Origin of the sequence: Thiomicrorhabdus sp. ZW0627 (assembly GCF_029767005.1) — a bacterium.
Classification (GTDB): domain Bacteria; phylum Pseudomonadota; class Gammaproteobacteria; order Thiomicrospirales; family Thiomicrospiraceae; genus Thiomicrorhabdus.
In genome coordinates this window covers 57672-115342 of record NZ_JARUQR010000006.1, presented here as the reverse complement: position 1 = coordinate 115342, position 57671 = coordinate 57672, and the positions used below count along the sequence as shown (strand labels likewise).

The following is a 57671-nucleotide window of genomic DNA, read 5'->3' as shown; positions in this document are numbered from 1 at the left end:
AACCATAGGTCAGGGTCTGGTGTTTATGCAATTCGTCAGGGGTCTGTGGCGTTCCATGCGTTTCAAGATAAGCCGGTGAGGCACAGAGTACGTGTTTGCAAGGGCCCAGGCGACGCGCAATCAAGTTGGAGTCGGGCAATTCTGCGATTCTTATGGCTAAATCGAATCCTTCTTCGACAAGATCGACCTGGCGGTCTTCCAGAACCATATCGATGTTGATGTCAGGATATTCGGTCTGAAATTCTTTGAGTACAGGGGCAATGTGGAGAATGCCGAATGACATAGGGGTGTTAAATCGTAAACGACCGCTGGGTGTTTGCTGCAACCGGGACACTTCAATTTCCGCAGCTTCGATCTCTTCCAGTCCACGCTGGCTTCTCTGATACAGAATGCGACCCGCCTCGGTCAAGCTGAGTTTCCGTGTGGAGCGATGCAGTAACCGTACGCCTAATTGTTCTTCCAGTCGGGTAACGTATTTGCTGACGACGGATTTGGATAGCTCTAGTTGTTCAGCGGCGGATGTGAAACTGCCGCAATCGACGACTTTGACGAAAACTGCGATATCTGAAAGATTGTCCATTTTTCTAGCCCAATTATTCAATATTTGTGAACAGTATTGTTCAAGAAGCCCAGATTATCAATCCTTTGTTATTTATTAATATGTTTTCAACGATTCCGAAGTCAATCGGACGCATGTGCACTTTTTGAATAAACAAACAGGAATTGAATCATGAAAACTTCATTCGTACATAAGATGGGGCGTTTGACACTTGTTATCGCTGCGCTGACGTATCAATCGTCACCAATGGCGGCAGACGAACAGGTTGGCAAAAGCCCTTGGGGGCCTAAAGATGAAATAGGCCGTTTGAATTTAATGACTCCCGAGTCCCAGCAATCTGTGATGTCGAGAATTGCAGGCGGTCAGGTTTACGACCTTTCGGTGGAGTATTTCATCGGTATGCCGAGTTGGCAGGCGGCCGGTGATCCACATTATCGAATCTGGATGACGCATACTCCTCACGGCACTGTCATTGATGATCCACTGGGTCTAGGCAAGTCGATGAACGAACATGTCAGCTATACCGGAGCGGCAATCTCTCTTTACACACATATGGGAACCCATATCGATGCACTTAACCACTTCGGTCTGAATGGCCGGATCTGGAACGGTTTTAAAGCCAAAGACCATCTCGGAGATCGAGGTTGGAGTGTGGCAGGTGCCGAAAAGATTCCACCTTTGATCGCACGGGGTGTTTTGATTGATGTGGCGGTATCTAAGGGGGTGGATATGTTACCGAGCGGTTATCGCGTTACCCGTAACGATCTGATGGAAGCGCTTCAAAGACAGAGGGTGTCACTTCAAAAGGGCGACATCGTACTAATCCGAACAGGCCGCATGAAAACCTATAAGGATGCGTCGGCGTATATGGAAAATCCGCCAGGTATGGGGTTGTCGGCCGCGCGTTTTCTGGTTGAAGAAAGCGGGGCCATGATTGTGGGGGCGGACAACCTCAGTTTTGAGGCTTTTCCTTCAGAAGTTGAAAACAATTATGTGCCTTTGCACAGTTATCTATTGGCTCAACATGGCACGCCGATCATAGAGTTGGCCTATCTGGAAGAGTTATCACGAGACAAGGTTTATGAGTTCGCTTTTATCGGCGGTTCCTTGAAACTTCGCGGGTCGGATGCGGCACCATTACGCCCAATCGCCATTCCTTTAAAACCCCTTAAAGGGGGCAAATTATGATCAGGGTTTCTGGTTTGGCACATATCGGTGTCAGAGTGTCCGACTTCGAAGATTCGATCAATTTTTATCTTCAACTGGGCTTCAAGAAGATACGAGATGATCAAGAGGAATGTGTTGTGGTGCTCAAGCATCCATGTGGGGTCGAAATTAACCTTTTGGATTCGGTCACCTTCGATAATTTCGGACGCAACGTCTTGATGGATGAAACATTGCGTTATGCCGGATTTACACACATGGCCCTGCAGGTCAAAGACATCTATCAGGCAGAAACGGCGACGCGTTCGATGGGAATTGAAATCACAGAAGGTCCGGTCACGTTTGGAGATGGAAGCATTGCGATCTTTTTCCGTGATCCGGATCGTAATGTCATTGAATTGTCTCAGCCTGGAGAAATGCATTGACTGGCAGCTTGTCAGGTGCAAAAGGAGTGTGGAATGAAAGCTTTGTTCTTGCTTATTGTTTCGGGGATTCTCGCGGGAGGCGTTTTTATCGCCGGTAAGCAGGCTGGCGGCGAGCATATTTCACCATGGCTGATTCTGTTTTGGCAGATGGCCGGTGGTGCGATGGTGGTGTGGTTGGTTTCATGGCCATCACGTCGCTTTCCTGTCTGGAATCCAAGCTATGTTAGATATTACCTGATCGGTGGTTTGCTTGGGGTAAGCCTTCCTTATGTGTTGGCTTTTACGGCTATGCAGCAGTTGCAGGTCGGTATGGTGGGGTTGCTTACAGCTTTATCACCGGTCGTGACTTACGCCATGGCCCGTCTATTGGGTTTGGAGCGGAATCATCCATTACGTCTTTTGGGGCTGGTTATAGGTTTTGGAGGCGTGGCGATGTTGGTCATGCATGGCGAATCAATGTCTTTTTCGGGAAACGGTTTATACATGCTGTTGGCGCTCGGAATACCCATCGCACTTGCCGCAAGCAATATCTATCGGAGCCGTTTCTGGCCGACCGGTAGCGAAGCGATGCCTTTGGTGATTGGGATGTTGACGGTGCAGAGCATTTGGCTGTTCTTTGTCAATCTTGCGATGGGTAACTTCCAGGATGTAATAACTATGGATATGGATATCGGCATGCTGTTGTTCGTGTTGGGTTTGATGGCGGGGGCGTCGTATCTTAGCTCGTTTAATCTCTTGAAAGTGGGCGGGCCTGTCTATCTCAGTCAAATGGGGTATGTGATTACGGCTGTTACGTTGCTGGCTGGTATCGGATTGTGGGATGAACGGTACGAAGTCCGTGATTGGTTCAGTATGGGATTGATTTTGTCAGGCGTGTTGCTGACGACATTGACGCAAGGTGTCTGGAGGCAAAGAGAGGCGGTTTCTCCAGCAGGTAAACGTTGAAGAAGCTGGTGTGGATAAATTTAAGAGGAAATAAAAGTGAATGTAATGGATGCATTGAATTGGCGTTACGCGGTGAGACAGTTTTCGCCCGAACGTCTTGATGAAGACAAGGTTATGGAGTTGCTTGGCGCAACGAGATTGAGTGCGACTTCGTATGGACTGCAACCCTATCGTATGATCCTGGTGGATGATATGAGTGTACGAAGATCACTGATTGAATACTCCTACGGACAGGAGAAAGTAGCCGACTGTTCGCACTTGATCGTGTTTGCCGTTCAGACTCGTGTCGGGGATGAAATGGTGGATCGATATATTCGCTCGGTCGCCCTGGCAAGGGAATTGTCGGTCGATGAACTGAAGGGCTTGGCCGAACATATGAAATCGGTTTTTTCCGGCATGACTTCTGAGCAGAAGCGGGAGTGGGCCCATCAGCAGGCTTACATTGCGCTCGGAACCATGCTTACTGTAGCGCCGACAATGGAGATCGATACTTGCCCAATGGGGGGGATCGAAGCAGATGGATACGATTCAATTCTAGGTTTGTCCGAAAAGGGATTGGAAACATCGGTGGTGTGCGCTTTGGGTGTGCGTCATCCGGAGGATGAAAATGCGTTATTAAAAAAGGTGCGTTATGACATGGCGGAAATGATGATGACTGTTTAATAGGAATCAAGTTGTTTCTGTAACCGGTTTTTATCGGTTCAAGTGGACGATTTGAAGATGGAAAAGGGGCGAATTGACGCCCTTTTTTTGTTTTCAGCATTTTAAAAAATTTGTTTTAGCCATTCTTGCCAGATTTTTTATGAGGATAAAAATCCTTCGATAACTTGTGGTTACTAGGACGGAGCCATAATTGGTAATGATTTATGTCATTGATTTTATAAAAAAATGAATTATTCGTAAAAACCATGTTAGAATAAGCACAATTACTCACCACGTTAGATTTATGACGGCATTTAATAGGATTATTAACTGCCGTTTTTTATGTTGTAAAAGCGTTATCAATAATGTGATTGGTATGAGATGGTGTGAAAAATCCCTGTGTTTTTTATGGATTTTAGATGTGCTGAATTGGACGATCTGAAGTTTATTAAGTTGATAACAATGGTGGATTAAATAGGTGTGTTTGGGATGAGGCCTTGCCTTTTCATTTAATAAATTAAGTCTTTTTAATTAGAGAGATTTTCAGTGTTGTATCTTCACTTTTCCTTACAACGAAATAGCTTATACGGCTGCTGCGTATTTGTGTGTTTCTTGTTTTTTTCATCGTTTTCTATGGCTCAAGCAAAAGTCATAGTGAATGAGACCGTGCCGGTTAAGGACGTTAATTCACTTTACCTTAAGCGTATTTATGCTATGCAGGTTAATAAGTGGCCGAATGGCCATCCAATTAAGGTGTTTATTTTGCCTTCCAGAAGTGAGTTGCATAAACAGTTTTCGGTTTCCAAGTTGGGAATTCAGAGTTATCAACTTGATCGCTTATGGAGTCGTTTGATTTTTACCGGAACGGGTAAGTCACCGGAAGTGGTTCAAACGCAAGGGGAAATGTTGATTAAGGTTAAGGATACAGAAGGGGCCATCGGTTATGTGGCAGAAGATTTTAAAGTTGACGGTGTACGGGTTTTGTCTGAGGGAGCAGGAAATGAATAAGTTAATTGTATTTATCTCAGGTTTGTTTTTACCGTTGTCTGTACTGGCTTTAGATGTGTCTGAAAATTCCGAAATCCATGGATTTGCAATGCAGTCATACGTATACAGCCCTGATAACCCGTATGCCGGAACAGCTTCAAGGGATGGATCGTTTGATTTCCGTGAAATTGGGCTTAACGGTTTTGTGGAACTTTCTCCGAGCTTGCGTGTTGCGGGACAGGTATTAAGCCGAAAAGTCGGTGAAGTTGACGATGGAGCACTGAGAGTCGATTTTTTGCTGTTGGACTACCAGTTTTATTCGTCACCGGAATCGATGTTTGGCGTTCGTTTAGGTAGAGTGAAAAATAATATTGGTTTTTATAATTCCAGTCGCGATGTTCCTTCTGCACGTCCAGGCACAAAGGTGCCGGAATCAGTGTATTTTGATTCTTTTCGTGATGCATTTTTGTCGGTCGACGGCATCAATCTCTATGGGGCGTTGGAGCTGGAAAGCGGATTCTTGTCTTGGGAGATATTCCGCGGAAATAAAAAGCTGGAAAACCCGAGCGTCGAGTATTACATGTTTGGCGGCGCTCCAGCTCAAGGAGGTATGAATGATATTGAGTTGTCCGGTTTAAGCCTCTCGTTTAGCCCGAATAAGATAAGCGGTTTAAGGTTGGCTGCAAGTGCGCTTCAAGCCTATGCGAAATTTGACGGTGCACAAAGTACTGATCAGGCACAAGCCACTCTGGAACAATCGGATGCGCTTCAGAATGCAGCAGTGCAAGCTGTAACACCGGTATCTTTGGGTGGGCTGGGTCTGAGTTACGGGAGCGCCTCATTTTTTAATTACTTGAGTCAGGCTTCGCAAGCTGAGATTGCTAATAATCCATCGAAATATGTTACCGGTCTGACGTTTAAAACACTTTATACTTTATGGTCTATTCAATATGGCTTTGATGATTGGTTGCTGACCGCTGAATATATGAGACTGTTTAACAGTCCGACCATTTCTATGGTTGGAACTAGTACCCAGCAAACCTTCGATACGGACGGGTTTTATCTGCAGGCAGAGTGGTTTGCCATGGATGATTTAAGCCTTTATGGTCGCTATGAAGAGATGTATCTCAATGCGGATGATCGAAATAGCGAGCAATTTAGCTTTGACTATAACCCAAGTCATGGATTTTCCAAGGGGTTGACCTTCGGTGCGAAGTGGCAATTGTCTTCGAATTGGATGTTGCTTGGCGAAATGAGCATTAATGACGGTACGGCCTGGTTACCTTCTTATCCAGGTATCGAACAGGAAGCCATCCGTAAGCATTGGAATACCTATTCGGTCGCCGTGAGCTTCCAGTTTTAATTAAAGGTTAGTGAATATCATGTTTGTTAGCCTTAAATGGAAGGCGCTGTTGTTTCTCAGTGTTACGTTGATTTCTATTACGCTCTTTTGGGTGGGACTCAACGTTTATGGTTTGATTAAGAGCTATAACGCAGAAGTCGAAACGCTTTCGCAAAAACATCAGGAAGCATTTGACCAGTTAATGAATGACAATTTTCTGAGACTGTCACAATTTGCTCAGCTAATATCAAGAGAAGAGGGGATTCGCGAATCTTCCCGTTTTCAAGGTGCCGGTCGCTTAAACCAATATTTACGCCAGCAATGGATTGAATTGAATATCAGTATTGGTTTGGATTATCTGGCTGTCTTTGATGCGGACGGAATTGAAAACGGCAGTGTTTATAACGAAAGAATGCTAAAAGATATCGGAAGACTGAACTCGGCTTTAGAGGATATTCGAGGCTCTTCTGCATTTCAGGGGCCAGAGTCATTTTTGTACTGCGAGGAAGGTTGCTTACAGTTTGTCGTGGAACCGATCATTTTTAATGATGGCTCTCAGGGCGCCATTGTGTTGGGTCAAAATATGTCGGATATGTTGGTTCGATATAAAAACCTGACCGGAAGTGATATTGCTGTGCTTTTGAAAAAAGAGATTGGGTCTCAAGATATTGAATCCGAGCGCTTTTTGCCTGAGTTAAACAGTGTTGCCTGGGCGGTTAGCAGTTACGCCGTTATGATGCCGGTTTTGAAGAATTGGAGTCATGATTATGACTTGGATTTGAACAATTTGCTGGGACTTCACAGTTATGCGGGTTCTCAGTATTTGTTCCAGTCTTTGGAAAAGATGCATTTACGTCCAATGGGGGATGATGTTGACTTTGTTGCGATTAGTGACAAGAGCAAGCAGTACGCTGCGCTTATGCAGTCAATTATTGGAGGTATGGTGACAGGCCTGTTGGCGTTGATCGTTTCAGAACTTTCATTGATCTTTTTGATGTTGGGTCCATTAAAGCGTTTGCTTGGTTTGACGAGTGCGTTAAATTTCTTGCCGCAACATGAATATAAAAAGGCGCGTATTGCGGTGTCTTCCGGCCGTAGTTATTTTACGGATGAGCTGAGCATGCTGGAAAGAAGCGTCTATTTTGTATCGCGTGAGCTTGAAGATCTTCATCGAGATGTTGAGAAGAAAAAACAGGAGTTGAATGAACAAATCAATATCTTGACGCGTTCAAGATCGTTTTTAGAGCGATTGATTAACAACTCACATTTATTCATTTTAACGCAGGATTTGAATCATCGAATCCTGTCCAGTAATACTCGTTTTGAAGATGTGTTCGGTGATGAGAAGAGAGGGTTTTTGGATGTTTTCTCCCACCGGCATTTTCAAGATGACTTTATTGATCTGGTGTCCGGCTTGGGTAGCACGACCGATGAGGCTGTAAAGCAAGAAACAGAGTTGTTAAGTATTAATGGTGATCCGATTGTAGTTGATTGGACGCATTCGTTAGTTGACGATGAGGTCGGTGGTAAGGTCATCCTTTCTATAGGGATGGATTTGACTAAGCGTAAAAAAGACGAGAAGGCTCTGGAATGGCTTGCCAATAACGATACTTTGACGAAGATTGGTAATCGTCGTGCGTTTCATCGAGATCTTGAATATGTGCTTGATGCAGGAATGGAAGGTGCCGTTGTTTTTATCGACGTTAACCGTTTTAAGCAGATTAATGACTTGTACGGGCATGCCGTTGGTGATCAGGTATTGATTCAGATTGCGGATACGCTTAAGGAAAATGTGCGTGCAAATGATTCGATCAGCCGGCTTGCGGGAGACGAATTCACGATTATTTTCCAAAAGATTGATCGGGCGAATTTGGAGATGATGTTAACCAAACTTGCTTCGGCTTTAAATGGTCGGGTAGTAACGGACGAAGGGCAGAAGATTGAATACAGCGTCAGCTTGGGTGCTTCTTTGATTCCTGAGCACGGTCATGATGAGCAAACTTTGGTTGTGAATGCTGACTTGGCCATGTATCAGGCCAAAAAGAAAGGGTTGAACCTCTGGCATATTTATACGCCGGATGACAATAATTTGTCCACGGTTCAAAAAGAGCATGATTTAACAGGGTTAATTAAAAAAGCGCTGACGGTTCCAGGGTTTTTCAATCTTGCCTATCAGCCGATTATGAATCTTGATGATTCTTCCGTAAGTCATTATGAAGTGTTGTTGCGTTTGACTGGATTTGACGGCAATCCTGTTTTTCCGGATGAGTTTATCCCGGCTGCCGAACGTATTGGTTTGATCAGGCAGATTGACAGTTGGGTGGTTCAGACTGCATTGAAGCGATTGTCGTATGAACAGTTGAAGGGACGAAAGATCTCTTTTTCGATTAATATCTCAACGGCAACCATTCAGTCGAAAGAGTTCCCTGAAATTCTTTGCTCAAGGATTGCGGAATTTGGTTTGAATCCTGAATCGGTGATTATTGAACTGACTGAGACGGCTTATATTGAAAACTTTGATTTGGCACTTAAGAATCTTAATTTGATTGCCAAGGCGGGAATTAAGATCGCTTTAGATGATTTCGGGGTTGGTTTCTTCTCTTTTAATTACCTTAAATTGGCACCGTTAAGTTACGTTAAGCTGGACGGATCTTATGTTAAGAATTTACGGGACAATAAACAGAATCAAATATTCTTGGAGTGTTTGTCTAGAATCGTTAACGGGTTTGGAATGCAAACCATTGCCGAATTTGTTGAGGATGAGTGGACGATCAATGAATTAAAGAGATTGGGTGTGGATTATGGGCAAGGTTATTACATTGGTAAACCGCTTCCCGAAGTCGTTTGATCATAAAATTAAGAAACTGAGAAGGCCTGCTTATAGCAGGCCTTTTTTGTTTTGTTTGTTCTTTTAGCGTGAAGGCAAATTTTTTTCACGTTTACTCTTCATGAATTAGGTTTTTGGTCGATACCTTGTTTAGAGGTATTCGCTATGAAAGAACGTAATTCTGTCAGTCCGTCGTTAAGATATTTTTTCAAACAGTTGGAAAGACGCTCTGGTACGCTTAAGCGGGAAGAGGAACGGAGGCAGCTTGCAGTCAAAGAAGTGCCGTTTGAAGAGGTGGAAATTTTCTTTAGACGAATTATGACGCAAAACATTTTCATTCATACGGTGGGCTTGAGTGGTCGTCCGGAATCGACGATTTTGTCAAAAGCTGTTTTTAGTATGGATAAGGTTGTGCGTATTTACTACAGTACAAGCTTTGATGAGCGAGACAGTGGATTTGTTCGAATCAAACCGCATAATGATTTGCAATTGATTATCGTGGAGCGGGTTCACGGCTATAATGCCAAGCCTGAGATTCTTTATCAGGCCTACGACGAATGTCACGTAATCCGTTTTATCATTCAATGGTTGGTACGACGTGTGGATTGGAGTAAAACCCATCTTCGCAATTTGGATCTTTACAAGCTGTATCAGGACCAGGAAAAGCAGGTGCTGGAGGCTAAGATCGCCGAACAGGAATCGATCAAGCTGGAAGAGCAGATGGCAAGCGCCATGAAGAAGTTGAAGGGCCGGGTTCGGACGTAATTACGGTAGCGGAGACGTCAGTTAGTGAGTTCGATTGACCGCTAAGTCCGCCAAAGAAAGCAATGCTTCTTTGATCGGACTGTTGTTTAAAACATCCAATGCTTGCTTGGCTTTTTCAGCTTCTGCTGCTGCAAGACGGGTGGTATATTCGATCGCGCCCGAGTGTTGAATGATTTCAGTCACCTCTTTAAGCAGTGCAATTCCTTCAGATTCGATTGCACGGCGGATAATATCTTTTTCGGCTTCATTGCCATTTTCCAAGACATAAATCAGGGGAAGTGTTGGTTTTCCTTCCGCCAAGTCATCGCCAATGTTTTTGCCCAGTTCGGTTTCGTCGGCCATGTAGTCGAGCGCGTCGTCTATGAGCTGGAATGCGGCGCCGATATGACGTCCGTAAAGCACAAACGCTTCTTCCAGTTCCGGTTTTTCTGCCAGTATTGGTCCCATTTGGGTGGCGGCTTCAAATAGCTTGGCCGTTTTACGGTGAATGACTTCCAAATACCGTTCTTGAGTCGTGTCGGCATCGTGACAGTTTAGTAGTTGTAGAACTTCTCCTGCGGCAATGACGTTGGTCGCTTCCGACATGACTTCCATAATTTTCATGATGCCAGGTTCTACCATCATTTCAAACGAGCGCGAATACAAAAAGTCTCCGACAAGAACGCTGGCAGCATTGCCCCATACTTCATTGGCGGTTTTGTTGCCGCGGCGCGTATCGGATTCATCTACGACATCGTCGTGAAGCAGGGTTGACGTGTGAATGAATTCAATGACCGCTGCCATGAGACGGTGGTCGGTGCCTTCGTAACCACAAGCTTTCGCGCTGAGTAAAACAAGTAGGGGGCGCAGGCGTTTGCCGCCGCTGTTGACGATGTAGTGGCCGATCTGGTTGATCAAAACGACGTCTGAAGCTAGGCGTTCCAGAATCAAGGCATCGGTTGCCTGAATGTCATCTTGAATGAGTTTTTGGATATCTGATAATGTCATAATGAGTCGGCCGCTTCGTTGGTTTTACCAATGAATAGAAAGCCGATATTCTAGTATGATTTACGCAGCGATGCCAATATAATTACAGGCTTTTAAAGCGTTCAGAATCAGAATTCTGGCCTGTACTTGCGACAAGTTCTTCTCGGTCGTACTGTGCAGGAGAGTAGCTGTTTCAGGGCTCGCTAATAGGACGGGGTATTTTTATCGAATATTTTGATAAATAACTTTGACCTGTGTTTTAAAAAGCTATATAATTCCGCCTTTGCCGAAGTTGTCGGCTATTGAAAAAGAATTTTTGAATCCGGGAGAAGTTCCATGTACGCGGTAATTAAAACCGGTGGTAAGCAATATCGAGTTCGTGAAGGTCAAGTACTACGCATTGAGTCTTTGAATGCAGAAGCGGGTGATGCGGTTGAATTTGACGAAGTATTGATGGTTGGTGAAGGCGCTGATATCAAAGTTGGTACGCCTGTTGTTGAAGGTGCGAAAGTAACAGCGACTGTTGAATCAAACGGTCGTGGTAAAAAAGTTACCATCATCAAGTTCCGCCGTCGTAAGAACCGATCTAAGACGAAGCAAGGCCACCGTCAAAACTATACTGAAGTTAAAATCGGTAAGATTTCAGCTTAATAATGTGAATCTAAAACAGGGGTTACTTCTGAGTAGGGGGTAACACTGTTAACAGAAGGATAATACCATGGCTCATAAGAAGGCTGCAGGTAGTACTAAAAACGGTCGCGACTCCAACGCCAAACGCTTAGGTGTAAAGCGTTTTGGTGGTGAAGTAGTTTCAGCGGGTAGCATTATCGTTCGTCAGCGTGGTACAAAGTTCCACGCAGGTGTGAATGTTGGTCGCGGTAAGGATGATACTTTATTTGCAAAAGCGGACGGTCAAGTTGCTTTTGTTTCTAAAGGTAAGCCAGTACGTACCTATGTAACAATTGTTGCAGAATAAGTTTTAATACTTTTTCTCATAATTGATTGTGAAACGCCCCGCTTTGTCGGGGCGTTTTTTGTTTCAGTCCGTTGAATTAATTGACGGTTTATTTTTGGCTAATGATAAAATTGCCGATAATTTATTTACGTATCCATTGAATCAGAAGGATGACCCATGCAGTTTGTAGATGAAGCTCCTATTCACGTTGAAGCAGGACGAGGCGGTAACGGCGTCGTGAGTTTTCGTCGCGAGAAATACATTCCGTTTGGTGGGCCGAATGGTGGTGATGGTGGTGACGGTGGCAGCGTTTACCTGTTGGCCGACCGTAACCTGAATACATTGGTCGATTTCCGTTACACGAAAAACTATCGGGCGCAGAACGGTCAGGGTGGAATGGGGCAGCAGAAGACCGGAGCCGCTGGTGAGGACTTAATTATCCCCGTGCCGGTTGGAACCACTGTTATGGATATGGATACCCGGGAGACCATCGGTGACTTAACTGAACACGGCCAGAAATTGCTTGTGGCTCAAGGCGGCCGTCACGGTTTGGGTAACATCCACTTCAAGAGCAGTCGCAACCGTACTCCGAGACAGTGTACGCCCGGAGAAGACGGAGAGGAACGCAATCTGCAGCTTGAATTGAAAGTGCTGGCGGATGTCGGTTTGTTGGGGATGCCGAATGCCGGTAAGTCCAGCCTGATTACTGCTGTTTCCGCAGCTCGTCCCAAGGTGGCCAATTATCCGTTTACGACGCTTTATCCGAATCTGGGGGTGGTGAGAGTTTCCGCTGAATCGAGTTTTGTGATTGCGGATATTCCGGGGCTGATCGAGGGGGCGGCGGAAGGTGCCGGTCTGGGTATTCAGTTCCTGAAACATTTGTCACGTACCGGTTTGTTGTTGCATGTCGTGGACATTGCTCCAATGGATGAATCTGATCCTGTGGAAAATATTAAGGTGATTCAACAGGAACTTGAAAAGTACAGTGATGAATTGGCTGGTAAAGAGCGTTGGTTGGTGTTGAACAAGGCCGATTTGTTGCTCGAGGACGAAGTCGCTGAGTTGCGTGATCGCATTGTTGCCGAAACAGATTGGCAAGGCCCGGTTTACGTCATATCGGCTGTTCAGAGACAAGGTACCACCGAATTGGTCAACGACATCGCTCATAAGTTGGAGCAGAACCGTTTGGAAGACCGCGAGGAAGAAGTTCCGATGCGTACTTCGGTCGAGGAAGATTTTGAATTTTAACAGGTCTGTTTAGAGTTGAAGTGAATGGAACGTTCTAAATTAAGTCAGAGTAAACGCTGGGTTATCAAAATTGGTAGTGCGTTGTTGACCAATGACGGTCAGGGATTGAATCTACCTGCGTTGCAGAAGTGGGTAAAGCAGATGGTTGCTTTGCGCGATCAGGGTATTGAAGTGGTGATTGTTTCTTCCGGTTCGGTTGCGGAAGGGATGCAGCGTTTAGGTTGGCAGACCCGTCCGTCAGCGCTGCATGAGCTGCAAGCCGCCGCCGCTGTCGGTCAGATGGGCTTGGTGCAGGCCTATGAATCTGAGTTCGCAAAGTATGACATTCATACCGCGCAGATTCTGATGACGCACGATGATCTTTCCAGCCGTAAGCGCTATTTGAATATCAAAAGCACCGTACAGACTCTACTTTCTTATGGAGTGATTCCGGTTATCAACGAAAACGATACGGTCGTGACCGATGAGATCTGCTTTGGAGATAACGATACTTTAGCGGCGCTGACAGCCAACCTGATTGGTGCCGATGTGCTTGTGATCATGACGGATCAGCAGGGGCTTTATGACGACAATCCACGCGAAAACCCGAATGCAAAACTGATCAGCCAAGCTCAGGTGAGCCGTAAGGATATCGAGGAGATGGCCAGTCCGACAGGTGGTGCGCTTGGTAAAGGCGGTATGTATACCAAAGTTATGGCCGCCAAGCGTGCAGCTCGTTCCGGTACGGCGACGTTGATTGCGTCCGGAAGAGAGCCGGATGTGTTGCCTCGCCTGTTGTCCGGCGAAGATCTGGGAACTTTGTTGGTTCCGGATCTGGAGCCCTTGACCGCCCGTCAGCAATGGTTGGCGGGGCATTTACAGGCAAAAGGAAAGGTCATTCTGGATGACGGCGCGGTGCAGGTGTTGAAAAATTCGGGTAAAAGCCTGTTGCCGATCGGCGTCAAGGCGGTAGATGGTGATTTCCAGCGAGGAGAGATGGTGGTTTGTGTCGATGAGAGAGGTGCGGAGATCGCTCGCGGTCTGGCAAATTATTCAGCGGTGGAAAGCCAGAAGATTATCGGCAAGCCAAGTCAGCAAATTGAATCGATTCTAGGATTTATCGCGGATGAGTCGATTATCCATCGAGATAATTTGGTACTGACAAAGTAAATGGTCGTTCCTCCAATCTCGCCACACAAGTGGTTGAGATTGGCTCCAATGTATTACCCCTCTTCTTTTTTCATTTCTCTTTGCGGGCTACCTTTTAACCAAATTTTCCGGTGATATAACGATCGGTCTGTTCTTTTTCCGGATTAAGAAAAATTGTATCTGTTTCATTGAATTCGACTAAATCGCCTAGATACATGAACCCGGTGTAATCCGAAATTCGAGATGCCTGTAGCATGTTATGTGTGACGATAGCAATGCTGTAGTGCTCTTTGAGTTGTAGAATCATCTCCTCAATCGCACCTGTCGAAATCGGATCAAGTGCCGAGGTGGGTTCATCCAAAAGCATCAGTTCGGGCTTGAGGGCAACAACCCTGGCAATGCACAGGCGTTGTTGTTGCCCGCCCGAAAGTCTTCGTGCATCTTGATGAAGTCGGTCTTTGACTTCATCCCAAAGTGCGGCTTCGCGAAGTGAGCTTTCGACAATCTCTTCGATGTTATATCGGCTTTTGATACCGGAAATTCTCAAGCCATAAGCGATATTTTCATAGATGCTCATTGGAAACGGCGTGGGCTTTTGAAAAATCATTCCGACCTTTTGACGAAGCTTGATGAAACCGTTCTCTTTCTGGATATCCAGTATATTGGACGCGGTGCCGTCCTCCGCTTTGAGTTTGATCTGTCCTTGATACTGGCAACCTTTATAGATGTCGTGGATGCGGTTCATTGAGCGCAACAATGTGGATTTACCGCAGCCACTCGGTCCGATCAATGCCGTAATGTGATTTTCTCGGATAGGTAAGGTTACATTTCTTAATGCCGGATTCTGGGATTTCGGATATGTGAAACTGAAATCTTGAATTTCCATAATGTTGTTAAAGTCTTTCATGTTGAGTGCCTATCTGTTTAATGATGTTTTTCACGAATGACAAAGCGGCCTAGCAGGTTCAGTAATAGCACAGCAAAGGTCAATACGAGCGCAGCGGCCCAAGCCAGTTGCACCATCTTTTCATCTGGCATGGTGGCCAGATTGTAGATGGATACGGTGATGGATGGGAAAGTCTCGCTCAAGTCGTGCGACCAGTAAACGCTTGATCCGCTGGTGTAGAGCAGTGGGGCGGTCTCGCCTACCACGCGAGCAAAAGCCAGAATCAAACCGGTGACAATGCCGACTTTCGCCGCGCGTAAAATGATATGGGTGATGACATGGTACTTAGGTGCGCCGATCGCAATACCGGCTTCGCGTAATTCTGTAGGAACCAAGCTCAGCATATCGTCGGTAGCACGCACGACAATCGGCAGCATCATGATAAATAGGGCGAAGATGCCTGCCCAGCCCGAGGTATGTCCGGTCGGTATGACAATAATGGCGTATACAAATGTACCGATTACAATCGATGGCGCTGAAATCATGATGTCGGAAAGGTCTCTGATGAATTCGGCGTATTTGGTGCCGTTGCCATATTCTTGCAGATAAATCCCCGCCATAATACCGATCGGTATGCCAAAAACAGTGGCGATTCCAGCAAGCATGAATTGGCCGACCAACAGGTTTCGTATCCCGTTGTTAATCAGGTCATTCGTAAAGATATATGGCGACAGCGCTTCGGTGCCTTTAATGATCAAGGTGGTCAAAATCCAACCGAGAAAAACTAAGCCGACCAGTGCCGCTAGCGAACATAAACCCAGAACGATTTTATTGATAAGAAGGCGCATTAGATTTTCTCTCTTCTTAAGAAGTAATGTTTTGCAGTGAAGATGATGATGAAGCTGACAACAAACAGAATGAGCGATAAATAAAACAGCGAGGATAAACTTATGCCGCTGGATTCAGAGAAATTGTTGGCCAGTACCACAGGGATCGAATTGGTTGGGGCTGTGATCGAGTCGGCATAGGCAAAAACGCCGCCAATTACAAAAGCTACCGCCATGGTTTCCCCTAAGGCTCTACCCAGTGAGATGATGATAGAACCGATAATTCCAGCTTTGGCATAAGGGAAGATGATGTCTTTTATTACTTCAAACTTAGTCGCTCCAACCGCGTAGGCCGCCTCTTTTAATACGTCAGGCGTGGTGTTGATGGCGTCACGGCTTAAAGCCGCCATAAATGGGATGATCATCACGCCCAGCACCAGGCCGGCAATCAACAAAGAAACGGAATGTCCGCCAAGCAGCGAGGCGATAAAAGGCCCAAAGTAGAAAAGCCCCCACATGCCGTAAATGATACTTGGAATTGCGGCCAGTAACTCAATGGCAATGCCAACCGGTTTGGCTACCGCCGGACCGGCAATTTCTGATAGAAATATCGCGATCCCCATCGCTAGGGGAATGGCGAACAGTAGGGCGATAATGGTCGAGAACACGGTTCCCACGATCGCTATGGCACCGCCATAAACTTCTGTGGTGGCTGCGATGTCTTCGTCGCCTCCCATGTTGATGTCATCTTCCCCTCCGACATTAATGTCTTCATCGCCAATGTTGATATCTTCGTCACCGACATTGATACCATTGTCCAGCTCCATGTCTTCTGTTGAGGCTGTTGACGACGGCGAATCAGAGGTCTCGTTTTGTTCGGTAGAGTTGGGGTTTGTTGTTGTGGATTCAGTCGGGACGTCCACAGCCCATCGAGAATCGATCATGAAATAGGCGCCAAACTCTTCAATAGCAGGTTTCGCTGCAATATAGAGGGTAACCATTGTGCCGATAAGAACGAGAAAAACCAGACTGGCACTGATTTGGGATAGCCTCGCAAAGATTTTTTCCATTGTTAGAATACTTATTTGTTGTTATGAAAAAGCCCTTAGATTAAAACGCTTATAAAAAAGTAACAGTCTGTCTTTTATAAGAGTTTTAAGCCCGGCACCTAATTTCTAATAGATGCCAGGTGATAATCCTTATTTATAGGATGCCTTTAGCAGTCCAATAAGCACGGATTTTGTCTTTTACACTTGAAGGAAGCGGCACGTAACCTAGGTCAGATGCGGCTTTATCGCCATTTTTGTACGCATAATCAAAGAACTCAGCAGTTTGCTTGTTCATTTTTGAACCCTCAGGCAATAGGATGAAAGTCGCTGCGACCATTGGGTATGCATTGTCTGGATAAGCGATGATTGAGTAAAAGTCTTTCTTAGGATCCAAGTCAGCATGACCTGCCGCACTGACAAAGTTAGCTGGGGTTGGATCGAAATATTTGCCACCATGACCTTGAACGCTAGCCATTTTTAGACCGTTTTTCTTGGCATCGGCATAATCGACATACCCAATTGAGAACTTGTTGGTTTCGATGGCAGTAGCAACACCGAAGTTACCTTTACCGGCAATATGGTTTTCCATTGGCCAGTTGACGGCTTTTTTCGCACCGAAATTTTTATTCCATGTCTTGTTCATTTTCGACAGGTAATAAGTGAAGTTGAATGTTGTACCAGACTTGTCAGAACGGTGAACGAAAAGGATTTTCTCATGTGGTAAGTTCGCATTTGGATTGTCTGCTTTCAAAGAAGCGTCATCCCAGTACTTGATGTCACCTAGCACGATACCTGAAATTGATTTTTCAGATAGCTTCAGGTTATCGACACCAGGTAGGTTGTAAGAGAAAGTGATGGCTCCAACGACAGTTGGAAACATGTCTAACCCCGCTTTTTTCAGTTCGGATGGCTTTAGTGGTTTATCGCTACCGCCAAAGTTAACGTGGCGAGCGGAAATTTCTTTAATACCGGTTCCAGAACCTGTCGGCGAGTAGTTCACCTTATTACCGGTAGCGTTGTAGTAACTTGAGATCCAGGCTTTATAAACCGGATAAGGGAATGATGCGCCAGTACCTTCAATAGTTGAAGCAAACGCAGTTGTGGTCATGCTCGCTGATAAAGCGATCACAGACAATAGTTTCTTCATGTCAAACTCCTAAGAACATTTTAAAAAATACATATTGAAAGTCGTCAGTCGACTCCAATTCCGTACTGTGAATCTTGTGTTGCAGTGTTAAAAACTAACACCTTATATAAGGCATTTTTAATGTTGCATTTGAGTTACAAAAGTATTGAGTAATGCTGACTAAATGTTTACAACTTATTGTTATTAAATAAGATTATGCATTCATAAGTATGTGTTTGGTGTATTGGGCGGAGCTCATAAAAATGTCTTCTTCTTCAGATTATTTACTTAGAAAGCAGGAATAGAGACAAAAAATCAGTAGGTGCTTGAATTTGTATTTAAAGTCCTTATATAAGTTGACACCTAACATTAGATAGCTACAATTGTTAGCACTCTAAATAAGAGAGTGCTAATTTTGTAAAGAGTGCCAGATATCGCAGTGGAAAATAAAAGCGTATCGGCAAATGAATTTGTACTTTTTGATATTTTTAAACTTTCAGGAGAAATCAATGAACATTAAGCCATTACATGATCGCGTTGTGATTCGTCGAGTAGAAGAGCAGCAAGAGTCTGCAGGTGGGATTTTGCTGCCAGGTTCAGCCCAAGAAAAGCAAAACAAGGGTGAAGTGGTAGCAGCAGGCCCAGGTAAGGCTTCTGATTCTGGTGCTGTGGTTCCGATGACTGTCAAAGTCGGTGACAAGGTATTGTTCGGTCAATATTCCGGTCAGGAAGTCAAAGATGACAACGGTGAGACACTAATTGTCATGCGCGAAGACGATATCATTGCAATCATTGATTAATGCATCTGTTCCGATGAAGTGAATCGGACGGATTTTTGGTATTTATTGAAGACAGTAATAAACAGAATTAAAAAGGAATAAAAATGGCAAAAGAAGTCAAATTCGGTATTGATGCCCGTGAAAAAATGGTTGAAGGGATTAACATTCTTGCGAACGCGGTAAAAGTTACTCTTGGGCCAAAAGGTCGTAACGTCGTTTTGGAAAAATCTTTTGGTGCTCCGACTGTGACAAAAGATGGTGTTTCCGTTGCTCGTGAGATCGAACTTGAAGACAAGTTCATGAACATGGGTGCTCAGATGGTTAAGGAAGTTTCTTCTCAAACCAACGATGTGGCTGGTGACGGTACTACAACTGCGACGGTTCTTGCTCAGGCGATCGTCCGTGAAGGTATGAAGTCGGTTGCAGCCGGAATGAACCCGATGGATCTTAACCGTGGTATCCATAAAGCCGTTGAAGCGGTTGTTGAAGAAATTAAAGCAATGGCGCAGCCATGTGAAACCTCTGCTGCGATTGCTCAGGTTGGTACCATCTCTGCAAACTCTGACTCATCTGTCGGTAAGATGATTGCCGATGCGATGGAAAAAGTTGGTAAAGAAGGTGTGATCACTGTAGAAGAAGGTTCTTCTTTGGAAGACGAATTAGTGGTTGTTGAAGGCATGGAATTCGATCGCGGATACCTATCTCCATACTTCGTTACCAACCAGGACAAGATGGTTGCGGAACTGGATCAGCCATACGTTCTTCTATACGACAAGAAAATCTCAAACATCCGTGACTTGCTACCTACTTTGGAAGCGGTTTCAAAAACAGGTCGTCCGTTGTTCATCATTGCGGAAGACGTTGAAGGTGAAGCGCTTGCGACTTTGGTTATCAACAACATGCGCGGTATCGTGAAAGTGGCTGCGGTTAAAGCGCCTGGCTTCGGTGAGCGTCGTAAAGCGATGTTGCAGGATATGGCTGTGTTGACAGGTGGTACGGTTATCTCTGAAGAAGTGGGTCTGAGTCTTGAATCGATCACTTTGGAAATGTTGGGTGAAACCAAATCTGCAGTTGTTGGTAAAGACAGCACCAAGTTAATCGATGGTGCCGGTTCTAAAGACGATATCGCTGGACGCTGTGCGCAAATTCGTTCACAGCTTGAAACCACGACTTCAGAGTACGACAAAGAAAAGCTTCAAGAGCGTTTGGCGAAGCTTGCTGGTGGTGTTGCTGTTCTTAAGTTGGGTGCGGCGACCGAAATGGAAATGAAAGAGAAGAAAGACCGCGTTGACGATGCATTGCACGCAACTCGTGCTGCGGTACAGGAAGGTATTGTTGCCGGTGGTGGTGTTGCATTGGTTCGCGCCAAGTCTAAGGTTAAGGTTGAAGGCGATAACCATGACCAGCAGGTTGGTATCGAAATCGCGTTGCGTGCGATGGAAGAGCCGATGCGTCAGATCGTTTCCAACTGCGGCTTGGAAGGTTCGGTTGTTGTGAACAAGGTCATCGAAGGTGAAGGAAGCTTTGGTTTCGATGCTTCTAAAGAAGAATATACCGACATGTTGGAAGCCGGTATCATCGACCCAGCTAAAGTAACACGTTCTGCATTGCAAAACGCCGCTTCTGTAGCGGGTCTTGTGATCACTACTGGTGCTGCGATTGCTGACCTTCCATCTAAGAATGAAGGCGCTGCTGGTGGAGACATGGGTGGCATGGGAGGTATGGGCGGAATGATGTAATTTTTGCCTGAGAGGCTCATTTTCACGCCATCTTCAGTGTTGAAAATTTGCTTCCGATGCTCATGGACGACATGTCCACTGCGCTTCGGTTCAAATTTTCGCCTTGAAGCTGACGCAAAACTGAACCACTCGATTTAAAAATTAACTGATATTTGCTTATATCTGAAAGCCCGCATTTGCGGGCTTTTTTGTTTGTGTGTTCCGGACCCGCTTTATGGCGGGTTTTGTTTTTTTTGGAAGCTTGTTTTTAGGTCATAAATAAAAGATATGAATTCTGGGGTATGAATGAAATCTTTTATAATCAATCAGATAGAGGCGGTAATCGGTTGTGTTTGATTGCAGTTGGGGTTACGCTTTAAAAAAGCCTTATAAAAAATATAAGATTGTTGCCCGTCATAGGAGATGTGTTTATGTCAGCCGCCATTAAATCAATGATTCTATCTGTACTGTTAATTGGTGTGTTAGGTACATCAATGGTCATGGCGGACGAAATTCGACCGGGAACCGTTCTGTATAAACCCAAAGCCGATGCAACACCATCCGAGCTGAGAGGGTTGAATGCGCTGCTTAAAAGCCAGGGCTTACAACGGGAACGGGTGCTTGAAAATCTGAATCTGCATATCGCCCATTTCGATTCGAGAGGACGTGAGAAAGCAATCGCCAAATTAATTAAGTCTACCGGCGCGGTGAAGTTTGCGGAGCCGGATTATGAGGTGCCTTTGGCCTTGACTCCGAATGATCCGCAATATGGGTTGCAATGGCAACACGGGGCATTGAATACGCCTCAGGCGTGGGAGCAAACAGTGGGGGATGCGGCCGTTAAAGTGGCGGTATGTGATACGGGTGTGGATACCGATCATGAGGATTTGGCGGCCAATTTGATTTTGCCGGGTTATAACGCTCAGGACGGTTCGAGCAATGTGGAGGACTTGTTTGGGCATGGTAGTGGTACGGCCGGGACTTTGGGCGCCGTTGGGAATAATAGTGTAGGTGTGGCCGGAGTCAATTGGCATGTGTCGATCATGCCGGTCAGAATCAATATTAATGATGGTCTGAGTTCCGCTTATATTTCCACTATGGCGGAATGTATTAGATGGTCTGCGGATCAAGGAGCCAGAGTAGTGAATTTAAGTTATGGCGGTATTCAGTACGCCACGATTGATGACGCTGCCCAGTACTTGCGAAACCGAAACGGCCTGTTATTCATGGCGGCAGGTAATGACGGCGTTTTGGAAAGTAGCTTTCCGGATTACACCTCTTTTGTGGCTGTCGGCGCAACTGACCAGAATAACGTCAAAGCCGGTTTTTCCAATTACGGTGACTTCATTGATGTGGTCGCTCCGGGTGTGAGTCTGCGCACCACCTATAAAGACAACAGTTACGTGTATTACAGCGGAACTTCCTTTTCTTCTCCGGCGGCGGCGGGGGTCGCAGCTCTTATGATTGCAGCTAATCCGGCGATTACAGCGGATGAAGTCGAAACCGGGCTGTTTACTACGGCGGCGGATGTTGGAGATCCTTTGTTGTACGGTCATGGTTTGGTTAATGCTCAAGCGGCGGTGAATTACGCTTTGAACTTGAGTCAAAATTTAGCACCGGTCGCCAGTTTCAGCACTTCCGCAGTGACGGGGTCTTTGCCGCTTACGGTTCAGTTTGATGCGACCGGTTCTTATGATCCGGACGGTTCTATCGTCAGTTACCAATGGAATTTTGGCGATGGAAATCAAGGTGCCGGGGTTCAGCTTAGTCACGAATACACCCAAAGCGGTCAGTTCACTGCCGTGTTGACGGTGACCGATGACGGCGGACGCACGGCAACGGCTTCCACAGTAATCGACGTGGTTAACGAACTTCCGATTGCACAAATAACGGCGACCCCAATTTCTGGTGACCTGCCATTAGCCGTCAATTTCGATGCTTCCGGTTCTTATGATCCGGACGGCAGTATTGTCGGCTACGATTGGGATTTTGGTGATGGAACACAGGCTAGTGGCCAAAACGTACAGCACACATATCAATCCGGCGGAAGCTTCAATGCCGTGTTGACGGTCACCGATAACGGCGGGGCTCAGGCAACGGATTCGGTTGCGATCAGCGTGAATGATCCGTCTCTGTTGACAGCACCGAGCGGTTTGACTGCGGCGGTCGATGGTTCCGATGTCACTTTGACCTGGCAAGATAACACCGATAACGAAACAGGTTATGTCGTGGAGCGTGCGACCAAGATTCGTGGTAAATACAGTTTTGATGCGATAGCTACTTTGGGTCAGGATGCGGTGGCATTTGTCGATATGGGCGTACCTATTGGAACCTATCAATATCGGATTTACGCTTATAACTCATCTAAGCAGGCCTATTCGGAAACGATTCAGGTTAAGGTGGATACAACTACAAGTACTCAGCCACCTCCTGTACCGGGGGCGTTGGCTGCTCCGAGTGGTCTGTCGGCCAGTCTGAATGGAAATCAGGTAACTTTGAGTTGGACCGATAATAGTGACGGCGAAGACGGTTTTTATATTGAGCGGGGATTGAAAGACCGTAATAAGATTCTGTATCAGAGAGTCGGTACGGTCGGCGCCGATACGACCGGGTTTACGGATACCTTGAGTGCACCAGGAACCTATTATTATCAGGTTCAGGCTTATCGTGGCGGAGAGGTGTCTGCATACAGTAATAGCGATTCTGTGCGATTGCGTTAGAGTCCGGGTTTGAATTATAGTATTTGGCCCGCTGATGCGGGCTTTTTTATTATGTGGTCAGGTGAGTGCTCTCAAAAGCATTTAAATCAGAAAACCCGGCAGGCCTGGTCGAAATTGTGAGCCAAAAGGAGAGTCAGTCTGAGAATGGAAAATCATCCGGTATTGTATTCTTATCGTCGATGCCCTTACGCCATGCGTGCAAGAATGGGGATTTACCTTTCGGGCATGCCGGTGGAGCAACGTGAGATCGTATTCTGGGATAAACCGGCCGACATGCTGGAAGCTTCTCCGAAAGGGACTGTTCCTGTTCTGGTGTTGGAGAACGGTGACGTAATCGACGAAAGTCGGGATATTTTGCAGTGGGCTCTACAACAGAAAGGAGATAGCATCCTTTTGCCCGAACAACCTGACCTATTAGAGCGGATGAATGCCTGGATCGATGAAAACGACGGTAAATTTAAAATGGCGTTGGATCATTATAAGTACGCTGACCGTTATCCTGAGTACCCACAGGAACACTATCGCCGGCAGGGCGAAGCATTTCTAGCTAAATTGGAACAAACATTGTTAACGCAGCCTTATTTGTTGGGTGCACATTTAAGTATGGCCGATTTGGCGATTTTTCCGTTTATTCGCCAGTTTGCTAATGTGGATAAGCTGTGGTTTGCGGAATCGGGCTACAAAGCACTGCGTCAGTGGTTGGAAAATCACCTCAGTCAGGATTACTTTTTGGGGGTGATGAAGAATCGCCCGGTTTGGGAGTCGGGACATAGTCCGTTATGGGTTGACGAGCCGGAGCTGCAAAGACGTGATGAGTTTACGGACAAGGCGCGTCAGGCGTGAGAAAATCTTATTTAAAAGCAATTATTTCGCTAAAATAGCGTCATTGCCAAGTCATATGAATTAAGTTGGAAGAAAAAGATGAAGAAAGTCCAGGTAGGCATCGTTGGTGGAACAGGTTATACCGGCGTTGAACTGTTAAGAAATTTAGCGACCCACCCGCATGCGGAGGTGGTGGCAATCACTTCTCGAAGTGAGGCGGGTGTTAAGGTAGAGGATATGTACCCGAACCTGCGCGGACATTATGACTTGGCCTTCAGTGAACCGACTTTGGACGTTTTGAAAGGTTGTGATGTCGTCTTCTTTGCCACGCCTCATGGCGTCGCGATGAGTATGGCGCCGGAATTGACAGCAGCGGGTGTCAAGGTAATCGATCTGGCAGCCGATTTCCGTATCAATGACCTACAGGTGTGGGCAAAATGGTACGGCATGGAGCATACTTGTCCGGAAATGATGGAGCAGGTGGCCTACGGGATGCCGGAGTTATTCCGTGAGCAGATCAAGCAGGCAAATATCATTGCTAACCCGGGATGTTACCCAACCAGTATTCTGTTGGCGCTGATGCCGTTGTTACGTGCAGGCCTGATCGAACTGGACGGCATCATCGCGGATGGTAAATCCGGTGTGAGCGGTGCCGGTCGTGGTGCAAATGTAGCGATGCTGGGTGCAGAAATGAGCGAGAGCTTTAAGGCTTACGGTGTTGGCGGACACCGTCATTTACCGGAAATGAAAGACAAGCTTGCGCAATTGACGGGCGAACCGGTCGATCTGACTTTTGTGCCACACTTGGTACCGATGGTTCGTGGTATGGAGTCGACGATCTATGCAACTCTGAGTGAAGACGTATCGCAGGAAGATCTGCAGATACTTTTTGAAAAGACGTACGAAAACGAATATTTCGTCGATGTAATGCCGGCGGGCAGTTTGCCGGAAACTCGAATGACCAAGGGCTCCAATATGTGCCGAATGGCCGTTTATCGTCCTCAGGGAGGGAGTAAGGTTGTGGTCACTTCAGTCATTGATAATCTGGTCAAAGGTGCTGCGGGGCAGGCGGTTCAGAATATGAACCTGTTGTTCGGTCTTGAGGAAAACGCCGGTCTGCAACAAGTCGCTCTGTTGCCTTAATCCCCCCGATCTTACCCTTCCTGCATTTTTAGCCTCATTTTTAAAATAAGTGGGGCTTTTTGTTATAATGATTTTTTAGATTTAAGTCATTTCCTTTATTATTTTATGGGAATTCCCGCGAAAGGAAATCGCTTTGCAATTGGAGATAACAGAGTATGTCTGAAAATCCGACTCCTTTAAACTTCACGGAAGCGGCTGCCAGCAAAGTCAGTGGCCTGATTGAAGACGAACAAAACCCAAACCTTAAGTTACGCGTGTACATTACCGGTGGCGGGTGCTCTGGTTTTTCTTACGGTTTCACCTTTGATGAAAACCAGGCGGAAGACGATACGGTTGTTGAGAGAGATGGTGTCACCTTGTTGGTCGACCCGATGAGTTTTCAATACCTGGTCGGTGCCAAAATTGACTATTTAGAAGATTTGCAAGGCGCTCGCTTTGTGATCGAAAACCCGAATGCGACCACAACATGTGGCTGTGGTTCTTCTTTTAGCGTTTAATTTTGCCTATTCCTTGCCGAACAGAGAAGTCTGTTCGGCAGACACGTGAAGACAAGTTTTACAAAATAGCGCATTAAATTTTCAGGAAAGATTATGCAATATATTCCAGGATTAGCAGGAGTTCCGGCAACGGAATCCAAGATTTCATTTATCGATGGCCAGAAGGGGATTTTGACCTATCGTGGTTACGATATTATGGAGTTGGCGGAGAAGTCTTCATTTGAAGAGACGACTTTGCTTCTGCTTTTCGGGGAGTTGCCTACAGCGGAAGAACTGGCTAAATTCGATGCGGAATTGCGTAAGAACCGTCGGGTGAAATACAACATTCGCGAAATCATGAAGAATTTGCCGCCAACGACGCATCCGATGCACATGCTACAGGTTGTGGTTGCGAGTTTGGCAAGTTTTTATCCAAGTACCGAGTATATGAAAGGCGGTACCGAGAACCAGGACTACATCAACGACGTAACTGTTAAGATCATCGCCCATATGGCGACTCTGGTGGCCAGTTGGGAGCATATGCGTAACGGTTACGATCCGATCGAGCCTAGAAAGGATCTGACCTATGCGGAAAACTTCCTGTATATGGTTACGGGAGAAGAACCGGATCCGGATTGGGCAAGATTGTTGGATGCGTGCCTGATTTTACATGCTGAACACACCATCAACGCTTCAACGTTCACGACAATGGTAACCGGTTCGACTTTGGCGAATCCGTGTTCGGTCATCTCTTCGGCAATCGCTTCTTTGTCAGGACCTTTGCACGGTGGTGCCAACCAGAAAGTCATCGAAATGTTGGAAGAGATCGGTACGCCTGAGAATGTTCGACCTTACATCGAAGACCGTTTGGCCAAAAAGAAAGTAATTTGGGGAATGGGGCATCGCGAATATAAGACTAAAGACCCGCGAGCAACGATTTTACAGAAACTTTCGACCGACATGTTACAGAGAAAGTCCGGAGCGGGTGAATTGAGCATCGCCTTTGAAACCGCGATGGAAGTCGAAAGGGTTTGCGAAGAGCTTTTGAGTCATAAGGGTGTTTACCCTAACGTCGATTTTTATTCCGGTATTCTTTACAAAGAAATGGGCTTCGACGCAGGGCTTTTCACGCCGATCTTTGCCGTGGCGCGTTCAGCAGGTTGGATGGCGCACTGGCGTGAACAGCTTCAAAACAACAAAATCTTCCGTCCGACTCAGATCTATACTGGAGCCGGCAATTCATGCTACCTGCCAATGGAGCAGCGCGGAGAGCGCAAATAAGACCATTTTCAAGGTCGTTATCTATGATAGAAACCCGGAATGAACAGGCCTGTTCATTTCGGGTTTTTGCTTTTTGAGGTGAGTGAATTAGCGGTTATCAGTTTAGTTGGCGGTCCAAAGTCCGCCTAGAATGACATCGCGAGTTGAGCCTGTGATTTTCTGAAGTTGGACTGGTGTCTGGTGAATACGCTGCTGGGCCAGCCAAGCGCACATCATGGCTTCTACCGCATTTGGATTAACGTCGATGTTTTGGCTTCCTGACACCTTGAATCCGGGAAGGCGGGATTGGATGCGACGAATCAGTTCGGGGTTGAGGGCACCGCCGCCAACAATCCAGATATCGCAATCTTGAATGCCTAGTTGTTCGATTCCGGTCTGGATGCTGGCAGCGGTAAATTCACACAGGGTCGCCATCAAATCAGCCGGTTTTATGGCTTGTTTATGCTCAGAAAGTTGACTGTTTAGCCAGTCGAGATTGAAGGTTTCGCGGCCAGTGCTTTTAGGAAATGGTTGGATTAGGTAAGGATGTTGAAGAAGTCGGCTTAGCAGCGACTCGTCAACGTTTCCGGAAGCGGCGATTTCACCGTCTTTGTCATAAGCGCAGTTGAACTGTTTTTGACAAATTTCGTCCATTAAACCATTGCCCGGACCCGTATCGAACCCGTAAGTGAGGTCTTTTTCGGTGCCAAGATAACTGATGTTGGCAATTCCGCCGATATTGATCACGCAGGCCTGTTCGTTAACGGAAAAAAGCCTACGATGAAAGGCGGGGGCGAGCGGCGCACCTTGGCCTCCAACGGCGAGATTGTCGATCCTGAAGTCGGCTGCAGTGTCGATGCCAGTCTGTTTTGCAATAAAGGCCGGGTGACCAACCTGTAGGCTCATAGGCGTCTTCGGCGCGTGGAAAATGGTTTGTCCGTGACTGCCGATGGCGGTGATCTTCGAAGCGTTGAATTCGCTATGCTTTAACAGCTTTGCTGTTGCGTCGACGAATTGCTGCGCGACTTGGTATTCGAGGTCACAGAAAGCCTGAAGACTGATTTCATTTTGCAGATTCAATCCGACCAGTTGAGATTTGAGATCGGTCGGCAGGGGGTGTTCAACAAAATCGATCAGTTGGAATTGGTCGCCGTCTATTGCAACCAGTGCTGCATCCACGCCATCCACGCTGGTTCCGGACATTAGGCCGATAAAGTATTCCGGTGTTGGCATGGTCGTTCGAGCCACCTTATTCGAAGCTCGCCATTCTCAAGTCGGTTGAGAGTCGATCAAGTTGGCTCAACATGAGATGACTTTGTTTTTTGAATTCCGTTGCATATTTTTTGGCGACCGGTTGTGCGGCCGGAAATTTCATTTTAAGCGGGTCTTGGTGTTTGCCGTTGATGCGGAATTCATAATGCAGGTGAGGGCCTGTAGCGAGTCCGGTTTTACCGATGTAACCGATGATGTCGCCTTGCTTGACCCAGCTTCCCTTTTTGAACTTGCCGAATTTGGACATGTGGCCGTATACCGTCATGTATTTACCGGCGTGTTGGACTTTGATGTAGTTGCCGTAACCGTGTCCCCAACCTCTAAAGACGATTTTGCCGTTACCGGTGACGTGGATCGGCGTCCCAATCGGCCCCCCGTAATCGACGCCGCGGTGAGCACGCCATTTTTGTAAAACAGGATGGTATCGTTTTGGCTGGAATCGGGATGTGATGCGGACGTAATCGACCGGGTTGCGCAGGAAGGCTTTTTTCAGGTTTTTACCTTGTTCGTTGTAGTAACCGATGATTTTATCGCCGTCTTTGAGCAGGAAGGCGTTATGCGTTTCATGCTTGTTGTTGGTGGTGACTTGGGCGGCGATGATGTTGCCGTCACCAATATATTCGTTGTTGAGGTAGCGGGTCTCGTAGATGACTTTGAAGGTGTCGCCAGGGCGAAGTTCTCGGATGAAATCGATGTCCCAAGCGAAGATGTCAGCCAGATTCATAATGCTTTTTGCGCTCAGCCCGGCTTTTTTGCCGTCCAGATAGAAAGAGTCGGAGATGGTGCCTGTTGCGATTTCCGTGCGGATTTGTATCGGTTCTTCGATGGTTTGTATCTGATATTGTTCGCCTTGCTTATGTAGCTCGTAACGCAGGGTTTTTGATTTCGGATAGAGAATCTTTTGCAGATTGTCATGTTTGTCTATCCAGATGGTCAGGGTGTCGCCAGCACGCAAATTGGTAAGTAGGTTGCTGTTTTTCAGCTTTCCGATTTGATAAGTGATCGAGGCCGGTACGTTAACACTTGCCAGGGCTCCGCCGAGAGATCCATTCTTTGGAATCTTGACCACGTGTTTCTGCCAGTCTTGTTCCGAAAACGATCTAACGGATTGTACGTCTACGGATTCCGCTTCTTGATCGACGGGAGGTAATGGCAATGCGGTTCTCTCGATAGGCAGGTTGGCCGTCGAGATGTGCGGGGAAAACATTGAGAGGGCAAAAAGAGAGACAGAAAGGAAACTAAGCCAAGAAAATTTAGAATGGATTATCTGTCTTTTCATGGTCACTACAGGTTCTCTTTTTTGAGCGATCCGAGCCGGGTCGGATGCGAGAAATTGGGTTGATATTTCATTCGATTATACCCGATTTCTCCCGACAACGCGAAGGGTGATTTTTAGCCCAAAATCAGTCGTTTCGCACTGGAGGATTTCATGTTTATTGACCTTCGCCCAACTGCTAATGTCCTTTTCCGCGCCTGGATCAGTGCATTCGATTTCTATGCGGTCATCAGGCTGGCTTTTGCGGACTTGCTGTTGCAGTTTGATCACCGGCATCGGGCATTTCAGGCCTTTGGCATCAACTTGGTAAACTTGTGAGTTTTGGTCGGTTTCTGGATTCATGGCAATCGAATAATCCGTTTTGCATAAAACTTAAGGTAAGTGCTTCGTAACAGTCCTAAAGTCTCAATAAAATACGTTATAATTAGCGGATTTTACACGCTTTAACAGAATTTTACAGGCATCTGCCTTATTTTTAAGTTTTAAGAGGTTTTGATTGTGTCTTCACAAGCAGCAACGGATATTCGCACCTTCCAAGGATTGATTCAAACCCTGCAGGCGTTTTGGGCCGAGCAGGGCTGCGTCATTATGCAACCTTACGATAATGAAATGGGGGCGGGAACATTCCATCCGGCCACCTTCCTAAGATCGATTGGGCCTGAGCCATGGCGTGCGGCTTATGTTCAGCCATGCCGTCGTCCTACGGATGGTCGTTACGGGGAAAACCCGAACCGTTTGCAGCACTATTATCAGTTTCAGGTCATGTTGAAGCCGTCTCCCGACAATATCCAGGAGTTGTATCTGGACTCGTTGCGCATGTTGGGAATCGATCCTCTGGAACATGATATCCGTTTTGTCGAGGATAACTGGGAATCACCGACTTTGGGTGCCTGGGGACTAGGCTGGGAAGTTTGGTTGAACGGGATGGAAGTAACCCAGTTCACGTACTTCCAGCAAGTAGGCGGATTGGAATGCCGTCCGGTTACCGGTGAGATCACTTATGGTCTAGAGCGAATCGCCATGTATTTGCAAGGGGTCAATAGCGTGTATGACCTGACTTGGGTTGAGGGGCCGGAAGGCAAAGTGACTTACGGTGACGTTTTCCATCAGAATGAAGTGGAAATGTCGACCTACAACTTCGAAAAAGCCGATACCGACAAGCTGTTCCGCGTGTTTGACGAATGTGAAGAAGTGTTCGCCAAGCTGGTCGAAGATAAATTGCCTCTGCCTGCTTACGAGCAGGTTCTTAAAGCTTCGCATGCATTCAACTTACTGGATGCGCGTCACGCGATTTCGGTTACGGAGCGTGCGCGCTTTATTGGCCGTGTCCGTACCATGGCGAGACAGATTGCCGAAGCTTATTACGAAGGACGTGAAGCGCTTGGGTTCCCATTAGTCAAAAGTCAGGAGGAAAAATAATGGCTGATTTGAAACAAACTGAAGATTTTTTAGTTGAAATCGGTACAGAAGAGCTACCTCCTAAAGCGTTGAAGAAATTAAGCACCGCGTTTGCCGACGGAATCCTGGCAGGCCTGTCGGAAGCGGAACTGGCACATGGAACCGTTCACATCTATGCGGCACCACGTCGTTTGGCTGTGATGATCGAAGGCATGCAAACTGTCCAGGCCGACAAGACCGTTGAACGTAAAGGGCCGGCTAAGAAAGCGGCCTATGATGCCGACGGCAACCCGACAAAAGCGTTGGAAGGTTTTGCTCGCGGTTGTGGCGTCTCGGTTGACCAGTTGATCGAAATCGACACCGATAAAGGTGTCTGGATGGCGTACAACTTGGAGCAGAAAGGGCAGCCTGCGACCGAATTGTTGGCCGATATTGTCAACCAGTCGTTGGCGAAATTACCGATTCCTAAGCGTATGCGCTGGGGAAGTTCGGACGTCGAATTCGTGCGTCCGGTACATTGGGCGTTGATGTTGTTGGGTGAACAGGTCGTCCCTGCGACGATTCTCGGTCATGAAACGTCAAATACTACCCGTGGTCACCGTTTCCATGTACCGGAAGAAATTAGCATCACTACACCGGCTCAGTACAAGTCAAAATTGGCTGAGCAGGGGTATGTTATGGCCGACTTTGAAGAGCGTGCACAACGCATCCGCGAACAGGTCGAAGCGGTCGCGAAACAGGCCGGCGGTATCGCTCAGATTGACGAAGACCTGTTGGAAGAAGTCACGGCATTGAACGAATGGCCGGTTGCCATCGTCGGTGATTTCGACGAGTCGTTCCTAGCGGTTCCGTCGGAAGCGTTGGTTTCCGCGATGGCAGGACATCAGAAGTATTTCCATATGTTGGATGCTAACGGTAAATTGATGGCGAAGTTCATTACCATCAGTAACATCGAAAGCTCAAACCCTGAATCGGTCAAGTTCGGTAACGAGCGAGTCATTCGTCCTCGTCTTTCGGATGCCAAGTTTTTCTGGGATCAGGATCGCAAGCAGCCATTGGATGATTTCTTGCCTCGTCTTAAAACAGTGGTATTCCAGCAGAAGTTGGGAACTTTGTTCGACAAGGTGGAACGTCTGGAAACCTTGACCGTTAAAGTCGGTAAGCCTTTAGGTGTTTCTGTGGAAACTTGTGAGCGTGCTGCACGCCTTTCCAAATGTGACTTGATGTCTGAAATGGTCGGTGAATTCCCTGAGCTTCAGGGTGTGATGGGTCGTTATTACGCCCAGGAACAGAATGAGTCTGCGGAAGTGGCCGATTCGATTGACGCGCAATACCAGCCGCGTTTCGCGGGTGATGAACTGCCTTCAACGGCGTTGTCACAGGCGTTGGCAATTGCCGATAAGTTGGACACTATCACCGGTATTTACGGTATTGGTCAGGTTCCGACGGGTGACAAGGATCCGTTCGCATTGCGTCGTGCCGCTTTGGGTCTGTTGCGAATCATGATTGAAAAAGAGGTGGATTTGGATCTGCGTCTGTTGATTCAATACGGTCTGGAACTGCATGAGCAAGTCGATGCCGATGAAAAATTGGTCGATGAAATCTACGACTTCATCATCGGCCGTTTGCGTGCTTACTATGCCGATCAGGGTGTCAGCGCGGAACAGTTTGAAGCGGTTCGCGTCTGCCGTCCGGCACATCCGGTCGATTTCGCTAAGCGAATTCAAGCGGTGCAGAAGTTCAGTGAAATGGAAGCGGCGGAAAGTTTGAGTGCTGCGAACAAGCGTATCAACAACCTGTTGAAGAAAGTTGAAGGCGCGATTCCGGAGACTGTCAACGAAGACTTGTTGGCGGAAGCCGCTGAACAGGCTTTGTGGAAAGAGTTGGAAGCTTTGCGTGAACTGGTCAGTGATCAATTGGCTGGTCGTGATTATGCGGCGGCGATTGAGACAATGTCGACGATCCGAGGCAGTGTCGATCTGTTCTTCGATGAGGTCATGGTCATGGCGGAAGACGACAGTATTCGTTTGAACCGCTTGGCGTTATTGAATCAGATCTATCAGCTGTTCCTGGAAGTGGCCGATATTTCACGTCTGTGATTTACATAGCCTAAGGCCGTAATCGAAATATGGTTTGATTCAGAATTCCCGCTTCGGCGGGAATTTGTATTTTACGAGAGTGAATTTATGCAACAAAAGATCATCGTCTTGGACCGTGATGGTGTCATCAACGAGGATTCCGACGCTTATATTAAATCTCCGGATGAATGGCATCCTGTGCCAGGGAGTCTGGAAGCGATTGCGCGTTTGAAAAAGGCGGGCTGGCTGGTTGCTGTGGCGACCAATCAGTCCGGAGTTCGCAGAGGGTATTATGATCGAGCGACTTTGAGTGCCATGCACTTGAAGCTTCAGGCACTGCTTGCAGAACAAGGCGCCAAGGTGGATTGGATCAATTTTTCCCCTTACGTCGGTGACGACCAAACACCGTGCCGCAAGCCGTCGACGGGTATGCTGCAAGCGATTGAGAATCGTTTTGGTGTCTCATTAGAGGGGTGTCCGATGGTAGGGGATACCTTAGCGGATATGAATGTGGCCTTGGCAAAAAATATGCAGCCATATCTGGTGCGCAGTGGAAAAGGTGAACGAACTCTGGCCACCCAGGATCCGGTGCTGGAAGGCATTCCGGTTTATGACAATCTATTGGCCGCAGTGGAGGCGATATTACAATGAAGTTTTTTTGGTTTATTGGGTCGTTACTGTACGCGATTGGGCAGACGGTATCCATGATTCTATTTTCGGTCTTGGGTCAGTTCACCCGTCCGTTTTCGTTTCAAACACGTTATGCATTTATGCATTATTGGGCGCGTTTTTGTCTGACCTGGTTACGTTGGACATGCGGCTTACGATATAAAGTTCATGGTATGGAACATGTCGATGAAACTCAGCCGGGGTTGATTTTGTCGCGTCATGAATCGGCTTGGGAGACTTTGGCTTTTCAGCAGATTTTTCCACGTCAGGCGTATGTTCTGAAAAGAGAATTGTTGAAAATTCCTTTTTTCGGCTGGGGTATGAAACTGTTGCATCCGATTGCAATCGACCGTTCCGCAGGCCGTCAAGCCTTGAATCAATTGTTGTCCGAAGGTCAGGCACGTTTGAAGCAAGGGGACTGGATAGTGCTGTTTCCGGAAGGAACTCGGATGCCGCCTGGTCAAATAGGGAAAATTAATGTCGGCGGCGCCATGTTGGCGAAGAAGGTGAATTGCCCGATCTATCTGGTGGCGCACAATGCGGGCAGTTATTGGCCTAAGAACAGTTTCATCAAGAGACCGGGATTGATCGAGATGCACATCAGTCCGCCGTTGGATGTATCGGAGATGAGTGTGGCTGAAATCAATCAGGCTATTGAAGATTGGTATAGCCGTTTTCTGGAAAAACCGGATAACAAATGACGAAACACCGAAAAAGCTCCGGTCTTCGTGAATGGGGTAAGCGATAAAAAATGGTCAGGCCTGTTCATAAGAACGGGCCTGATTTGTTTTAGCGTAGTGAAAGTTAACTTATGATCGGTTCGGCAAACAGAGCGAACCGTCGACCGTAAACAGCAAAACTTCTTCCGTTAGCTGCTTGGCCTGCTGTACCAGTTTGTAGGAGTGGTTCGAAGTTTCTTCCACCATACGGGTATTCTGCTGGATACCCGCATCCAGATCACTGATTGCCTGATTCACCTGTTGAATACCTTGCGCCTGTTCTTGGGCGCTGGTGGTGATTTCAACGACGATGTCGTTGACTGTCTGTATGCTCAGGTTGATCTGGTCAAACGCTTCACTGCTTTGATTCAGTTGGTCGGCTCCTTCATTGACCTGATGTACGACCTCGTCGATCAGTTCTCGAATTTCCTTGGCTGCATCGGAAGACTTTTGAGCCAGTGTTCGGACTTCTCCCGCTACGACGGCAAATCCTCTTCCTTGTTCTCCTGCACGAGCCGCTTCCACAGCCGCATTCAGAGCCAATAGATTGGTTTGGAAGGCAATGCTGTCAATCATTCCGATGATGTCGCTGATGCGTATGCTGGAATTTTGAATCTGTTGCATCGACTGTACGGAACAGTTCATGACCTGTAGACCTTCATGTGCGAGTTGTCGAGTGTCTTCGGTCAGTTGGCTGGCACGCATAGCGCTGTCCGCTGTCTGGCTGACAGTGGAGGTCATCTCTTCCATGGCGGCAGCGGTCTGTTCGATGGATGCCGCTTGCATCTGAGTGCGTTCTGCTAATTCCTGGTTGCTCTCGGAAATCAGGCCGATATCGTTGTTGACCATGTTCGACGTCTCGCTGACCATCTGTAATGTTGAATTCAGTTGCAACGTGGTGTTGTTGAGCTGTTGCTTGACCACTTCCATTTCACCGGAAAAGTTCTGATTAATCTGATAGGTCAGATTTCTGTCTGCTAAAGACTCAATGGATGAGTTGATCGCGTTGAGACCGTTTTCAAGTGTGTCCAGCGCATTGTTGATATAGGATTTCAGTTCGTTAAGTCGGCCATTGGCTTGGACGTCGATGCGCTTCTTCAATTCGCATTGGGAAACTTGTTGCATGATTTGGTTGATGTTGTCCACGATTTGATCCATTGAAATCATGGCGTTGTCCACTTTTTGCTTTAATTCCCCCTGAACCGAGCTGTCCATGCGTGCCGTAAAGTCGCCTTGGGCGATGGCATCGGCCACTGATTCTAAAGAGTGCATGGTATGCGCCACACTTTTGATTGAGGCGTTGACATGGTTTTTGAATTCCAACAGGTCTCCGCCGACTTCCACTTCGATTGTTTGGTCGAATTCTCCGTTGGCGACTTTGTCCAGGTGGTAGTTGGTTTCATTGAAAATGGATTTCAGGTTTTTGGTCAGGTGGTTGAAACTGTGTTGCACTTGGCCGACCTCATCTTCGAATTTGACCGCGAGCTGTTCCGAAAAATCGTTGCTTTGGGTGATTCCGGTGATTCCTTTCTGCATCTGACTCAAGGGTCTCGCGATTTTGACGATCAGGGTCGCGTACATCAGAATTATGAAAGCGATCACGGCCACCAGTACGGCAAAAATAAAGTAGGTCGTAAGCTGATTCACTTTGACGATGCTGGTTTCGAGTTGATCGGCTTGCTGTTTTGCTGCGGCCTGATCAGGTGCTGATTGATACTGTTGCCAGTGTTCGTGGATCTCTTGAGTATCCGACTTGATCAAAGAAAAGGCTGTGGTGAAGAAGATGCCTGCCATGATCATCATTCCTAATAGCAGGGTACTTAAAGTAGAGATTTTGGTGCGGCTCCATAGACTTGGTTGTTTCACGTGCTCTCCCTGGAATCACTTGATTGAGTTGCAAGAGAATAGCACGTGATTATCAGTATAGATACCTGAATTTTTACATGGAGTAATAAGCGTATTTAATGAGAGGTTATGTCATGGGAACTGGATTTACAACTGCCAATTAATGGGTGTTTTTTGATGCAGTTGTAAATACTCATTGGTCTGCGAAAAGGGACGGCTCCCGAAAAATCCTCGGTAGGCTGACAGAGGAGACGGGTGGGCGCTTTCCAGAACCAGGTGACGGCTGCGATCAATAATGCGGCCTTTTTTCTGGGCGTAGCTACCCCAAAGAATGAATACGCAATGCTGTTTCTCGTCGTTCACAGCTTGGATGATTCGGTCGGTGAATTGTTCCCAGCCTTTGTTTTGATGAGAATTGGCTTTGTTGGCTTCGACCGTCAGTACGGCATTGAGCAGCAATACGCCTTGTTCCGCCCAGGGTTGTAGGTATCCCGTGTGACTGTTGTCCACGCCGACGTCACTTAATAATTCTTTATTAATATTCAACAGGGATTTTGGCAGAGGCTTCACATCCGGTTGAACCGAAAAACATAAACCGTGGGCGTGTCCCGGTGTCGGGTAAGGATCTTGACCTAGAATGACCACTTTGGTTTGTTCGAAAGAAGTACTGTTCAGTGCATTGAACCAGAGTTCTTTTTGCGGCAGGATGTGTTTGCAGGCAGATTGTTCTTCATCGAGAAAGCGCTCTAGCTTCTGCATGTAGGGTTTATCAAATTCGGTGCCAACGATGTTGGTCCAACTGTCTGAAAGTTTGGTAAGGATATCTTGCATGATTTATGGGTCGAGCAGCCTTTATTATGGCGCCAAGCGGTCTATCGACCAGGCCTGTTCAGTTTCATTTTGGACTTTTTGGTAGCGGAAACGGTCGTGCAGACGGTTTGGACGCCCCTGCCAGAACTCGAAGTTATGCGCTAGAATTCGGTATCCGCCCCAATGTTCCGGATGCGGGATTGTTTGCTGGTCGTATTGTTCGCTGGCTTTCATCATGTTATTTTCCAAAGTAGTTCGGTCAGGCACGACCTGGCTTTGTTTGGAGATGAATGCCGCCAATTGACTGTCTCTTGGTCGGCTTTGAAAATAGGCTTCGGATTGTTCGGCGGAAATCTTTTCAATCCGGCCTTCTATGCGGATCTGGCGGTCCATGTCCGGCCAGAAGAATAACAGGGCGACTTTGTCATTGTCATCGAACTGATGGCCTTTGGCACTGTCGTAGTGGGTATAGAACACAAAGCCGTTGCGGTCGAAAGCCTTCAAAAGCACGATACGACTGTGCGGCTGTCCTTCAGCGTCGACGCTGGATACCGACATCGCCGTCGGATCGCAGATTTTCTGTTCGATTGCCGCTTCCATCCAGTGTGAAAATTGCTCGAACGGATCGCTTTTGAGCGAATCGCGGTTCAGTTGTGCAAACTGGTAGTCACGGCGTTCTTGATGGTAATCTCGATTTGGCATGGTTCTATGATATGATTCTGAAATTAATGAAATTTATACATCATTTTATCACTAGGAGTCTTCATCTGTGAGTGGAAACTACAACGCGGCGGAAATTGAAGTATTAACCGGTTTGGACCCAGTGCGAAAACGCCCTGGAATGTACACGGACACGACACGACCAAACCATTTAGCACAGGAAGTGATCGACAACAGCGTCGATGAAGCGATCGCCGGGTTCGCAGATGAAATCACTGTCACACATTATGTCGACGGTTCCATGAGCGTACTGGACAACGGACGTGGAATGCCGGTCGATATCCACCCGGAAGAAGGCGTTCCCGGTGTCGAAGTCATCATGACCCGTCTGCACGCCGGTGGTAAATTCTCCAATAAGGCCTATAAGTTCTCCGGTGGTCTTCACGGGGTCGGGATCTCGGTAGTCAATGCGCTTTCCAAGAAAGTCGAGATTCAGATTCGCCGAGACAGCAAGCTTCATCAGATCACATTCGAGAATGGCGAAGTCTCGGAACCGCTAGAAGTAACGGGTAAAGTCGGTAAGAAGAACACCGGTACGTTTGTGCACTTCTGGCCGGACGCCAAGTTTTTCGATTCTGCCAAATACGCGTTGGGTAAATTGAAGCACTTGTTGAGAGCCAAGGCGGTGTTGAGTCCCGGACTGAAAGTGACGTTTGTTGACGAAACCAATAATGAGACCGAAGTCTGGCATTTCGAAAACGGTTTGCAGGATTATCTGAATGAAGCCTTGGACGGTTTGGAACGTTTGCCGGAAAGCGGTTTTGTTGGTGAAAGCCAGACCGATTACGAAGGCGTGTCCTGGGCGATCGCTTGGCTGGTAGAACCGAGCGAAACCCTGTTGGAAAGTTACGTTAACCTGATTCCGACGCCGCAGGGTGGTACCCACGTCAACGGGTTGCGTGCCGGAGCCACCGACGCCGTGCGTGAGTTTTGCGAATTCCGAAATCTGATTCCACGAGGCGTTAAAATCACCCCGGAAGACGTTTGGCAGAATGTGGCATTTGTGCTTTCCGCCAAGGTGCATGAACCGCAGTTTGCCGGCCAGACCAAAGAGCGTTTATCGTCGCGCGAGTGTGTGCCGTTTATTTCCGGCGTGGTGAAGGATGCTTTGAGTCTTTGGTTGAACCAGCATACCGAAGTGGCCGAAAAGATCGCCGAGTTGGTCATTCAAAACGCCAGCAATCGTAGCCGCAAAGCGAAAAAAATTACCCGTAAGAAAATCACTTCCGGTCCCGCATTGCCCGGCAAGTTGGCGGACTGTACCGAGAGTGATCTGACCCTGACGGAACTGTTTCTGGTGGAGGGGGATTCCGCCGGCGGTTCCGCCAAACAGGCGCGTGACAAAAATTACCAAGCGATCATGCCGCTGAGAGGTAAGATTCTGAATACTTGGGAGGTTGAATCCGGACAGGTTCTGGCTTCTCAGGAAATACATGATATTAGTGTCGCCATCGGCGTCGATCCGGGCTCGGAGGATCTGAGTAGTTTGCGTTACGGTAAGATTTGTATCCTTGCGGATGCCGATTCCGACGGTGCGCACATCGCCACTTTGATTTGCGCTTTGTTTGTCCGACATTTCCCGAAACTGGTTGAGCAAGGGCATGTTTATATCGCCATGCCGCCTCTATATCGTATCGACGTCGGCAAGAAGGTGTTCTATGCTTTGGACGAACATGAGCGTCAAGGCACGATCGATCGCATCGAAGCGGATAAATTGCCTGGCAAGATTCAGGTGACGCGATTCAAAGGGTTGGGTGAGATGAATCCTCTTCAGCTCCGTGAAACCACCATGATGCCGGAGACTCGCCGCTTGATTCAGTTGCAGCTGGATCCGATGGAACGCGAAAATGAGATGATGGATATGCTTTTGAACAAGAAACGTTCGGCCGACCGTAAGGTGTGGTTGGAAGACAAGGGTGATCTGGCGGAAGTTTAAGTCGTTCAGCTTTCTCAAAAAAGCCAACAGGCCTGTTGGCTTTTGTTTTTGTTCATTCAGCAGTATTAAAACTCACCCCATTCCGAGTTTTGGGGCTTGGGGGATTTTCCGGAGAAGTCGTCTATGACCGTTTTATCCAGTAATCCGGCGGTTGCCTGATTTTCAGGTGAAGCAGGTTTGGCCAGTTTGACGGTCGAGTTTTCAATGGCTTGTCTGCCTACCGCTTCTTCCAAATGATCGATCGCATCCATGACCTTGTCCGATAGGGTTACAAATTTATCTTTTACTTCTTGGGCCAGTTCCAGATTGCCTTCTTCCTTCGCTTGTATGACTTGTCCCAAGGTTTCATGGAATTGTTTGTGGATTGTTATCAGAGACTGCATGGCTGGAAGTCCATTATATTTCTGACCTTCGCTCAGAATCCATTTTCCAAGTGGGCAGCTTTTATAGTCTCGAGCGGCTTGGTGGTCAATGTCGGTTTTTTGGTCAGCCAATAGGTTTTCGAGTTTGACGTTCCAAGACAAGTGCATCATTTTCGCTTCGGCGAAATCGATGCTTTTAGCTAAAGAATGGTTGCTGACTTTCATGTCGCCGAGTTTGAAACGGTCGACGAATTCCGCCTGGGTCGTGGCCTGAGAATTCATATTGCCGGCGGTGGCAGAAAGTTGTTCGACCAGTGCCGCGTTTTGTTGTGTCATCTGGTCCAGATTAGCGACGGCCTGATTGACTTCGGAAATGCCTTTGGCTTGCTCTGCGGTTGTGGTCGAGACCTCTGAAACCAGGGTTTCCACCTCGTGGATTTTATCCACCATTTCCTGGAAGGCGAGGCCGGTTTGATTCACCAGTTCGGTACCTGTTTCGATTTGTGAAGAAGCGGTGGTGATCAAGGCGGAGATCTCTTTAGAGGATTCCGCTGATTTCTGAGCCAGGTTGCGTACTTCGCCAGCCACCACCGCAAAACCGCGGCCATGCTCTCCGGCACGTGCCGCTTCTACGGCGGCGTTGAGTGCAAGCAGGTTGGTCTGGAAGGCAATGCCGTCAATGACGCTGGTGATTTCGCCGATCTTTTTGCTAAGCTCGCTGATGCCGTTCATAGCCTCCATGGTTTTGTTCATGACGCCAACGCCGTTTTCAGCTTGTTCTGCCGAATCGTGGGCGATCTCGTTCGCTTTTTCCGAGTGTTCGGCCGAAAGTTGCAGGGTGGCTGTCAGTTCTTCCATGGTCGCTGCGGTCTGTTCCAGTGAAGCCGCCTGTTGTTGTGTACGGTCCGAGAGATCTTCACTGGCGACTGCGACCTCCTTGGACATGTTACTGATCTCTTGTGATCCAAGCTTGACCTTGCCGAAGGTGAGGGCGATGTTAGAAAGTGCGTTATTGATCGCTACTTTCATGGCTAAGAGCTCCCCTTCGAATTCGCCGTGTAGTCGTTGGCTGAGATCACCGTCGCTCATATGGGATAGGATGATGTTCAGGCTCTGGGTGGTCTCTGCAAAGCTGTCGAGGAGTTGGTTGATCGAGAGTGAAAGCGTTTTTTCGAATCCGCTCAGGCGTTCTACTTGGATTCGTCCATTCAAATTTCCTTTCGCTGCATCGGAAACGATGTGTTCGATTTCGTCTTCAATCGCGAGTTGAATCGTCATCAGCTTCCATTCCGCAACGGTTCCGATGCGATCATGTTTTTCATCAAATATCGGATCGACAACTAGGTCGACGATTTCTTTGCCCAGATGGATGCGGGCGTTATAGGTTTTAGTCAGATTTTCCAATATGGACTGTTGATGTTGAGGGTGTTTATGAAAGACATCTATGCTTTGACGAATTAGATTGTCAGCATCGAATTCCGGCAGGTCTTTCTGGATGTCCGCCTCGATTTTCTTAAGCATTTTTCTGACGGACTGGTTCATGAAAATGATGCTTCTGAAACGGTCGGCGACCATGATGTTGGACGAGGCTGAGTCAAGAGCGCTTTCAATACGTTTTGCGTTATTCAGTGACGCTTTGGTATCGTCAAAGTCTGCGCCAAGTTTGATCTGCATGGATTTGAGACGCCCGAGTACCCGGCTGATCAGACTTTTCCCCTGGCTTTTGATCGGATTATTGAAATTTCCTTCGGAAATCGAGGTGATGTATCCTTCCAGTTCTTTTAAACGTTTGCCGTTAACGTGTGTTGCATACAGGATCACCAAGATGATTAGAATGTCGAAGATTTCAAAGTAGGAAGAGGGAATGCCTGTATTGATCGTCAGGGAGGTGAATATTGAAATCAAAAGAAGCGATGACAGAAAAGAAACGATCGTGGTCAGGTTGAAGTGATTGAAAATGTCAAACCGGCTTTTGAGTGTTTGGATTTCACCGTTGACCAGTTTTATTCTCCCCGTGCTTATGTCGTTGTAAGCCTGGGTAGCAATGTGTTTCTGTTCTTCGGATGCAGGGGTTCGGACTGACATGTAACCGACAATTTCGCCTTTTTCGAAAATGGGGGTGGCGTTTGCCACCACCCAGTAATGATCACCGTTTTTTCTTCTGTTCTTGACGATTTGCGACCAAGGTTTTCCGGCTTGGATAGTGCTCCAGAAGTCTTTGAAAACCGCTGCGGGAACATCCGGATGACGCAGAATGTTGTGCGGTTTGCCGACAAGTTCTTTCCAGTCGTAACCACTGGCTTCGATAAAAGCTTCGTTCGCTTCAAGAATGTTTCCGACCAGATCGGTGCGGGAAACGATCGTCAAATCCTCTTTTAAGAAATATTCCTGCTGAGTGACGTTGGGGCTGTTCGACATCTTCTAATCGCTCTTATTTAATGCGGTAAATTACTAGGTTGGAATATATGTGTTTAAGTTTACTACTTCTAATAGATTATTTATATAGATCAATTAATTAGGCGGTTTTTAGCTTGTTTGGGTTTTTCTTTTGGGGCAGATTGAGTCTGTTAAGGAAGGGGGAATAGCTTATTTACCGTGAAAATTTTGTGGAAAGCTTGTAAATACGCAATATGGATATATAATGCGCACTTTTGCTTAATTTATAAAATGTTTATTTAGGTGTGCATTATGGTGACTGCTTCCGATATTTTTATTGGCCGACAGCCGGTATTCAACCGGAACTTGGAACTCGCAGCTTATGAATTGTTGTTTAGAAGTCATGGTTCTGAACGTTCGGCCGAGTTCGACTGTCCGGATCATGCCACTGAGACGGTCATCTCAAACGCCGTTCTGGGGTTTGGTATGGAAAAGCTGGTCGGCCCCTTTAAAGCTTATGTGAATTTTCCGGAGTCTTTTTTCCACGAAGAGGTCGATCCGCCTTTTAATTCTAAGTTCATTGTCATTGAGGTGCTTGAGAATATACGTCCTACGGAACAAGTGATTTCGGGTTTGCAGAGACTTAAAAACCTGGGTTTTAAAATCGCTTTGGACGATTTTGTCTTTAAAAGAGAGTATTTGCCGCTTCTTGATTTGGCCGATGTCATCAAGATTGAAGTAAACAAGATTTCTCTAGATAAGATTGATTTACTTTGTTCGAGTATCAGACGAATTACCGATGCAAAGTTATTGGCCGAAAAGGTTGAAACCCAAGAAGTCTATCAGGCCTGCTTGAATGCAGGATGTGATCTGTTTCAGGGGTATTTCTTCGCAAAACCGGATGTGCTTCAAGGCAAGAAAATCTCGGCGGCCAGACTGAATCTGTTGGAACTTTTGAAGGCAATCACCGAGCCGAATGTAAATTTGGAAGATTTGGAAAGTATCATAAAACGTGATGTAGGCTTGTCGCACAAACTGCTGAAGATGGCGTGGCACTATCGTAGCCGGACGATGCCGGAGTTTAGTGATATTAGACAGGTTGTCGTGTTTTTCGGATTACGAAGAGTGCAAGCCTGGAGTACTATGCTTTCTCTGTCTAGTACTGGTGAAGTGGTGCCGGAAGTGTTTGTAATGGCGTTGACACGTGCAGAATTTATGAGAACGGTGGCTATTGAAGAAGGACTTGGGTTTGAAGATTCGTTTTATTTGGCAGGACTGTTCTCATTGTTGGATGTGATTATGAATCAACCAATGGAAGATGCATTGATACAGTTACCATTGGATAACCGAATTATAGAAGGGGTGATCAATGAGAGTGGGGACTATGGCCGTCTTCTGAATATGGCAAAATCGTTTGAACAGAGTAAAATGCAGGATCGAGGCGCTGCTTACGGTGCCGTGTACTTGCAGGCGTTTAGGGAGGCGCTCGCAGTTTTAACATAACCGGTTTGGGAGGGATTGTATGCAGGGACGTCGGCGATTTATCGAAAATGTATTGAAACTCGGACTGATGTCTACGGCTACATTGGCGGGCGTTAGCTGTGGAATGCCTGTCAAACCCGGTACACAACGAACAGGTGTGGTGTTGGATGAACTGTACTTTAAACATGACCTGCCCGAGCACCCTGAAAACGCACAGCGTTTGGTGGCGATTGACAAAGAACTGGAACGCAGAGGATTGTGGGATAAGTTAACGCCGGTTCAAGCCCGTTTGGCGACCAATGAAGAATTGCTTTGGGCGCATTCTCAGAACTACATCGATGAGATAGAAAGTATCAGCGAATACGGCGGCGGTTTTTTTGACCCTTATGTTGGCGACACCTATTTGAATGAGGTGTCGTTTGACGCCGCAAAAATGGCGGCCGGCGGCGCGATTCAAATGAACCTTGCAGTTTATGATCGACAGGTAGATAACGGTTTCGCCTTGCTTAGACCTCCGGGGCATCATGCTTTGGAAAGTAAGGCGATGGGCTTTTGTCTGTTTAATTCGGATGTGATTGCCGCCCGAGCCTTGCAAAAGTACCGTGGCGTGAAACGGGTGGCGATTGTCGATTTCGATGTTCACCACGGTAATGGGACTCAGGATTTAACGATTGATGATCCGAGCATCATGGCCGTTTCGATCCATCAACATCCATATTGGCCAATGACCGGCTTGGCGGAAATGACTGGTACCGGAGAAGCTAAGGGTACCAATGTAAATTGTCCTTTTGGAAGTGGTGCAGGTAATCAAGCCTATCTACGAGTGTTTGACGAGGTGATTCTACCTAAGTTGCAAGATTTCAAGCCGGAACAGATTATTGTTTTCGCCGGTTATGACGCTCATTGGCGAGATCCTCTGGCTGAGCATAGAGTGAGTGTTGACGGTTTCAATCATTTATTACAGCGTCTAAAAAGGACGGCGCAGGATTTGTGTGGTGGGCGTCTGGCACTTTCTTTGGGTGGCGGCTATGAGCTTGAACCTTTGGCGCATTGCGTTGCCGGGAATTTCGAGGTGTTGTTGGATGAACCTTTGACACCGGATCCGCTGGGGGAATCCCCTCGTTTGGAAAACGACTATTCGGAACAGCTGGAAAAATTGAAAAGCATTCACCGTGTATGACGGTGAGCTTGCTAGGCGTGGTCAGTCTCTGATAATACGTTGGCCAAGCGTACTGAGGCGGTGTTTATAATTTATATAGTCTTCGATTGCCGCTTGGTCACTTTGGGAAGGGTTGTTGAACTCGATTGCCAAATAAATTTTGTCACCGGCATTATGTCTGTGGGTGACCTTCCCGACCATTGTCAGTAGCATAAAGTGTTCGAAGGCAGGTAGTTCAAATTCGACTTCAAGCTCGGTGCCGATTCTTGCTCCTCTTGCCGTAAGTACGCCAATCCAATTCGGTGACAAATCGACCAACTGTGCCTGAGCCTGCCCATTTCGGCCATAAAGCGTAATTTTTCGGTCGGTTTTGACGGAGTTTTTGATCTCTGAGTCCATGAGGTTTGTATTTCTTATTTTTATTCTAAAATCCCCTTTTTTTAATCCGTCTTAGAATTCGGCAAAAGAAGTAAAAGCACGTTGACGGTTTTATTTTATTACAAAACTCATCATCGTGTTTTAAGTTTGTGGTTTCGAGAATTAAACGCGTGTTTGTTCAGGAAGAGCAACTAAGAGCAATTCCCTTTTGGGCGGGGGATTGAGGGGGCTTGTAGTAGCGCTCGGGCAAGGCCGGGTGTTGTTCAAAAGGATTTCTAAGGGCTTCGAAGCAGGTATTCAGTAACGTAAAGTCGCCTTGTTCCGCGGCTTCAATGATTTCCTGATTAATGTAGTTGCGCAATACGAATTTGGGGGTGTTCTGTCGTATTCGTTCGCTGCATTGTTGCGGTTCGAGTTCCAGAGCACGACGAACGAAATAACGTTGCACCCACTGACGCCAGTTTTTCGAATCGGGTAGCCATTCGGAATCCAGGCAGGCCTGTTCGGTTTCGAATTCGGACAACTTTAGAAAGAACTGTTGGAAATCCAAGTCGGACTGATCCATTAATATCAATAAATCGGCTACCATTTGGCGGTCTTCTTCAAAATCTTCTTTAAGCCCTATTTTGGCGCGCATTTTATCCAAGTAGCTTCTGTTATAGGTTTCGACGTATTCGTTGATGGCCGCTTCCTGCTGCTCTTGGGAAATTCGGGTTCCAAACGAGGCCGCCAATACCTGACAGTTCCATAGCCCGATATTGGGTTGTTGGCTGTAGGCGTACCGGCCTTCGGTGTCCGAATGGTTGCAGATATAATGGATTTTGAAATCGTCCATGAAGGCGTAGGGGCCGAAGTCGAAGGTTTCGGCGGCGACCGACATGTTGTCGGTATTCATGACGCCGTGGCAGAATCCGACGGACTGCCAGCTGGCAATCAGTTCGGCGGTTTTTTGGCAGATAGTGGTTAGTAGTTGGCTGAATTTTTCATTTTCATCGAGATGGCGCAATTCCGGGTAAACCGTTTCTATGACGTAGTCGGCAAGTTGGGAGAAACCTTCGTCATCCTGTTGCTGTGCCAGCCATTCGAAATGACCGAAACGGACATGGGTTTTGGCGGTTCGGATATAGCTGGCACGGGGTTCCATCTGTTCGCGCCAGACGGTTTCACGGTTGTGGCATATTGCCAGACAGCGGGTGCTTGGTATGCCCAAAGCGTGCAAAGCTTCCCCGCCCAGATATTCGCGGATGGCGGAGCGTAATACGGCGCGGCCGTCACCTCTTCGGGAATATGGGGTCTGCCCGGATCCCTTGAGGTGAAGATCCCATGCTTGCTGTCCTAAATCTTCGCACTGTCCTAACAGTAGGCCTCTGCCGTCGCCTAAGTCCGGATTGTAGTAACCGAATTGATGACCGGTGTATTTTTGAGCAAGAGGGTCACAGCCTTCTGGCAGATTTTGCCCTGAGACCATTTTCAGAATGGCGCTATCGGTTAAAGAAAGGTTGAGTGCTTTTTCCAGGGGTTGGTTGCGGTGAACCAGAATCGGATCGGCCAAAGCTTCGGGTTGTACTCTGGTGAAGAAGTGATCCTGGAGTTGCGTATAACGGTTGAAAAAGTGCGGCATGGTTCTCTGTTCTGCTCGGATTCGATAATGACTTATTGTATCTCGGAACGTCTTATTAACCTAGTGTTCTACTTGGTTATTGAGTCTGGTTAGCGTGTTTTTGGGTTGGCTGGAGAGATGTGATTAAAAGTTATTCTCTGGAGATACATAGGTTATGGAAGTGTGTTAGATTATTGCGTTGTAATGGATAAATGTTACGGCGTCTATGCCAAGGTGGTGGTATGAGCTTGGAAATATTAGTTGAGAATATCAAATGCGGCGGATGCGCCAACAGTATTCGCAAGCAGTTGTTGGATTTGGATGGTGTCGAGCAGGTCGATGTAGACGTGGCTGAAGGCAAAGTGCATGTTGTAACCTATGGAGAGGAAGACGAAGCGTCGCTTTGCGAACGTGTCTTACAGCAGTTGCATAAGATGGGCTATCCGCAGGTCGGCAGTGTCGACGGCTTGCGAGCAAAAGGCGCCAAGGCGAAATCTTTTGTTTCTTGTGCCGTGGGCAAATTAACCGATTAAGAGCACTAAGTTAGGAGTGAATTGTGTCTCAGCAAGTGATTAACTATGAAGGGATTGAACAGTTACCTGTAGCCAGTTTTACCGAAAAAGCCTATTTGGATTATGCAATGTATGTCATCCTCGACCGTGCTCTGCCGCATATCGGGGACGGTTTGAAGCCGGTGCAACGCCGGATTGTTTACGCAATGTCCGAGCTAGGATTGAAGTCCAGCGCGAAATACAAAAAATCCGCCAGAACCGTCGGGGATGTGCTCGGTAAATTCCACCCGCACGGCGACAGCGCTTGTTATGAAGCCATGGTCTTGATGGCTCAGGACTTCTCCTTCCGTTATCCGTTAATCGACGGCCAGGGTAACTGGGGTTCGATGGACGATCCGAAATCGTTTGCTGCGATGCGATATACCGAATCCAGATTGTCGAAATTCAGTCAGTTATTGCTTGAAGAGGTCGGGCAAGGAACCGTCGATTGGACGCCTAACTTTGACGGCACGTTGGACGAGCCACTGGTGTTGCCGGCTCGCGTGCCTCACGTATTGCTCAACGGTACTTCGGGGATTGCCGTGGGGATGGCGACTGATATTCCACCTCATAATCTGAAGGAAGTAGTGAATGGTTGCGTGGCCTTATTGGAGAATTCCAAGTTGACCACCGAAGAGTTGATGGAATACATTCCTGCTCCCGATTACCCGAATACCGCTCAGATCATCACGCCTAGAAATGAATTGTTGAAACTTTATGAAACCGGGAACGGTGCCATCCGCCAGCGTGCCAGTTATCACGTCGAGGACGGCGTCAATGTGGTGATCGATGCGTTGCCATATCAAGTGTCCGGCGCCAAACTGCTTGAACAGATCGCATCGCAGATGCGTGCCAAGAAGTTGCCGATGGTGGTGGATCTAAGGGATGAGTCGGATCATGAGAATCCGGTGCGTTTCGTCCTTGAGTTGCGCTCGAAGCGCGTGGATGTTGAAACGGCCATATTGCACTTGTGTGCGACGACGGATCTGGAAAAGAGTTACCGTGCTAATTTCAATATGATTGGGTTGAACGGCCGCCCACAAGTCAAGAATTTGAAAGCGATGTTGTCCGAGTGGTTGAGTTATCGTACCGAAACCGTTCGCCGCCGTTTGCAGTATCGATTGGATAAGGTGTTGGCGAGATTGCACATCCTTGAAGGGATGATGGTCGCTTTTCTTAATATTGACGAAGTCATCGCCATCATCCGTGAAGAGGAAAAGCCGAAACCGGTGTTGATGGAACGTTTCGGTTTGTCCGATATTCAGGCCGAAGCTGTTCTTGAACTGAAACTTCGTCATTTGGCTCGTCTGGAAGAGATGCGAATCCGTACCGAACAGGCCGAGCTGGAAGCGGAAAGGCAGAAGCTCGAAAAGACCCTTGGTAGTGCGGCGCGTTTGAAAACATTGGTTAAGAAAGAGTTGATGGAGGATGCCGAAAATTACGGCGATGACCGCAAGTCTCCATTGATTGAAGCGCGTTTGGCACAGGCGATGAGCGAACAGGATCTGTTGCCTTCCGAGGCGGTGACGGTTGTCTTGTCTGAAAACGGCTGGGTACGCGCCGCGAAAGGGCATGATGTGGAAGGGGAGAGCCTGGGATATAAGTCCGGCGACTCTTTCTGTAGCCAGGCCAGCGGGCAAAGCCGCCAGACCTGTGTGTTCCTTGACGACACGGGTCGGGCATACGCGTTGCCGGCACACAGCTTGCCTTCGGCTCGTAGCCACGGTGAGCCTTTGACAGGCCGGTTGAGTCCACCTGCAGGCGCAAGCTTTAAGCATGTTTTGATGGGGCAAGGAGACGATCAGGTGATTCTGGCTTCATCGGCGGGTTACGGTTTCACCACGGCATTGGAGAATTTGTATTCTAAAAACAAGGCGGGGAAAGGCGCGATCAGCTTGCCGGACAAATCCAAGGTGTTGGCTCCAGTGAAAGTGCAGCAGGACGATTGGGTTGTTGTTGTCACAGATGAGCCGAGAATGTTGGTGTTCAAGGCAGAAGAGTTGCCTTCTCTGGCAAAAGGGAAAGGGAATAAGTTGATTCAGATGCCGAAAGGACAGTTGGTTAATGCAGTGTTTGCCTTCCAGCCGGGTAGTAAGTTGAGTCTGGTTGCAGGAAAATATGAGAAGACATTCGGGCCAACGGCGATCGAAGAAGCATTTTCAGCGCGAGCCAAACGCGGTATCGTTCTGCCGAGGACGTTGAAGAAAGTCACCTCTATTCAGGTTGCGCCATAAAACATTATGGGCTAAATGCACATTGGTATGGGTTTTGCTTTTTCGGTAATGCGAAGAGATCTGCCAGCAAAAACGGATTTTAATTGGTTGGTTTTACAGTATACGAAAGAGTTTGAAATGGATTGGATTGAACCCTGAACAGTTTATTAAAGTGACCTGATATATGTTTGCAAAACCCATTGGAATTATCATTATCCTGCTTAGCTTGTTGGGCGGTTTCGTCTTGATGGGCGGAAAGTTGGGCGCGCTTTGGCATCCATCGGAACTGGTGGTGATTTTAGGTATTTCATTGGGGGCGTATTTGGCGTCGACGCCAGTTTATATCTGGATGAGGACGCTGACTTACATAGGACGTTTTTTTGCCGGTGAGCGAGTCAATAAAAAGCTCTATGCCGAAACATTAGGGTTGTTGGAAGAACTGGCCCGTCTATCACGTTCGTCCGGAATGCTGGTTTTGGAAAAGCATATTGTCAGCCCGGAGAATAGCCCTATCTTTATGCACTATTCCCAAGTGATGAAACACCCCAGTCTTAAGAAATTCATTGTCGACAACTTCAGCTATATGCTGCTCAACCCACCTGCCAGTCTGAATTTCCAACACCATCTTGAGAACCAGATCGACGATATTTACCAATCTATGATGGAAGTACCGAAAGCGTTAGGAAAGGTTGCCGACTGGTTACCGGGCTTCGGGATCGTTGCAGCGGTGCTTGGTGTCATCATCACCATGGAGATGTTGGGTGGTGAAATGGATGTGGCCAAGATCGGTACGGCAATTGGTGCCGCTTTGGTTGGAACTTTGACCGGGGTGTTTGTCGCTTTTGCCGTCGTCGCGCCTTTTGTGCATTCGGTGGAGGTGATGATTCGTCAGGATCGTTCATTGTTTGAGATGGCCGCGGCGTTTATCGAGGCTTATGAAAGCGGCGTTTCACCAAACCTGGCGGTCGAGATCGGGCGTCAGCGTGTGCCACCTGAATTTGAAGTTCCTCGTGACGAGGGCCGATAATCGTGCGCTTAAGCTGTGAAATGAATACAGAACCGTTTGGTTTGAAGGTGGAGTGATGGGACGTCGTGGAGGACATGACGAAGGGGGCGCGCACGGCGGTTCCTGGAAAATCGCCTTAGCCGATCTGATGACGGTGTTGATGGTGTTCTTTCTGGTTATGTGGCTGATGGCTGTTGTGGAGCCGGAAAAACGCAAGGCGTTTGTAGATAGCTTGACAGGGCAGGAACCGCCGGCACCGGTGAGCCTTTTGGATCAGACGGCTGCCCAGCCGGGAACGGAGATTAATTTACTGGATCTCCGACCACCTGTCACGGAGCAGGAGATCCGAGAAACGCTTGATAAGGTAAATCCGCGTGATATCGATATTGAAGACGGCCCGGATTTCACCAAGATTACTTTGCGATCGGACAGTTTCTTCGAGAGTGGCCGTGCCACAATCAGTGACAATACTCGTGAGCAGATTGAGGCGCTGGGCGAAACCCTAATGGGAAGAGGTCAGAAGATGGTGATTGCCGGTTACACCGATGATTTACCGATCAGCAACTTTCAGTTTCCGTCTAACTGGGAGTTATCGGCTGCGCGTGCCGCAACGGTCGCGCGAACGTTTATCTACATGGGCTTGGATAAGAACCTTGTCACCATTGAGGGGAATGCCGATAACGAGCCGGTTGTGCCGAATGATTCGGCTTACAGTCGATCTCTGAACCGTCGTGTGGTGATCCGTATCGACAAGCATCAGGTCGGCAGAAAACCGATCACGAACCCTGTTACGAATCCGGTACAGCCTTAGGCCGTCTCCAGCAGGTTTGATTTAGCTCAACCTTTTCCGCAGTGGGCGCAATTCTCGTCTTTTTTCAGGTTGAGTGTACGGATCTGCATGGTATAGGCATCGACAATCATCAGTTTTCCGGTCAGCGTCGGTTGATCAAGCAGCGCCTTAATTGCCTCAATCGCCTGCATGCTGCCCATCATGCCGACAACCGGTGAAAGTACGCCGTTCTGGCTGCAGGTCAATTCCACCCCGTCTTCCTCTTTGTATAAACACTGATAGCAAGGGCTGTCCGGTTTGCGGAAATCGTAAGTGCTCAGTTGACCTTCCCAGCGGATTGCCGCTCCGGAAACCAGCGGTTTTTTTGCTCGGTAGCAGGCACGGTTGAGCGCAAAGCGCGAAGCGAAGTTATCGGTGCAGTCGAGTACGACGTCGGCGTCATCGATCAAAGTCTGAAGTTCCGTCTCTTCCAGTTGATGATTGATGGTGTCTATATGGATGTGATGGTTGAGTGCCGCCAGGTTTTGTTTGGCTGATTCCACTTTGGGTTGGCCGATATTGGCTTCACGATGTACGACTTGTCTTTGAAGGTTGGAATCGTCGACTTCATCGAAGTCCACCAGGGTCAATTTGCCGATTCCGGCAGAGGCAAGATAGAGCGAGACCGGAGAGCCCAAGCCGCCCAGACCGAAAATTACGGCGTGCGATTGAGCCAACGTCAACTGGCCGCTGTAGTCGATTTCCGGTAACAGGATCTGGCGGCTGTAGCGTGACAGTTCTGCATCGTTAAGTTCGGTTTTCAACAGGTTTGACATGGTTTTTCTTCCGGTTTGGATTCTATTTATTTTAAACGTATTTTTGAGTTTATACAGGATTTGACCTGGTGCTATGGGCGTTGTCCGAGCGTGATGCGCGGGTTTCCGCCGTAATCTTGTTTAGTGGTCACGTTTTGGTAGCCGTGCTCTGCAAACAGCTGTCTCACCGTCTTCCCCTGATTGTAACCGTGTTCAACAATCAACCAGCCTTGCGGTTTTAGGAATGAACAGGCCTGCTGAATAATGATTTTCAAGTCATCAAGTCCGTCATGTCCTGCGGTTAGGGCGCTGATCGGTTCAAAACGCACATCTCCTTGTGACAGGTGTTCATCTTCCTCTTCGATATAAGGAGGATTGGAGACGATTAAGTCAAATTGCATTTCGGCATCGATACTCTCAAACCAGCTACTTTGTTTGAATGCAATATCGAGTTGATGAGCTTTAGCATTCTGTTTTGCCACTTCGAGCGCTTTTGAGCTTAAGTCGACTGCTGTGACCTCACAGTGCCGGCATTCGGATTTGAGTGCCAGTGCAATCGCGCCGGTTCCGGTTCCTAAATCCAAAATCCGAAAAGTGTGGCGCTTTTCGGATTCTGAGCAGGCCTGTTCATTTTCTGCGAGCTTCTCTAAAGCGGTTTCAACCAGAATTTCGGTATCGGGGCGTGGAATCAGAGTGTCCGGGGTGACTTTTAAAGCCATTCCCCAGAATTCGCGTTCGCCGATCAGATGGGCAACCGGGTGGCCGAGAAGACGCTGTTGAAGTAGCTGTTCAAAACAGTTTCTATTTCCATCATCCAAGGTGTTTTCAGGCCATGTGAATAGATAAGTTCGCGTTTGACCAAGGCAATGCGCCAAGAGCAACTCAGCATCCAGTCTAGGACTGTCGCTGATCGCCTGCTGATGGATTTGGCTGCTGGCCGTATCGAGTGCCTCTTGGATGGTTTTCACGAAGCCTTGCCCTTAAATTTTTGAGTATCAGCTTTCCGAGCTTAATGCGGCAAGCTGTTCGGCCTGATATTCATTGACCAGAGGATCGATGACCTGTTCCAAGCCGCCGTTCATGATTTCGTCTAACTTGTACAGGGTCAGGTTGATGCGATGGTCGGTCACGCGTCCTTGCGGATAATTATAGGTTCGAATACGTTCGGAGCGGTCACCGCTTCCAACCAGGCTTTTACGTTCCTGGGCGATTTCGCTTTCATGAGCCTGACGCTTTGCATCCATGATACGCGATGCGAGCAGGGACATGGCACGGGCACGGTTTTTATGCTGTGAACGTTCATCCTGACACTCCACTACGGTTCCGGTCGGAATGTGGGTGATACGAATCGCCGAATCGGTTTTGTTGACGTGCTGACCACCTGCACCGGATGCACGGAATGTGTCTACCTTGAGGTCGGCAGGATTCAATTCAACTTCCTCGACATCCGGTGCTTCCGGCATAATTACGACCGTAGCAGCGGAAGTGTGGACGCGTCCCTGAGTTTCGGTTGCAGGAACGCGCTGTACGCGATGTGCGCCCGATTCGAATTTGAGTTTTGAGTAGGCGCCGTCACCGATGATACGTGCGATGATTTCTTTGTAACCGCCGTGCTCACCCTCTTGGGAGTTGATAACTTCAACCTGCCAGCGTACTTTTTCGGCATAACGGCTGTACATGCGGAAAAGGTCGCCGGCAAAGATGGCGGCTTCGTCTCCACCGGTCCCGGCTCGAATTTCCAGGAAGATGTTGGCGTCGTCATTCGGGTCGCGAGGCAGTAGCATGGTCTGAAGTTCCACTTCCAGATCAGCTAGCTGTTTTTCCAGTTGCGGAAGTTCTTCCTGTCCCATCTCTTTTAAATCGGGATCGCCGGATTTGATCATGTCCTTAGCTTCTTGCAGGTCACCTTCTGCCGTTTCGTATGCATTGAAGGCATCGACGACCGGAGTAAGTTGCGCATGCTCCTTGGTGAGGGCGCGGAATTTTTTCTGATCGTTGATAACGTCCGGGTCGGAAATCAGTGCGTTGACTTCGTCCAGGCGGTCTACCAGGTTTTGCAGTTTGATTCGAATAGAGTCTTTCACGGGATTCTCAATGTTTCTGTTGACGGGATAACGTCGGGTTATACGGGAGTTGTTCGCAGCTATTTATGTTGTGCGTCATCGGACAATAACAAGGTTCTTGCCGATTCAATCAGGTTGTTCTTTCCGGACAGGCCTGCCTGATGCAATTGCTTGGTCGGAGTGTGCAGCAGTTTGTTGGTCAATTGGTTGGCCAGTTTCTTGATCACTTCTTGAGGGTCGGCACCTGTTTCAAGTTGATGCAGGGCTTGGTTCATGGCCTGGTCTTTGATTTCCAGACAATGTTGGCGATATTGTTGGATCAACGGGTTGACCTGCTGAATCGCACTCAATTGGGACATAAAGGTTTCCGCCTGGACATCAATGATCTCTTCGGCTTCCAGTGCAGCCGTCTGGCGGGATTGTTTATTGTCTTCGATGATTTCGTGCAAATCGTCGACCGTGTAGAGGTAGACGTCTTCCAGTTCATCGATGCTGGCTTCTATGTCACGCGGGACTGCAATGTCCACCATGAACATTGGACGATTTTTGCGGCGCTTCAGAGCCGGTTCCACTTGCGCTTTTTTCAAAATGGCATCCGGGCTTCCGGTCGAACCAATGACCAGATCTGCTTCATGCAGGTGATCCGGTATTTCATCCAGTTGGATGGCGTAGCCACCGACACTTTCGGCCAAGGTATGGGCGCGTTCCAAGGTGCGGTTGGCGATAATCAGTTTGCCGATTTGGCTCTCTTTCAGGTGGCGGGCAACCAGTTCGATGGTTTCTCCTGCGCCGAGCAATAGAGCAGTCTGTTCAGAGAGGTCGCCGAAAAACTGTTTGGATAGAGTGACGGCAGAAAAAGCGACAGACACCGGGCTGGAGCCGATCGCCGTATCGGTTCTAACCTGTTTGACCGTTCTGAAAATGTGCTGGAACAGGTTTTCTAATGTGTGATGGATGCTGTCGGCTTTGTGTGCTAAGTTATAAGCGTCTTTCACCTGTCCGAAAATTTGCGGTTCACCCAGTACCAATGAGTTCAGTCCGCTGGCTACGCGCATGATATGCTTAACGGCATCAATATCTTGATAGTTATATAGATAAGGGGTTAAAGCGTTTTCCGGTTGTTCGAAAAAGGCATCGAGCCAGGTTTGGATGCTTTTCGTAGCATCGGGTGTTTTAGGCGTGCAATAAATTTCAGTTCGGTTGCATGTAGATAAAATGATACACTCTGAGACTAATTGCTTATTTTTAAGTTCGGACATCGCCGAAAGCGCCCGTTCTGGAGTGAAGGATACGGTTTCACGGATGTCGACCGGTGCGGTCTCGTGATTAACGCCAAGAGTAAGTAGCTTCATAATCGAGTGGTGTACCGTAAAAATGTTCCAGAGCGAATTGCGACCAAAGAGGCGTAATTCTGCTAAATTATGGGGTTAATTGCAAGTTTTTATAAGGATTTTGCCCGGTTTTAGATGTAAGGTATTCTGTTCGGGGGCTTGTGAATTCTTATATTTTAAGGGCTCCGAACAGGAAAGCCGATAATGTATTTAAACAGTTTTATTGGAAGGTTTTGGTGAGATTGAATATTAATAAGTGGTTAGCGTTTATGGGAATGCTGACACTGACGGCATGTTCGACGATGGGTGTGCAGAATTCTGCCGAAGATTCTCAAGAGGCGTCTACTCCTCCTGCGCCGTTTGTGTCGGCAGAAGATGAGACGACATTAGAGGGTGAGGAGCTCTCTGCGCAGTTAATGTATCAAGTGTTGGCTGCTGAAGTGATGGTGGCGAAGGGCTATCCGGCAGACGCTTATGATTTGATTTATCCACTGGCCGTTAAAACCCGTAATGTTGAGTTGGTTAAGCGGGCTTTTGAATTGTCCATGGCGACTTATGATGAAGGGAATGTCGAACAGTCCGCCAAGCTTTGGCTGGAAGTGGAACCGAAAAATCCGACTCCTTGGCGGGCAGCTTATTTGATGTCATTGCGTGCCGGTAAGGTTCAACAGGCTATTGAACAGTGGCAGGAGTACAGAAAGCGGTCAACGATGGATTTGCAGCAAGATGTGTTGTCGGCCGCCCAAAGGGTGGCTCGTGCCGCTGAGGCAGAAGCCGCTTTGCAGTTTTTCGACCATGTTGTGAAAACGTATCCGGATGTTTGGCAGGCCTATTATGGCGAGGGGTTTCTGGCTGTTCAATTTGATAAGCCTGAAAAAGCGGTCCCTATGCTTGAAAAGGCGTTGGCGTTGCTGACGGATTCCGAGCGTGAAAAGACGGCCGCACTGATTTATCAATTGCTTTCCAAAGCTTATTTGCAATTACCGTCTCCACAGCTGGGACTGGCCGGCTTAAAAACTTATCTCAAGGAAAATCCGAAGGATTGGTTGGTTCAGGAGCGAATGGCCCGGCTTGAGGTAAAGGCAGAAAAATTTTCAGCGGCGGAGTCGCGATACAAGATGATTCTCAAAGCCAATCCTGAGGCGACAACTTCGAGATTGTCGCTAGCCTTGTTACAGATCGAGATGGAAAAGTTCGATAAGGCCAGGAAGAATCTTGAACAGGTTGCGGTGCAGCCCGGCTATGAATCGGTCGGTTATTATTATTTAGGTGTGTTAAGTCAAGAGCAGGGGCTGTTTGACGAGGCCTTGTCGTTTTATGCAATGGTCAAGCAAGTACCTTATTCGGTAGATGCTCAATTGCACCGTGCCGAAATTCTGTTTGCTACTCAAGGTTTGAATGAAGCCTTGGCGGAATTGGATAAGATTGAGAGCGAAGATTCTGCAACCAAGGTTAAGGTCTTGAGAGCGAAAGCGATTTTTTATCGTGCCAGTAATATGTTCGAAAAATCGATTTCGTTGTATGACCAGGCGATTGAAATGGATCCTAATGATATTGAACTGTTAATGGCTCAGTCGGTGATATTTTACGATTTGAAACGATTTGATGGTTATGAGATAAACTTGAAACGTGTTTTGTCTTTGCAGCCGGATGAAGTCGAGGCATTGAACGCATTAGGTTATTTCTATGTTGAGCAGGGAGTTAAATTAAACGAGGCGGAAGCCATGTTAAACAAAGCCTTGCGCTTGGCACCTGACAGTTATTATGTGTTGGATAGTGTCGGCTGGCTGGCTTATCAACAGAAAAAATATCAGCAAGCGGTTACTTACCTTAAAAAAGCATTGTCTATTAAATTGGACGAAGTGGTCGTGATGCATTTGGTTTCCGCCTTGTGGCAGACGGGTAAAGTCGATCAGGCTCAAAAGCTTTGGGAAAAATACCGGGTACAGTTTTCAAAAAATGCTGAATATCAAACGCTTATTGAACGACTGAAGGCTGGAGAGGCGATTCACTAGTCTTGGACGGTTAAAAAGAAGCTGTAAAAACTGAAAATAACCTAAAGAAAAAGTAAAAATTAGCTTGAA

General features: G+C 47.5%; 50 protein-coding genes (1 of these 50 only partly in view). 31 read left to right on the top strand and 19 right to left on the bottom strand.

Going from position 1 to position 57671, the window contains the following annotated elements; all coding sequences use genetic code 11:
• On the bottom strand, positions 1-580 hold the 5' portion of the coding sequence (locus QCB45_RS10870; RefSeq protein ID WP_279421037.1) for a LysR family transcriptional regulator. 323 nt of this gene lie to the left of the window's left edge; the window shows 580 of its 903 coding nt (coding positions 1-580); it begins with the start codon at positions 578-580; its stop codon lies beyond the left edge, outside the window.
• A gap of 150 nt (positions 581-730) precedes the next feature.
• Here QCB45_RS10870 and QCB45_RS10865 point away from each other — a divergent pair, with 150 nt between their 5' ends.
• From QCB45_RS10865 to QCB45_RS10830, 8 genes are all read left to right on the top strand, one after another.
• Positions 731-1747: a cyclase family protein gene (locus QCB45_RS10865; RefSeq protein WP_279421035.1), complete on the top strand. Its 1017-nt coding sequence runs from the start codon at positions 731-733 to the stop codon at positions 1745-1747.
• Entirely contained in the window at positions 1744-2148 is a 405-nt protein-coding gene (locus QCB45_RS10860) for a VOC family protein (RefSeq protein WP_279421033.1), read from the top strand. The genes QCB45_RS10865 and QCB45_RS10860 overlap by 4 nt, the downstream gene beginning before the upstream one ends.
• 33 nt (positions 2149-2181) lie before the next feature.
• On the top strand, positions 2182-3093 hold the full coding sequence (locus QCB45_RS10855; protein ID WP_279421031.1) for a DMT family transporter: 912 nt from the start codon (positions 2182-2184) through the stop codon (positions 3091-3093).
• Positions 3094-3138: 45 nt separating this feature from the next.
• The gene (locus QCB45_RS10850) at positions 3139-3756 is read left to right on the top strand and encodes an NAD(P)H-dependent oxidoreductase (protein ID WP_279421093.1); all 618 of its coding nucleotides are present in this window, start codon (positions 3139-3141) and stop codon (positions 3754-3756) included.
• Between the two features lie 612 nt (positions 3757-4368).
• Positions 4369-4743 carry a hypothetical protein gene (locus QCB45_RS10845; protein ID WP_279421030.1) on the top strand — a complete coding sequence of 125 codons (375 nt, stop codon included), beginning with the start codon at positions 4369-4371 and terminating at the stop codon, positions 4741-4743.
• A complete protein-coding gene (locus QCB45_RS10840; protein ID WP_279421028.1) occupies positions 4736-6085 on the top strand; it encodes a hypothetical protein in 1350 nt (449 codons plus the stop codon). The genes QCB45_RS10845 and QCB45_RS10840 overlap by 8 nt, the downstream gene beginning before the upstream one ends.
• A 19-nt stretch (positions 6086-6104) precedes the next feature.
• Positions 6105-8912 carry an EAL domain-containing protein gene (locus QCB45_RS10835; protein WP_279421027.1) on the top strand — a complete coding sequence of 936 codons (2808 nt, stop codon included), beginning with the start codon at positions 6105-6107 and terminating at the stop codon, positions 8910-8912.
• Positions 8913-9056: 144 nt separating this feature from the next.
• Entirely contained in the window at positions 9057-9656 is a 600-nt protein-coding gene (locus QCB45_RS10830; RefSeq protein ID WP_279421026.1) for a hypothetical protein, read from the top strand.
• 21 nt (positions 9657-9677) lie between these two features.
• Here the strand turns inward: QCB45_RS10830 and ispB are convergent, their stop codons facing one another.
• Positions 9678-10643 carry an octaprenyl diphosphate synthase gene (gene ispB, locus QCB45_RS10825; RefSeq protein ID WP_279421025.1) on the bottom strand — a complete coding sequence of 322 codons (966 nt, stop codon included), beginning with the start codon at positions 10641-10643 and terminating at the stop codon, positions 9678-9680.
• Between the two features lie 315 nt (positions 10644-10958).
• Between ispB and rplU the strand changes: the two genes are divergently transcribed.
• The 4 genes from rplU to proB all read left to right on the top strand — a co-directional run bounded on the left by rplU (position 10959) and on the right by proB (position 13974).
• On the top strand, positions 10959-11273 hold the full coding sequence (gene rplU, locus QCB45_RS10820) for a 50S ribosomal protein L21 (RefSeq protein ID WP_279421024.1): 315 nt from the start codon (positions 10959-10961) through the stop codon (positions 11271-11273).
• A 67-nt stretch (positions 11274-11340) separates the two neighbouring features.
• Entirely contained in the window at positions 11341-11598 is a 258-nt protein-coding gene (gene rpmA / locus QCB45_RS10815) for a 50S ribosomal protein L27 (RefSeq protein ID WP_279421023.1), read from the top strand.
• 156 nt (positions 11599-11754) lie between these two features.
• A complete protein-coding gene (gene cgtA, locus QCB45_RS10810) occupies positions 11755-12825 on the top strand; it encodes an Obg family GTPase CgtA (protein ID WP_279421022.1) in 1071 nt (356 codons plus the stop codon).
• Between the two features lie 24 nt (positions 12826-12849).
• Positions 12850-13974 carry a glutamate 5-kinase gene (gene proB, locus QCB45_RS10805; protein ID WP_279421021.1) on the top strand — a complete coding sequence of 375 codons (1125 nt, stop codon included), beginning with the start codon at positions 12850-12852 and terminating at the stop codon, positions 13972-13974.
• Positions 13975-14068: 94 nt separating this feature from the next.
• On the opposite strand, the gene pstB is transcribed toward proB, so the two are convergent.
• From pstB to pstS, 4 genes are all read right to left on the bottom strand, one after another.
• Positions 14069-14860, bottom strand: a complete 792-nt coding sequence (gene pstB / locus QCB45_RS10800) for a phosphate ABC transporter ATP-binding protein PstB (RefSeq protein WP_279421020.1) — start codon at positions 14858-14860, stop codon at positions 14069-14071.
• Positions 14861-14877: 17 nt separating this feature from the next.
• Positions 14878-15687, bottom strand: a complete 810-nt coding sequence (gene pstA, locus QCB45_RS10795) for a phosphate ABC transporter permease PstA (protein WP_279421019.1) — start codon at positions 15685-15687, stop codon at positions 14878-14880.
• Positions 15687-16736, bottom strand: a complete 1050-nt coding sequence (pstC, locus tag QCB45_RS10790; RefSeq protein ID WP_279421018.1) for a phosphate ABC transporter permease subunit PstC — start codon at positions 16734-16736, stop codon at positions 15687-15689. Before pstC ends, pstA begins: the two co-directional genes overlap by 1 nt.
• A gap of 133 nt (positions 16737-16869) precedes the next feature.
• Entirely contained in the window at positions 16870-17862 is a 993-nt protein-coding gene (pstS, locus tag QCB45_RS10785; RefSeq protein ID WP_279421017.1) for a phosphate ABC transporter substrate-binding protein PstS, read from the bottom strand.
• A gap of 488 nt (positions 17863-18350) precedes the next feature.
• Between pstS and QCB45_RS10780 the strand changes: the two genes are divergently transcribed.
• From QCB45_RS10780 to QCB45_RS10750, 7 genes are all read left to right on the top strand, one after another.
• Positions 18351-18641 (top strand): co-chaperone GroES, encoded by a 291-nt coding sequence (locus tag QCB45_RS10780; RefSeq protein WP_279421016.1) that lies wholly within the window; start codon positions 18351-18353, stop codon positions 18639-18641.
• A gap of 83 nt (positions 18642-18724) precedes the next feature.
• Entirely contained in the window at positions 18725-20359 is a 1635-nt protein-coding gene (gene groL / locus QCB45_RS10775; protein WP_279421015.1) for a chaperonin GroEL, read from the top strand.
• Between the two features lie 410 nt (positions 20360-20769).
• Positions 20770-23058 carry a S8 family serine peptidase gene (locus tag QCB45_RS10770; RefSeq protein WP_279421014.1) on the top strand — a complete coding sequence of 763 codons (2289 nt, stop codon included), beginning with the start codon at positions 20770-20772 and terminating at the stop codon, positions 23056-23058.
• Positions 23059-23202: 144 nt separating this feature from the next.
• Complete coding sequence (locus tag QCB45_RS10765; protein WP_279421013.1) at positions 23203-23901, top strand: glutathione S-transferase; 699 nt, start codon at positions 23203-23205, stop codon at positions 23899-23901.
• 78 nt (positions 23902-23979) lie between these two features.
• Positions 23980-25023 carry an N-acetyl-gamma-glutamyl-phosphate reductase gene (gene argC, locus QCB45_RS10760; RefSeq protein ID WP_279421012.1) on the top strand — a complete coding sequence of 348 codons (1044 nt, stop codon included), beginning with the start codon at positions 23980-23982 and terminating at the stop codon, positions 25021-25023.
• 155 nt (positions 25024-25178) lie between these two features.
• Complete coding sequence (erpA, locus tag QCB45_RS10755) at positions 25179-25520, top strand: iron-sulfur cluster insertion protein ErpA (protein WP_279421011.1); 342 nt, start codon at positions 25179-25181, stop codon at positions 25518-25520.
• A gap of 93 nt (positions 25521-25613) precedes the next feature.
• On the top strand, positions 25614-26780 hold the full coding sequence (locus QCB45_RS10750; RefSeq protein ID WP_279421010.1) for a citrate synthase: 1167 nt from the start codon (positions 25614-25616) through the stop codon (positions 26778-26780).
• 102 nt (positions 26781-26882) lie between these two features.
• Here the strand turns inward: QCB45_RS10750 and QCB45_RS10745 are convergent, their stop codons facing one another.
• From QCB45_RS10745 to QCB45_RS10735, 3 genes are all read right to left on the bottom strand, one after another.
• Positions 26883-27992 (bottom strand): anhydro-N-acetylmuramic acid kinase, encoded by a 1110-nt coding sequence (locus tag QCB45_RS10745; protein WP_279421009.1) that lies wholly within the window; start codon positions 27990-27992, stop codon positions 26883-26885.
• Between the two features lie 16 nt (positions 27993-28008).
• Positions 28009-29187, bottom strand: coding sequence for a peptidoglycan DD-metalloendopeptidase family protein (locus tag QCB45_RS10740; protein ID WP_279421008.1), 1179 nt, complete (start codon positions 29185-29187; stop codon positions 28009-28011).
• A 198-nt stretch (positions 29188-29385) separates the two neighbouring features.
• Positions 29386-29649, bottom strand: coding sequence for a sulfurtransferase TusA family protein (locus QCB45_RS10735; RefSeq protein WP_279421007.1), 264 nt, complete (start codon positions 29647-29649; stop codon positions 29386-29388).
• Between the two features lie 156 nt (positions 29650-29805).
• Here QCB45_RS10735 and glyQ point away from each other — a divergent pair, with 156 nt between their 5' ends.
• The 4 genes from glyQ to QCB45_RS10715 all read left to right on the top strand — a co-directional run bounded on the left by glyQ (position 29806) and on the right by QCB45_RS10715 (position 34153).
• Entirely contained in the window at positions 29806-30726 is a 921-nt protein-coding gene (gene glyQ / locus QCB45_RS10730) for a glycine--tRNA ligase subunit alpha (RefSeq protein WP_279421006.1), read from the top strand.
• Entirely contained in the window at positions 30726-32804 is a 2079-nt protein-coding gene (glyS, locus tag QCB45_RS10725) for a glycine--tRNA ligase subunit beta (RefSeq protein ID WP_279421005.1), read from the top strand. The genes glyQ and glyS overlap by 1 nt, the downstream gene beginning before the upstream one ends.
• Positions 32805-32891: 87 nt before the next feature.
• The gene (gene gmhB, locus QCB45_RS10720; protein ID WP_279421004.1) at positions 32892-33434 is read left to right on the top strand and encodes a D-glycero-beta-D-manno-heptose 1,7-bisphosphate 7-phosphatase; all 543 of its coding nucleotides are present in this window, start codon (positions 32892-32894) and stop codon (positions 33432-33434) included.
• Positions 33431-34153 carry a lysophospholipid acyltransferase family protein gene (locus QCB45_RS10715; protein WP_279421003.1) on the top strand — a complete coding sequence of 241 codons (723 nt, stop codon included), beginning with the start codon at positions 33431-33433 and terminating at the stop codon, positions 34151-34153. The genes gmhB and QCB45_RS10715 overlap by 4 nt, the downstream gene beginning before the upstream one ends.
• A gap of 108 nt (positions 34154-34261) precedes the next feature.
• Here the strand turns inward: QCB45_RS10715 and QCB45_RS10710 are convergent, their stop codons facing one another.
• The 3 genes from QCB45_RS10710 to pdxH all read right to left on the bottom strand — a co-directional run bounded on the left by QCB45_RS10710 (position 34262) and on the right by pdxH (position 37528).
• Positions 34262-36037 (bottom strand): methyl-accepting chemotaxis protein, encoded by a 1776-nt coding sequence (locus QCB45_RS10710; RefSeq protein ID WP_279421002.1) that lies wholly within the window; start codon positions 36035-36037, stop codon positions 34262-34264.
• Positions 36038-36163: 126 nt separating this feature from the next.
• On the bottom strand, positions 36164-36847 hold the full coding sequence (gene ung / locus QCB45_RS10705; protein WP_279421001.1) for a uracil-DNA glycosylase: 684 nt from the start codon (positions 36845-36847) through the stop codon (positions 36164-36166).
• 24 nt (positions 36848-36871) lie between these two features.
• Positions 36872-37528 carry a pyridoxamine 5'-phosphate oxidase gene (pdxH, locus tag QCB45_RS10700; protein WP_279421000.1) on the bottom strand — a complete coding sequence of 219 codons (657 nt, stop codon included), beginning with the start codon at positions 37526-37528 and terminating at the stop codon, positions 36872-36874.
• Between the two features lie 67 nt (positions 37529-37595).
• Here pdxH and parE point away from each other — a divergent pair, with 67 nt between their 5' ends.
• A complete protein-coding gene (gene parE / locus QCB45_RS10695) occupies positions 37596-39482 on the top strand; it encodes a DNA topoisomerase IV subunit B (protein WP_279420999.1) in 1887 nt (628 codons plus the stop codon).
• Between the two features lie 65 nt (positions 39483-39547).
• Here parE and QCB45_RS10690 read toward each other — a convergent pair whose 3' ends face one another.
• Positions 39548-42262: a methyl-accepting chemotaxis protein gene (locus QCB45_RS10690; protein ID WP_279420998.1), complete on the bottom strand. Its 2715-nt coding sequence runs from the start codon at positions 42260-42262 to the stop codon at positions 39548-39550.
• 270 nt (positions 42263-42532) lie between these two features.
• Here QCB45_RS10690 and QCB45_RS10685 point away from each other — a divergent pair, with 270 nt between their 5' ends.
• On the top strand, positions 42533-43723 hold the full coding sequence (locus tag QCB45_RS10685) for an EAL domain-containing protein (protein WP_279420997.1): 1191 nt from the start codon (positions 42533-42535) through the stop codon (positions 43721-43723).
• A 19-nt stretch (positions 43724-43742) separates the two neighbouring features.
• Positions 43743-44882, top strand: coding sequence for a histone deacetylase (locus QCB45_RS10680; RefSeq protein ID WP_279420996.1), 1140 nt, complete (start codon positions 43743-43745; stop codon positions 44880-44882).
• 21 nt (positions 44883-44903) lie between these two features.
• Here QCB45_RS10680 and QCB45_RS10675 read toward each other — a convergent pair whose 3' ends face one another.
• Entirely contained in the window at positions 44904-45260 is a 357-nt protein-coding gene (locus QCB45_RS10675; RefSeq protein ID WP_279420995.1) for a PilZ domain-containing protein, read from the bottom strand.
• 157 nt (positions 45261-45417) lie between these two features.
• Positions 45418-46860: a protein adenylyltransferase SelO family protein gene (locus tag QCB45_RS10670; protein ID WP_279420994.1), complete on the bottom strand. Its 1443-nt coding sequence runs from the start codon at positions 46858-46860 to the stop codon at positions 45418-45420.
• Between the two features lie 221 nt (positions 46861-47081).
• On the opposite strand from QCB45_RS10670, the gene QCB45_RS10665 reads away from it, so the two are divergent.
• The 4 genes from QCB45_RS10665 to QCB45_RS10650 all read left to right on the top strand — a co-directional run bounded on the left by QCB45_RS10665 (position 47082) and on the right by QCB45_RS10650 (position 51420).
• A complete protein-coding gene (locus QCB45_RS10665; protein ID WP_279420993.1) occupies positions 47082-47372 on the top strand; it encodes a heavy metal-associated domain-containing protein in 291 nt (96 codons plus the stop codon).
• A gap of 23 nt (positions 47373-47395) precedes the next feature.
• A complete protein-coding gene (parC, locus tag QCB45_RS10660; protein WP_279420992.1) occupies positions 47396-49624 on the top strand; it encodes a DNA topoisomerase IV subunit A in 2229 nt (742 codons plus the stop codon).
• Between the two features lie 163 nt (positions 49625-49787).
• On the top strand, positions 49788-50630 hold the full coding sequence (locus tag QCB45_RS10655) for a motility-associated protein (protein ID WP_279420991.1): 843 nt from the start codon (positions 49788-49790) through the stop codon (positions 50628-50630).
• A gap of 55 nt (positions 50631-50685) precedes the next feature.
• Positions 50686-51420, top strand: coding sequence for a flagellar motor protein MotB (locus tag QCB45_RS10650; protein WP_279420990.1), 735 nt, complete (start codon positions 50686-50688; stop codon positions 51418-51420).
• Positions 51421-51446: 26 nt separating this feature from the next.
• Here QCB45_RS10650 and moeB read toward each other — a convergent pair whose 3' ends face one another.
• The 4 genes from moeB to hemA form a co-directional block, all read right to left on the bottom strand.
• A complete protein-coding gene (moeB, locus tag QCB45_RS10645; protein ID WP_279420989.1) occupies positions 51447-52214 on the bottom strand; it encodes a molybdopterin-synthase adenylyltransferase MoeB in 768 nt (255 codons plus the stop codon).
• A 71-nt stretch (positions 52215-52285) separates the two neighbouring features.
• Positions 52286-53161: a peptide chain release factor N(5)-glutamine methyltransferase gene (prmC, locus tag QCB45_RS10640; protein WP_279420988.1), complete on the bottom strand. Its 876-nt coding sequence runs from the start codon at positions 53159-53161 to the stop codon at positions 52286-52288.
• Between the two features lie 27 nt (positions 53162-53188).
• Positions 53189-54277: a peptide chain release factor 1 gene (prfA, locus tag QCB45_RS10635; protein ID WP_279420987.1), complete on the bottom strand. Its 1089-nt coding sequence runs from the start codon at positions 54275-54277 to the stop codon at positions 53189-53191.
• Between the two features lie 59 nt (positions 54278-54336).
• On the bottom strand, positions 54337-55608 hold the full coding sequence (hemA, locus tag QCB45_RS10630; protein WP_279420986.1) for a glutamyl-tRNA reductase: 1272 nt from the start codon (positions 55606-55608) through the stop codon (positions 54337-54339).
• 215 nt (positions 55609-55823) lie between these two features.
• On the opposite strand from hemA, the gene QCB45_RS10625 reads away from it, so the two are divergent.
• The gene (locus QCB45_RS10625) at positions 55824-57602 is read left to right on the top strand and encodes a tetratricopeptide repeat protein (RefSeq protein WP_279420984.1); all 1779 of its coding nucleotides are present in this window, start codon (positions 55824-55826) and stop codon (positions 57600-57602) included.
• Positions 57603-57671: the final 69 nt, after the last annotated feature.

Excerpts from the sequence above, each read along its gene's own strand:
- QCB45_RS10865 (WP_279421035.1), top strand. The coding sequence starts at position 731 with ATGAAAACTTCATTCGTACATAAGATGGGGCGTTTGACACTTGTTATC.
- QCB45_RS10860 (WP_279421033.1), top strand. The coding sequence starts at position 1,744 with ATGATCAGGGTTTCTGGTTTGGCACATATCGGTGTCAGAGTGTCCGAC.
- QCB45_RS10855 (WP_279421031.1), top strand. The coding sequence starts at position 2,182 with ATGAAAGCTTTGTTCTTGCTTATTGTTTCGGGGATTCTCGCGGGAGGC.
- QCB45_RS10850 (WP_279421093.1), top strand. The coding sequence starts at position 3,139 with ATGGATGCATTGAATTGGCGTTACGCGGTGAGACAGTTTTCGCCCGAA.
- QCB45_RS10845 (WP_279421030.1), top strand. The coding sequence starts at position 4,369 with ATGGCTCAAGCAAAAGTCATAGTGAATGAGACCGTGCCGGTTAAGGAC.
- QCB45_RS10840 (WP_279421028.1), top strand. The coding sequence starts at position 4,736 with ATGAATAAGTTAATTGTATTTATCTCAGGTTTGTTTTTACCGTTGTCT.
- QCB45_RS10835 (WP_279421027.1), top strand. The coding sequence starts at position 6,105 with ATGTTTGTTAGCCTTAAATGGAAGGCGCTGTTGTTTCTCAGTGTTACG.
- QCB45_RS10830 (WP_279421026.1), top strand. The coding sequence starts at position 9,057 with ATGAAAGAACGTAATTCTGTCAGTCCGTCGTTAAGATATTTTTTCAAA.
- ispB (WP_279421025.1), bottom strand. The coding sequence starts at position 10,643 with ATGACATTATCAGATATCCAAAAACTCATTCAAGATGACATTCAGGCA.
- rplU (WP_279421024.1), top strand. The coding sequence starts at position 10,959 with ATGTACGCGGTAATTAAAACCGGTGGTAAGCAATATCGAGTTCGTGAA.
- rpmA (WP_279421023.1), top strand. The coding sequence starts at position 11,341 with ATGGCTCATAAGAAGGCTGCAGGTAGTACTAAAAACGGTCGCGACTCC.
- cgtA (WP_279421022.1), top strand. The coding sequence starts at position 11,755 with ATGCAGTTTGTAGATGAAGCTCCTATTCACGTTGAAGCAGGACGAGGC.
- proB (WP_279421021.1), top strand. The coding sequence starts at position 12,850 with ATGGAACGTTCTAAATTAAGTCAGAGTAAACGCTGGGTTATCAAAATT.
- pstB (WP_279421020.1), bottom strand. The coding sequence starts at position 14,860 with ATGAAAGACTTTAACAACATTATGGAAATTCAAGATTTCAGTTTCACA.
- pstA (WP_279421019.1), bottom strand. The coding sequence starts at position 15,687 with ATGCGCCTTCTTATCAATAAAATCGTTCTGGGTTTATGTTCGCTAGCG.
- pstC (WP_279421018.1), bottom strand. The coding sequence starts at position 16,736 with ATGGAAAAAATCTTTGCGAGGCTATCCCAAATCAGTGCCAGTCTGGTT.
- pstS (WP_279421017.1), bottom strand. The coding sequence starts at position 17,862 with ATGAAGAAACTATTGTCTGTGATCGCTTTATCAGCGAGCATGACCACA.
- QCB45_RS10780 (WP_279421016.1), top strand. The coding sequence starts at position 18,351 with ATGAACATTAAGCCATTACATGATCGCGTTGTGATTCGTCGAGTAGAA.
- groL (WP_279421015.1), top strand. The coding sequence starts at position 18,725 with ATGGCAAAAGAAGTCAAATTCGGTATTGATGCCCGTGAAAAAATGGTT.
- QCB45_RS10770 (WP_279421014.1), top strand. The coding sequence starts at position 20,770 with ATGTCAGCCGCCATTAAATCAATGATTCTATCTGTACTGTTAATTGGT.
- QCB45_RS10765 (WP_279421013.1), top strand. The coding sequence starts at position 23,203 with ATGGAAAATCATCCGGTATTGTATTCTTATCGTCGATGCCCTTACGCC.
- argC (WP_279421012.1), top strand. The coding sequence starts at position 23,980 with ATGAAGAAAGTCCAGGTAGGCATCGTTGGTGGAACAGGTTATACCGGC.
- erpA (WP_279421011.1), top strand. The coding sequence starts at position 25,179 with ATGTCTGAAAATCCGACTCCTTTAAACTTCACGGAAGCGGCTGCCAGC.
- QCB45_RS10750 (WP_279421010.1), top strand. The coding sequence starts at position 25,614 with ATGCAATATATTCCAGGATTAGCAGGAGTTCCGGCAACGGAATCCAAG.
- QCB45_RS10745 (WP_279421009.1), bottom strand. The coding sequence starts at position 27,992 with ATGCCAACACCGGAATACTTTATCGGCCTAATGTCCGGAACCAGCGTG.
- QCB45_RS10735 (WP_279421007.1), bottom strand. The coding sequence starts at position 29,649 with ATGAATCCAGAAACCGACCAAAACTCACAAGTTTACCAAGTTGATGCC.
- glyS (WP_279421005.1), top strand. The coding sequence starts at position 30,726 with ATGGCTGATTTGAAACAAACTGAAGATTTTTTAGTTGAAATCGGTACA.
- gmhB (WP_279421004.1), top strand. The coding sequence starts at position 32,892 with ATGCAACAAAAGATCATCGTCTTGGACCGTGATGGTGTCATCAACGAG.
- QCB45_RS10715 (WP_279421003.1), top strand. The coding sequence starts at position 33,431 with ATGAAGTTTTTTTGGTTTATTGGGTCGTTACTGTACGCGATTGGGCAG.
- ung (WP_279421001.1), bottom strand. The coding sequence starts at position 36,847 with ATGCAAGATATCCTTACCAAACTTTCAGACAGTTGGACCAACATCGTT.
- pdxH (WP_279421000.1), bottom strand. The coding sequence starts at position 37,528 with ATGCCAAATCGAGATTACCATCAAGAACGCCGTGACTACCAGTTTGCA.
- QCB45_RS10690 (WP_279420998.1), bottom strand. The coding sequence starts at position 42,262 with ATGTCGAACAGCCCCAACGTCACTCAGCAGGAATATTTCTTAAAAGAG.
- QCB45_RS10685 (WP_279420997.1), top strand. The coding sequence starts at position 42,533 with ATGGTGACTGCTTCCGATATTTTTATTGGCCGACAGCCGGTATTCAAC.
- QCB45_RS10680 (WP_279420996.1), top strand. The coding sequence starts at position 43,743 with ATGCAGGGACGTCGGCGATTTATCGAAAATGTATTGAAACTCGGACTG.
- QCB45_RS10675 (WP_279420995.1), bottom strand. The coding sequence starts at position 45,260 with ATGGACTCAGAGATCAAAAACTCCGTCAAAACCGACCGAAAAATTACG.
- QCB45_RS10670 (WP_279420994.1), bottom strand. The coding sequence starts at position 46,860 with ATGCCGCACTTTTTCAACCGTTATACGCAACTCCAGGATCACTTCTTC.
- QCB45_RS10665 (WP_279420993.1), top strand. The coding sequence starts at position 47,082 with ATGAGCTTGGAAATATTAGTTGAGAATATCAAATGCGGCGGATGCGCC.
- QCB45_RS10655 (WP_279420991.1), top strand. The coding sequence starts at position 49,788 with ATGTTTGCAAAACCCATTGGAATTATCATTATCCTGCTTAGCTTGTTG.
- QCB45_RS10650 (WP_279420990.1), top strand. The coding sequence starts at position 50,686 with ATGGGACGTCGTGGAGGACATGACGAAGGGGGCGCGCACGGCGGTTCC.
- moeB (WP_279420989.1), bottom strand. The coding sequence starts at position 52,214 with ATGTCAAACCTGTTGAAAACCGAACTTAACGATGCAGAACTGTCACGC.
- hemA (WP_279420986.1), bottom strand. The coding sequence starts at position 55,608 with ATGAAGCTACTTACTCTTGGCGTTAATCACGAGACCGCACCGGTCGAC.